The organism is Arenimonas donghaensis DSM 18148 = HO3-R19 (genome assembly GCF_000743535.1).
GTDB classification, from domain to species: Bacteria; Pseudomonadota; Gammaproteobacteria; order Xanthomonadales; family Xanthomonadaceae; genus Arenimonas; species Arenimonas donghaensis.
Genome location: NZ_AVCJ01000002.1, coordinates 1 through 57,671 on the forward strand (window position 1 = coordinate 1; position 57,671 = coordinate 57,671).

Annotated in this window: 34 protein-coding genes (1 of these 34 running past the window's edge); 18 read left to right on the top strand and 16 right to left on the bottom strand. The window is 69.3% G+C overall.

Annotated elements, in window-relative coordinates; all coding sequences use genetic code 11:
* Positions 1-59: 59 nt before the first annotated feature.
* The 4 genes from N788_RS14540 (at position 60) to rpoH (ending at position 19,585) form a co-directional block, all read left to right on the top strand.
* Entirely contained in the window at positions 60-11,117 is an 11,058-nt protein-coding gene (locus N788_RS14540; protein ID WP_211250672.1) for a DUF7507 domain-containing protein, read from the top strand.
* Entirely contained in the window at positions 11,117-14,794 is a 3,678-nt protein-coding gene (locus N788_RS02790) for a hypothetical protein (protein ID WP_211250673.1), read from the top strand. Before N788_RS14540 ends, N788_RS02790 begins: the two co-directional genes overlap by 1 nt.
* Positions 14,795-14,808: 14 nt before the next feature.
* On the top strand, positions 14,809-18,537 hold the full coding sequence (locus N788_RS13715; RefSeq protein ID WP_051924288.1) for a DUF11 domain-containing protein: 3,729 nt from the start codon (positions 14,809-14,811) through the stop codon (positions 18,535-18,537).
* A gap of 172 nt (positions 18,538-18,709) precedes the next feature.
* On the top strand, positions 18,710-19,585 hold the full coding sequence (rpoH, locus tag N788_RS02800) for an RNA polymerase sigma factor RpoH (protein ID WP_034220744.1): 876 nt from the start codon (positions 18,710-18,712) through the stop codon (positions 19,583-19,585).
* An 18-nt stretch (positions 19,586-19,603) separates the two neighbouring features.
* Here the strand turns inward: rpoH and N788_RS02805 are convergent, their stop codons facing one another.
* Positions 19,604-20,926, bottom strand: coding sequence for an NAD(P)/FAD-dependent oxidoreductase (locus tag N788_RS02805; RefSeq protein WP_051924289.1), 1,323 nt, complete (start codon positions 20,924-20,926; stop codon positions 19,604-19,606).
* Positions 20,927-20,972: 46 nt separating this feature from the next.
* Positions 20,973-21,599: a response regulator transcription factor gene (locus N788_RS02810; protein WP_034220746.1), complete on the bottom strand. Its 627-nt coding sequence runs from the start codon at positions 21,597-21,599 to the stop codon at positions 20,973-20,975.
* 114 nt (positions 21,600-21,713) lie between these two features.
* Here N788_RS02810 and N788_RS02815 point away from each other — a divergent pair, with 114 nt between their 5' ends.
* On the top strand, positions 21,714-23,336 hold the full coding sequence (locus N788_RS02815; protein WP_160171903.1) for a histidine kinase: 1,623 nt from the start codon (positions 21,714-21,716) through the stop codon (positions 23,334-23,336).
* Here the strand turns inward: N788_RS02815 and N788_RS02820 are convergent, their stop codons facing one another.
* Positions 23,337-25,526, bottom strand: coding sequence for a primosomal protein N' (locus N788_RS02820; protein WP_034220750.1), 2,190 nt, complete (start codon positions 25,524-25,526; stop codon positions 23,337-23,339).
* A 451-nt stretch (positions 25,527-25,977) separates the two neighbouring features.
* Between N788_RS02820 and N788_RS13720 the strand changes: the two genes are divergently transcribed.
* Complete coding sequence (locus N788_RS13720; protein ID WP_051924290.1) at positions 25,978-27,462, top strand: DUF3106 domain-containing protein; 1,485 nt, start codon at positions 25,978-25,980, stop codon at positions 27,460-27,462.
* A 27-nt stretch (positions 27,463-27,489) separates the two neighbouring features.
* Here the strand turns inward: N788_RS13720 and N788_RS02830 are convergent, their stop codons facing one another.
* On the bottom strand, positions 27,490-28,779 hold the full coding sequence (locus N788_RS02830) for a DUF3667 domain-containing protein (RefSeq protein WP_034220751.1): 1,290 nt from the start codon (positions 28,777-28,779) through the stop codon (positions 27,490-27,492).
* A 69-nt stretch (positions 28,780-28,848) separates the two neighbouring features.
* Between N788_RS02830 and N788_RS02835 the strand changes: the two genes are divergently transcribed.
* Together N788_RS02835 and sppA are read left to right on the top strand one after the other, a co-directional pair.
* Positions 28,849-30,207: an MATE family efflux transporter gene (locus tag N788_RS02835; protein ID WP_034220753.1), complete on the top strand. Its 1,359-nt coding sequence runs from the start codon at positions 28,849-28,851 to the stop codon at positions 30,205-30,207.
* 61 nt (positions 30,208-30,268) lie between these two features.
* Entirely contained in the window at positions 30,269-32,134 is a 1,866-nt protein-coding gene (gene sppA, locus N788_RS02840) for a signal peptide peptidase SppA (RefSeq protein WP_034220755.1), read from the top strand.
* A gap of 59 nt (positions 32,135-32,193) precedes the next feature.
* Here sppA and N788_RS02845 read toward each other — a convergent pair whose 3' ends face one another.
* Positions 32,194-32,433, bottom strand: a complete 240-nt coding sequence (locus N788_RS02845) for a hypothetical protein (protein WP_034220757.1) — start codon at positions 32,431-32,433, stop codon at positions 32,194-32,196.
* Between the two features lie 58 nt (positions 32,434-32,491).
* Between N788_RS02845 and N788_RS02850 the strand changes: the two genes are divergently transcribed.
* Positions 32,492-33,268, top strand: coding sequence for an SDR family oxidoreductase (locus N788_RS02850; protein WP_034220854.1), 777 nt, complete (start codon positions 32,492-32,494; stop codon positions 33,266-33,268).
* A gap of 88 nt (positions 33,269-33,356) precedes the next feature.
* Here N788_RS02850 and N788_RS02855 read toward each other — a convergent pair whose 3' ends face one another.
* Positions 33,357-33,890 carry a DUF4124 domain-containing protein gene (locus tag N788_RS02855; protein ID WP_034220759.1) on the bottom strand — a complete coding sequence of 178 codons (534 nt, stop codon included), beginning with the start codon at positions 33,888-33,890 and terminating at the stop codon, positions 33,357-33,359.
* Between the two features lie 82 nt (positions 33,891-33,972).
* On the opposite strand from N788_RS02855, the gene N788_RS02860 reads away from it, so the two are divergent.
* Positions 33,973-35,556 carry an amidohydrolase family protein gene (locus tag N788_RS02860; RefSeq protein WP_034220855.1) on the top strand — a complete coding sequence of 528 codons (1,584 nt, stop codon included), beginning with the start codon at positions 33,973-33,975 and terminating at the stop codon, positions 35,554-35,556.
* 67 nt (positions 35,557-35,623) lie between these two features.
* Here N788_RS02860 and N788_RS13725 read toward each other — a convergent pair whose 3' ends face one another.
* The 6 genes from N788_RS13725 to N788_RS02890 form a co-directional block, all read right to left on the bottom strand.
* Positions 35,624-37,390 carry a trypsin-like serine peptidase gene (locus N788_RS13725; protein ID WP_152560346.1) on the bottom strand — a complete coding sequence of 589 codons (1,767 nt, stop codon included), beginning with the start codon at positions 37,388-37,390 and terminating at the stop codon, positions 35,624-35,626.
* An 83-nt stretch (positions 37,391-37,473) separates the two neighbouring features.
* Positions 37,474-39,996, bottom strand: a complete 2,523-nt coding sequence (locus N788_RS02870; protein ID WP_034220760.1) for a DNA topoisomerase I — start codon at positions 39,994-39,996, stop codon at positions 37,474-37,476.
* 151 nt (positions 39,997-40,147) lie between these two features.
* Positions 40,148-41,323 (bottom strand): RDD family protein, encoded by a 1,176-nt coding sequence (locus N788_RS02875; protein ID WP_051924292.1) that lies wholly within the window; start codon positions 41,321-41,323, stop codon positions 40,148-40,150.
* A gap of 91 nt (positions 41,324-41,414) precedes the next feature.
* The gene (locus N788_RS02880) at positions 41,415-41,888 is read right to left on the bottom strand and encodes a DUF494 family protein (protein ID WP_034220762.1); all 474 of its coding nucleotides are present in this window, start codon (positions 41,886-41,888) and stop codon (positions 41,415-41,417) included.
* Between the two features lie 36 nt (positions 41,889-41,924).
* Positions 41,925-43,067, bottom strand: a complete 1,143-nt coding sequence (gene dprA, locus N788_RS02885) for a DNA-processing protein DprA (RefSeq protein WP_034220764.1) — start codon at positions 43,065-43,067, stop codon at positions 41,925-41,927.
* Between the two features lie 67 nt (positions 43,068-43,134).
* On the bottom strand, positions 43,135-44,208 hold the full coding sequence (locus N788_RS02890) for a LysM peptidoglycan-binding domain-containing protein (RefSeq protein ID WP_051924293.1): 1,074 nt from the start codon (positions 44,206-44,208) through the stop codon (positions 43,135-43,137).
* 171 nt (positions 44,209-44,379) lie between these two features.
* On the opposite strand from N788_RS02890, the gene def reads away from it, so the two are divergent.
* The 6 genes from def (at position 44,380) to N788_RS02920 (ending at position 51,752) form a co-directional block, all read left to right on the top strand.
* On the top strand, positions 44,380-44,889 hold the full coding sequence (gene def, locus N788_RS02895) for a peptide deformylase (protein ID WP_034220860.1): 510 nt from the start codon (positions 44,380-44,382) through the stop codon (positions 44,887-44,889).
* A 1-nt stretch (position 44,890) separates the two neighbouring features.
* Positions 44,891-45,817, top strand: a complete 927-nt coding sequence (gene fmt, locus N788_RS02900) for a methionyl-tRNA formyltransferase (protein ID WP_034220768.1) — start codon at positions 44,891-44,893, stop codon at positions 45,815-45,817.
* Positions 45,814-47,127, top strand: a complete 1,314-nt coding sequence (gene rsmB / locus N788_RS02905; protein ID WP_034220770.1) for a 16S rRNA (cytosine(967)-C(5))-methyltransferase RsmB — start codon at positions 45,814-45,816, stop codon at positions 47,125-47,127. The genes fmt and rsmB overlap by 4 nt, the downstream gene beginning before the upstream one ends.
* 93 nt (positions 47,128-47,220) lie before the next feature.
* Complete coding sequence (locus N788_RS02910) at positions 47,221-48,912, top strand: ArnT family glycosyltransferase (protein ID WP_034220777.1); 1,692 nt, start codon at positions 47,221-47,223, stop codon at positions 48,910-48,912.
* 6 nt (positions 48,913-48,918) lie between these two features.
* On the top strand, positions 48,919-50,298 hold the full coding sequence (gene trkA, locus N788_RS02915; RefSeq protein ID WP_034220779.1) for a Trk system potassium transporter TrkA: 1,380 nt from the start codon (positions 48,919-48,921) through the stop codon (positions 50,296-50,298).
* Positions 50,295-51,752 carry a potassium transporter TrkG gene (locus N788_RS02920; RefSeq protein ID WP_211250674.1) on the top strand — a complete coding sequence of 486 codons (1,458 nt, stop codon included), beginning with the start codon at positions 50,295-50,297 and terminating at the stop codon, positions 51,750-51,752. The genes trkA and N788_RS02920 overlap by 4 nt, the downstream gene beginning before the upstream one ends.
* Here the strand turns inward: N788_RS02920 and N788_RS02925 are convergent.
* The 3 genes from N788_RS02925 to N788_RS02935 are packed head-to-tail and all read right to left on the bottom strand — an operon-like array spanning position 51,727 to position 54,654.
* Positions 51,727-53,235: a PH domain-containing protein gene (locus N788_RS02925; RefSeq protein ID WP_051924294.1), complete on the bottom strand. Its 1,509-nt coding sequence runs from the start codon at positions 53,233-53,235 to the stop codon at positions 51,727-51,729. The genes N788_RS02920 and N788_RS02925 overlap by 26 nt on opposite strands.
* Positions 53,219-53,737, bottom strand: a complete 519-nt coding sequence (locus tag N788_RS02930; protein ID WP_051924295.1) for a PH domain-containing protein — start codon at positions 53,735-53,737, stop codon at positions 53,219-53,221. Before N788_RS02930 ends, N788_RS02925 begins: the two co-directional genes overlap by 17 nt.
* Complete coding sequence (locus N788_RS02935) at positions 53,734-54,654, bottom strand: LpxL/LpxP family acyltransferase (RefSeq protein ID WP_034220783.1); 921 nt, start codon at positions 54,652-54,654, stop codon at positions 53,734-53,736. Before N788_RS02935 ends, N788_RS02930 begins: the two co-directional genes overlap by 4 nt.
* A gap of 87 nt (positions 54,655-54,741) precedes the next feature.
* On the opposite strand from N788_RS02935, the gene dtd reads away from it, so the two are divergent.
* Together dtd and rpoD are read left to right on the top strand one after the other, a co-directional pair.
* Positions 54,742-55,179: a D-aminoacyl-tRNA deacylase gene (gene dtd, locus N788_RS02940; RefSeq protein WP_034220865.1), complete on the top strand. Its 438-nt coding sequence runs from the start codon at positions 54,742-54,744 to the stop codon at positions 55,177-55,179.
* A gap of 98 nt (positions 55,180-55,277) precedes the next feature.
* Positions 55,278-57,131 (top strand): RNA polymerase sigma factor RpoD, encoded by a 1,854-nt coding sequence (gene rpoD / locus N788_RS02945; RefSeq protein ID WP_034220784.1) that lies wholly within the window; start codon positions 55,278-55,280, stop codon positions 57,129-57,131.
* Positions 57,132-57,194: 63 nt separating this feature from the next.
* On the opposite strand, the gene N788_RS02950 is transcribed toward rpoD, so the two are convergent.
* On the bottom strand, positions 57,195-57,671 hold the end of the coding sequence (locus N788_RS02950) for a GGDEF domain-containing protein (RefSeq protein WP_034220785.1). The gene runs 771 nt beyond the window's last position; only the last 477 of its 1,248 coding nucleotides appear in the window; the start codon falls outside the window, past its right edge; it ends in the stop codon at positions 57,195-57,197.

A 57,671-nucleotide genomic window follows, 5' to 3' on the forward strand; every position in this document is an offset into this window, starting at 1 on the left:
ATCCGCAGCTGACGCCGGGCAGCACGAGCTGCGCCAGCGTCGCCGTCGGGGGCACCTGCGTGCTCACGGGCACCCATGTGGTCACTGCGGCCGAAGCCCAGGCGGGTCAGGTCGTCAACACCGCCAACGCAACCAGCACCGAGATTCCCGGCCCGACGGACTCGAATACCGTCACCACGCCCGTGGTCCAGGTGCCGGCGCTCACCCTGGCCAAGTCCGCGGCGACGCTGACAACCGATGCCGATGCGTCGGGCGACATCACCGAAGGCGACACACTCAGCTACACGGTCACGCTGACCAATACGGGCGACGTTGCCCTGACCTCGGTCGTGGTCAGCGATCCGCAGCTGACCCCCGGCAGTGTTTCCTGCGCCAGCGTCGCTGTCGGCGGTACTTGCGTACTCACGGGCACCCACGTGGTGACCGCGGCCGAGGCCCAGGCGGGCCAGGTAGTCAACACCGCCAATGCCACCAGCACCGAGGTGCCGGGTCCAACGAATTCCAACACCGTCACCACGCCGGTGGTGCAGGTGCCGGCCCTGACGCTCGCCAAGTCGGCCGCCACCCTGACCACCGATGCCGACGGCTCGGGCAACATCACCGAAGGCGACACCCTCAGTTATACCGTCACGCTGACCAATACGGGCGACATTGCCCTGACGTCGGTCGTGGTCAGTGATCCGCAGCTGACGCCGGGCAGCACGAGTTGCGCCAGCGTCGCCATCGGCGGCACCTGTGTGCTTTCCGGCACGCATGTGGTGACCGCCGCGGAAGCGCAGGCCGGCGAAGTGGTCAACACGGCCAACGCGACCAGCACCGAGGTGCCAGGTCCGACCAACTCCAACACCGTCACCACGCCGGTGGTCCAGGTCCCGGCACTGACGCTCGCCAAGTCGGCGGCGACACTGACCACCGATGCCGACGCGTCGGGCGACATTACGGAAGGCGACACGCTGAGCTACACGGTGACGCTGACCAACACCGGTGATGTCCCGTTAAGCAGCGTAGTCATCAGTGACGCCCAACTTGCCCCGGCCAGCACGAGCTGCGCCAGCGTCGCCGTCGGGGGTACCTGCGTGCTGACGGGTACCCATGTGGTCACCGCGGCCGAGGCCCAGGCGGGCCAGGTGGTCAACACCGCCAATGCCACGAGCACGGAAGTGCCCGGTCCGACCGATTCGAATACGGTCACCACGCCGGTGGTCCAGGTCCCGGCCCTGACGCTCGCCAAGTCGGCCGCGACGCTGACTACCGACGCGGATGCCAGCGGCAACATCACCGAAGGCGACACGCTGAGCTACACCGTCACGCTGACCAATACGGGCGACGTGGCGCTGACCAACGTGGTCGTCAGCGATCCGCAGCTGACCCCGGCCAGCGCCAGCTGCGCCAGTGTCGCCGTCGGCGGTACCTGTGTCCTGACCGGTACGCACGTGGTCACGGCGGCCGAGGCCCAGGCCGGGGAAGTGGTCAACACGGCCAATGCGACCAGCACCGAGATCCCAGGTCCGACGAGCTCGAACACCGTCACCACGTCGGTGGTCCAAATCCCGGCGCTGACACTGGCGAAGTCGGCGGCGACGCTGAGCACCGATGCCGACGCCTCCGGTGACATCACCGAAGGCGACACCCTCAGCTACACGGTCACGCTGACCAATACGGGCGACATTGCCCTGACGTCGGTCGTGGTCAGTGATGCACAGCTGACCCCCGGCAGCACGTCGTGTGCCAGCGTCGCGGTCGGGGGCACCTGCGTGCTCACGGGAACCCATGTGGTTACCGCGGCCGAAGCCCAGGCGGGCCAGGTCGTCAACACGGCCAACGCGACCAGCACCGAAGTGCCGGGTCCGACGGACTCGAATACCGTCACGACGCCGGTGGTCCAGGTCCCCGACCTGACCCTGGCCAAGTCCCCGGCCACGCTGACGACCGACGCGGACGCCTCGGGTGATATCACTGAAGGTGACACGCTGAGCTACACCGTCACGCTGACCAACACCGGTGACGTGGCGCTGACCAGTGTGGTTGTCAGCGATCCGCAGCTGACGCCGGGCAGCACGAGCTGCGTCAGCGTCGCCGTTGGCGGCACCTGCGTGCTTTCCGGCACCCATGTGGTGACCGCGGCCGAAGCCCAGGCGGGCCAGGTCGTCAACACCGCCAACGCGACCAGCACCGAGGTGCCGGGTCCGACCAACTCCAACACCGTCACCACGCCTGTCGTGCAGGTGCCGGCCCTGACGCTTGCCAAGTCGGCCGCCACCCTGACCACCGATGCCGACGGCTCGGGCAACATCACGGAAGGCGACACCCTGAGCTACACCGTCACGCTGACCAACACCGGCGACGTGACGCTGACCTCGGTCGTGGTGAGCGATCCGCAACTGACCCCGGGCAACAGCTCCTGCGCCAGCGTCGCCGTGGGCGCCACCTGTGTGCTCTCCGGCACCCACGTGGTGACTGCGGCGGAAGCGCAGGCCGGCGAAGTGGTCAATACGGCGAACGCGACGAGCGCTGAGATTCCCGGCCCGACGAGTTCCAATACCGTCACCACGCCTGTTGTGCAGGTGCCGGCGCTGACGCTGTCGAAGTCGGCCGCCACGCTGACGACCGACGCGGATGCCAGCGGTGACATCACCGAAGGTGACACGCTGAGCTACACGGTGACGCTGACCAATACCGGTGACGTACCGCTGAGCAGCGTCGTGATCAACGATGCGCAACTCACCCCGGCCAGCACGAGCTGCGCCAGCGTCGCCGTCGGCGGCACCTGCGTGCTTTCCGGCACGCATGTCGTCAGCAACGCCGAGGCGCTTGCTGGCCAGGTGGTCAACACCGCCAGCGCGACCAGCACCGAAGTGCCGGGCCCGACGAGTTCGAACACGGTGACCACCCCGGTAGCGCAGGTGCCCGAGTTCAGCCTGGTGAAGTCGTCGGCGACGCTGACGACCGACGCGGACGCCTCGGGTGACATCACCGAAGGTGACACGCTGAGCTACGCCGTCACGCTGACCAACACCGGTGACGTCCCGCTGGGCAACGTCGTTATCAACGACGCCCAGCTGACCCCGGCGAGCGCCAGCTGCGCCAGCGTCGCCGTCGGCGGCACCTGCGTCCTGGCCGGTACGCACGTGGTGACCGCAGCAGAAGCCCAGGCGGGCCAGGTGGTCAACACCGCCAACGCGACCAGCACCGAGATCCCCGGCCCGACGGATTCCAATACCGTCACCACGCCGGTGGTCCAGGTGCCGGCGCTGACGCTGTCGAAGTCGGCGGCGAGCCTGACCACCGATGCCGACGCCTCCGGTGACATCACCGAAGGCGACACGCTGAGCTACACCATCACGCTGACCAATACGGGCGACGTGGCGCTGACGTCGGTCGTGGTGAGCGACCCGCAGCTGACCCCGGGCAGCACGTCCTGCGCCAACGTCGCCGTCGGCGGCACCTGCGTGCTCGCGGGCACCCATGTGGTCACCGCGACCGAGGCCCAGGCGGGCCAGGTGGTCAACACGGCCAACGCGACCAGCACCGAAGTACCGGGTCCGACGAGTTCGAACACGGTGACCACGCCGGTGTCGCAGGTGCCCGAGTTCAGCCTGGTTAAGTCGTCGGCGACGCTGACGACCGACGCGGATGCCAGCGGTGACATCACCGAAGGGGACACGCTGAGCTACACGGTGACGCTGACCAATACCGGCGACGTGGCGCTGACCAGCGTGGTTGTCGCCGATCCGCAGCTGACCCCGGGCAGCACGAGCTGCGCAAGTGTCGCCATTGGTGGCACCTGCGTGCTCACGGGCACCCATGTGGTCACCGCGGCCGAGGCCCAGGCGGGCCAGGTGGTCAACACCGCCAACGCGACCAGCACGGAACTGCCGGGACCGACCGATTCCAATACGGTCACCACGCCGGTGGTCCAGATCCCGGCCCTGACCCTGGCCAAGTCGTCGGCCACGCTGACGACCGATGCGGACGCCTCGGGTGACATCACTGAAGGTGACACGCTGAGCTACACCGTCACGCTGACCAACACCGGTGACGTGGCGCTGACCAGTGTGGTTGTCAGCGATCCGCAACTCACCCCCGGCAGCACGTCCTGCGCCAGCGTCGCCGTCGGCGGCACCTGCGTCCTGGCCGGTACGCACGTGGTCACCGCGGCCGAGGCCCAGGCGGGCCAGGTGGTCAACATCGCCAACGCGACCAGCACCGAGATCCCCGGCCCGACGGACTCCAATACCGTTACTACGCCGGTGGTGCAGGTCCCGGCCCTGGCGCTCGCCAAGTCGGCCGCCACCCTGACCACCGATGCCGACGGCTCGGGCAACATTACCGAAGGCGACACCCTCAGCTACACGGTGACGCTGACCAATACCGGTGACCTGGCGCTGACCAGCGTGGTCGTCAGCGATCCGCAGCTGACCCCGGGCAGCACGAGCTGCGCCAGCGTTGCCGTCGGCGCCACTTGCGTGCTTTCCGGTACGCATGTGGTCACTGCAGCCGAGGCCCAGGCGGGTCAGGTCGTCAACACCGCCAACGCGACCAGCACCGAGGTGCCGGGTCCGACGAACTCCAACACTGTCACGACGCCCGTGGTCCAGGTACCGGCGCTCACCCTGGCCAAGTCGGCGGCGACGCTGAGCACCGATGCCGACGCCTCCGGTGACATTACCGAAGGCGACACCCTCAGCTATACGGTGACGCTGACCAATACGGGCGACGTTGCCCTGACCTCGGTCGTGGTGAGCGATCCGCAGCTGACCCCGGCCAGCACAACCTGCGCCAGCGTCGCCGTGGGCGGCACCTGCGTGCTTTCCGGCACGCACGTGGTCACCGCAGCCGAAGCCCAGGCGGGTCAGGTGGTCAACACCGCCAGTGCCACGAGCACGGAACTGCCGGGCCCGACGGACTCCAATACGGTGACCACGCCCGTGGTCCAGGTCCCTGACCTGACCCTGGCCAAGTCGGCCGCCACCCTGACGACCGATGCCGATGCGTCGGGCGACATCACGGAAGGCGACACGCTGAGCTATACGGTGACACTGACCAACACCGGTGATGTTCCGCTGAACAACGTCGTCATCAACGACGCCCAGCTGACCCCGGCCAGCACGAGCTGCGCCAGCGTTGCCGTTGGCAGTACCTGCGTGCTCACGGGCACCCATGTGGTCACCGCGGCCGAAGCCCAGGCGGGCCAGGTGGTCAACACCGCCAACGCGACCAGCACCGAGGTGCCGGGTCCGACCAACTCCAACACCGTCACCACGCCGGTGGTCCAGGTGCCGGCCCTGACGCTCGCCAAGTCGGCCGCCGCGCTGGTGACCGACGCCGACGCGTCGGGCGACATCACGGAAGGCGACACGCTGAGCTACACGGTGACGCTGACCAACACCGGTGATGTCCCGCTGGGCAACGTCGTTATCAACGACGCCCAGCTGACCCCGGCGAGCGCCAGCTGCGCCAGCGTCGCCATTGGCGGCACCTGCATGCTGACCGGCACGCACGTGGTGACGGCGGCGGAAGCCCAGGCCGGCCAGGTGGTCAACACGGCCAGCGTCACCAGCACCGAGATCCCCGGTCCGACCAATTCCAACACCGTCACCACGCCTGTCGTGCAGGTCCCGGCGCTCACCTTGGCCAAGTCCGCGGCGACGCTGACCACCGATGCCGACGGCTCGGGCAACATCACCGAGGGCGACACGCTGAGCTACACGGTGACGCTGACCAATACGGGCGACGTTGCCCTGACCTCGGTCGTCGTCAGTGATCCGCAGCTGACGCCGGGCAGCACGAGCTGCGCCAGCGTCGCCGTCGGCGGCACCTGCGTGCTGACCGGTACGCACGTGGTCACCGCGGCCGAAGCCCAGGCGGGTCAGGTCGTCAACACCGCCAACGCGACCAGCACCGAAATTCCCGGCCCGACGGACTCCAACACCGTCACCACGCCGGTAGTCCAGGTCCCGGCGCTCACCCTGGCCAAGTCGGCGGCGACGCTGACGACCGATGCCGATGCGTCGGGCGACATCACGGAAGGCGACACGCTCAGCTACACGGTGACGCTGACCAACACCGGCGATGTCCCGCTGGGCAACGTCGTCGTCAGCGATCCGCAGCTGACCCCGGGCAGCACGAGCTGCGCCAGTGTCGCCGTCGGCGGCACCTGCATCCTGACCGGTACGCACGTGGTCACGGCGGCCGAGGCCCAGGCGGGCCAGGTGGTCAACACGGCCAACGCGACCAGCACCGAGGTGCCGGGCCCGACAGACTCCAATACCGTCACCACGCCGGTGGTCCAGGTCCCGGCGCTGACGCTGGCCAAGTCGGCGGCGACGCTGAGCACCGATGCCGACGCCTCCGGTGACATCACGGAAGGCGACACGCTGAGCTACACGGTGACCTTGACCAACGTGGGCGACATCGCCCTCACCAGTGTGGTCGTGAGCGATCCGCAGCTCACTCCGGGCAGCATCAACTGCGCCAGCGTCGCCGTCGGCGGCACCTGCGCGCTTTCCGGTACGCACGTGGTCACTGCGGCCGAGGCCCAGGCGGGCCAGGTGGTCAACACCGCCAATGCGACCAGCACCGAGGTGCCGGGTCCGACGGACTCAAACACGGTGACCACGCCCGTGGTCCAGGTCCCTGACCTGACCCTGGCCAAGTCGGCCGCCACCCTGACCACCGATGCCGATGCATCGGGCGACATCACGGAAGGCGACACGCTGAGCTACACGGTGACCCTGACCAACACCGGTGATGTTCCGCTGAACAACGTCGTCATCAACGACGCCCAGCTGACCCCGGCCAGCACGAGTTGCGCCAGCGTCGCCGTCGGCGGCACCTGCGTGCTTTCCGGCACGCACGTGGTGACGGCCGCGGAAGCGCAGGCCGGCCAGGTCGTCAACACCGCCAACGCGACCAGCACCGAGGTGCCGGGTCCGACGGATTCGAATACCGTCACGACGCCCGTGGTCCAGGTCCCGGCGCTCACCCTGGCCAAGTCCGCGGCGACGCTGACCACCGATGCCGACGGCTCGGGCGACATCACAGAAGGTGACACGCTGAGCTACACCGTCACGCTGACCAACACCGGCGACGTGGCACTGACCTCGGTTGTCGTGAGCGATCCGCAGCTGACCCCCGGCAGCACGACCTGCGCCAGTGTCGCCGTGGGCGGCACCTGTGTGCTTTCCGGCACCCACGTGGTGACGGCCGCGGAAGCGCAGGCCGGCCAGGTGGTCAACACCGCCAATGCCACCAGCACGGAGGTGCCGGGTCCGACCAACTCCAACACCGTCACCACGCCGGTCACCCAGGTGCCGGCGCTGACCCTGGCCAAGTCGCCGGCGACCCTGGTGACTGATGCCGACGGTTCGGGTGACATCACCGAAGGCGACACCCTCAGCTACACGGTGACGCTGACCAACGTGGGCGACCTCGCCCTCTCCAACGTGGTCGTCAGTGATCCGCAGCTGACCCCGGGCAGCACCCCCTGCGCCAGCGTGGCCGTCGGCGCTACGTGCGTGCTCACCGGCACGCATGTCGTGAGCAATGCCGAAGCGCTCGCCGGCCAGGTGGTCAACACGGCCAGCGCCACCAGCACGGAAGTCCCCGGACCGACGAACTCCAACACGGTCGTCACGCCGGTGCGCCCGGTGCCGGGCTTCACGCTGTTCAAGTCCGACGCCAGCCTGGTGATCGACGCCGATGGCAGCGGCAGTCTCACCGGTGGCGACACCCTGCGCTACACGGTGACGCTGACCAATACCGGCAACCTGCCGCTGACCAACGTGGTTGTCAGCGATCCGCAGCTGACGCCCGGCAGCACCACCTGCGCCAACGTACCGCTCGGCGGCACCTGCGTGCTCACCGGCACGCACGTCGTCACCGATGCCGAGGTGCGGGCCCGTCGCGTCGTCAACACCGCGACGGCCAGCAGCACCGAAATCCCGGCGCCGGTGTCGTCGAACACGGTCACCACGCCGGTGGCCAATCGCCGCCCGGTGGCGGTCACCGACACCTACACCACGCCCGCGGGCGTGCCGGTTGCCTTGTTCCCGCTCACTGCCGACAGCGACCCGGACGGAGACACCCTCTACGTCTTCTCCATCAATGGCGTGCCGCTGACGCCCGGCTCGTACCAGGAGATCCCGGTGACGGGTGGCACCGTCATCGTGGCGGCCGACGGCAGCTTCACGTTCGCGCCGGATCCGGACTTCACGGGAACCGTGACCTTCCCCTACGCCATCACCGACCGCAACGGCGGCGTCGCCAGCGCCAACCAGGTCATCACCGTCATCTCGCCGGAAATCGCCGAAGCCACGCTCGCCAAGTCCGCGGCGACCCTGCTGGTCGACGCCGACGGCAGTGGCGGCGTCAGCCTCGGTGACACCCTGGCCTACACCATCACCCTGACCAACACCGGCACGGTGGAGCTGACCAATGTCGTGGTCACCGACGCCCTGCTTGATCCGGGAAGCGTCAGCTGCGCCGTCGTGCCCGTCGCCGGCACCTGCGTGCTCGAAGGCACGCACGTGGTCACGCTGGACGAGGCCCAGGCCGGCGAAGTGGTCAACACCGCCAATGCCGAGAGCGGGCAGACGCCTGCCACCGTGGTCTCGAACACCGTTGTCACGCCGGTCGCGCCCGTTCCCGCCGGCGTACCGGCGATGGCCACGACCAAGCCCGAGCCGGTCCTGGCCACGGATGCGGACGGTGACGGCCTCGTAAGCGCCGGCGACACGCTGGCCTATACCGTGACCGTCATCAATACCGGTGAAACGCCGCTTACGGATGTCCGCATCGACGACGCCATGTTGACGCCCGACAGCGTCACCTGCGCCCTGGTGCTGGTCGGCGATACCTGCGTGCTGGAAGGGACCTACGTGGTCACCCTGGCCGATGTCGAGGCCGGCGCACTGACCAATACGGCCACCGCCACTTCGGCCCAGGTCTGCCTGCCCGGCGAAGCGCCGGCAGCGGCGTGTACGGCGAGCGTCGGTATCGACATCGAGCAGCGCCCGCAGATCGCCATCGAAAAGCTGGCCGAACTGACCACCGACGAAGGCGTGCAGGGTCGCGGCGAAGCCGGTGACGTGATCACCTATTCGGTCATCGTCACCAATACCGGCAATCTCACGATCAGCAACCTGACCGTGGAGGACAGCTTCCAGGGCGGCGCGCCGGTCATGCTCGACTGCGCACCGACCACCCTGGCTCCGGGTGAGGTGGCGACCTGCGCCAGCTACACGCACACCATCACGGCGGCGGAAGCCAATGCCGGCAACCCGCTTGAGAACGCGGTCATTGCCAGCGGCACCACCAAGGCCGGCAGCCAGACCATCACGGTCACCGGCAACGCCGCAGCGGTCGTCGAGGTACAGGCCGACCCGACCGTGATCCGTCTGAGCAAGTCGGCCCAGCCCAGCGAAGTCCGGGTTGGCGACCTGGTGCGCTACCAGGTCCGGGTCGAGAACACCGGCGGCGGCCCGCTGGTGGACGGCCTGCTGGTGGACACGCCACCGGCCGGCTTTACCTATGTGCAGGACTCGCTCGTGGTCGCCGACGACGACGGCGCCGGTCGCCTGGTGGGAACCTTCCCGATCCGGGTCGACCGCATCGACGTCGCCCCCGGCCAGTCCGCGACGATCAGCTACCTGCTGCGCGTCGGTGCCGGCGTGCGTCCGGGCATGCACGTCAACTCCGCCGTGCTGACCAGCGGCGACAGCCAGTCCAACGTCGCCACCGCCCAGGTACGCCTGGCCGGTGATCCGATGATGGAAGAATCGCTGGTGATCGGTACCGTCTTCGACGACCGCGACGGCGACGGTCGCCAGGACCTGGCCTCGCTGACCGGTATCCACGTGCAGGGCGGCTTCGAGGCCGGGGCCTACGTGGCCGGCTCCACCGTGCTCCATCGCGACGGCCAGGCCCGGCCGGTGGCGGACGCGAGCGCGCCGCTGCTGCGTGGCCTGGACGTGGGCGACATCGAAGGACGCCAGTCCGAGGCCGACCCGGCCTCGGCGCGGCAGCTCGTGGTGTCGCAGTTGCTGGTCGAGCCGCGGTTCACCAGCGACTTCGTGCTCAGCAGCGACCAGGGGCTGAGCCTGCGCATGGACGCCGCTGGCAATACCCGAATCGAGGGCGAACCGGCGCAAGACAGTGCGGCCCTGCCGCAGGTCGAACGGCGCGTCTCGCGCGAAGCCGGCGGCTACCGCGTCGACTATGTCGTCTCCAACCTGGGCGTCCAGGAGCGCGGTATCCCGGGCGTACGCATCGCCTCCGTGGAAGGCCTGTTGATCGAGACCGACCCGCATGGCCGCTACCATCTGGTCGGCGTGGCGGGCGGTCCGTGGGAACGTGGCCGCAACTTCATCCTCAAGGTGGACACCGCGACCTTGCCGCCGGGCAGCGTGGCGACGACCCGCAACCCGCTGGTGCGCCGCGTCACCCAGGGCATCCCGACGCGCTTTGACTTCGGGTTCACCCTGCCCACGGGCCGGGTCGCGGGCACCGAACAGGTGCTGGAGATCGCGCTGGGCAACCTGATGTTCCCGCCTGAAAGCGCCGAGCTCCGTCCGGGCCACGAACCCGTCGTTGCCGGCATCGTCGAACAGCTGCAGGCTCGCGGAGCCGGCCAGCTGGTCATCACCGCCGAAGGCGGGGACGAAGCCCTGGCGTTCAGGCGCGCCCGCGTCGTCCAGCAGGCCGTCGAGGCCGCGATGCCCGAAGGCCTGGACGACGTCGCCGTGAGCCTGCGCACCGACCCGGCCGATCCGGACAGCAGCCTGGCCAGCATCGGCGGATCCCCGGTGCTGGGCACCGTGTTGTTCGAAACCGGCCAGGCGGTGCTTGCCCCTCGTTATGCGGCGCTGCTTGATGCCGTGGCCGCCGATATCGAACAACGGGCGGCCACGGGCGACGGCATGCTGGTGGTCGGCATCGTCGGCCATGCCGACCGGCGCGGTTCGGACCAGGCCAACACGGCACTGGGCCTGCGCCGGGCGCGTGCGGTCTTCGACGCCCTGGCTGCACGACTGCCACCCGAACTGCGCCAGCGACTGCGCGTTGACATCAGCCAAGACCCGGATGCCTCCGTCCGCAGCAGCGAGGGGGGCAAGTGATGCGCCTGAAGATGAAGATCCTCGATTGCACCCTGATCGCCGTGCTTGGCACGGCGGCCTTTCCACTGCTTGTCTCGGCAAGCGACGACCCGGCCGCCGCGAAGTCCATCGGTGACGTCGCCTGTGGGGCGTCCGGCTGTACGAGCGACGGCGAAGTGCTGGTGCGCGTGCGCACCCGCGGCGAGCGCGAGCCCGCCGCCGACGGCGCGGACGAGGGCCTGGCGGCCGATCGCCGCGTGACCATCGAAGCCGGGCAAGCCGGCCGCGTCTCGGCGGTCGGCAAGTGGACGGTCCAGCTGCCCGATGGCGGCGTGGTCTGGGCCACCGAAGACCCCAACCTGGGCCAGCCCGTGCTCAACGCCAGTGCGTCCAGCCTGGTGGCCTTCGAAGGCGGCCGAATCGCCAAGCCAGTGCGCTTCTACGTGCAGGGCAATTATTCGTCCTTCATCAGCGAAGCCGAGATCATCGTCTTCGCCGGCAAGGACACCGACCTGGTCGAACCCCTGGCCCGCATCCCCTTGGAGGTGGCGGCGGTGGCCGATGCGACCTGGGACGGCGAACTCCCGGCCGACGCGGTGGCGCGCGAAGGCGACGAACTGCAGTACATCGTGCGCGTGCGCGATGCCGAAGGCAGCGTCGATGAAACCTTCCCGCAGCGCCTGCAGCTGGTGCGCCCCGAGGAAGCGGAGCGTGGCCTGTCCAGGAACCGGGACGGCACCGAGAAGACCCGGGGCATCCGCCTGGGGGCCGACGAGGCGCAGGACCTGGCGCTGGTGCAGTCCGCCTTCGCCGGCAATGCCCTGCGCCAGCAGAACATCGCCATCCATGGCTCGCGCATCCGCATCCACGGCCGCAACATCCCCGAGGGTTACACGGTCGAGATCAACGGCCAGCCGCACCCGGTCGACCTGGAGCGCAAGCTGGCGGCCGAATACCTGATGCCCGTCGGCCAGCACCGGTTCGAACTGACCCTGGCAGGCCAGGATCGCGCGCCGGTTTCGCACACGCTTGATGTGGACGTGACGGGTCGCTACCTGTTCGCCGTCGCCATCGCCGACCTCACGGTGTCCAATGGCGACACCAGCGGCTCGATCGAACCCCTGGCCGGCGACGAACGTTTCGACGACGGGTTCCTGCTGGAAGGTCGCCTGGCGTTCTACCTCAAGGGGAAAATCAAGGGACGTTACCTGGTGACGGCGCAGGCCGACACGAGTGAACGCGAGGTCTCCGAGCTGTTCGACGGATTCTGGGATGCGGACCCCCAGGACATCTTCCGGCGCCTCGACCCCGACACCTACTATCCGGTGTACGGCGACGACTCCACCACCTACCGCGACGTCGACAGCCAGGGCCGCCTCTACGTGCGCGTGGACTGGGACCGCAACCAGGCCCTGTGGGGCAACTTCGGCACCGGGTTCACCGGCACCGAATACGGCCAGTACCAGCGCTCGCTCTACGGTGCGGCGCTGGACTGGCGCAGTCGCCGCGCCACCGCCTACGGCGATGCCGGCAGCCAACTTCGCGCCTTCGCGTCCGAAGCCCAGACCGTGGCCGGGCACAGTGAATTCGTCGGTACCGGCGGCAGCCTCTACTACCTGCGCCACACCGACGTCTTGCCGGGATCGGAAGTGCTGACGCTGGAGGTGCGCGACACCACGACCGGTCGCGTCGAGGGCAGCGTCGTGCTCCAGCGCGGCGTCGACTACGAGATCGACGAGTTCCAGGGCCGCATCCTGCTGACCCGTCCGCTGGCGCAGATCACCCGCGAGCGCGTGCCGACCCTCACCCGCGACGCGCCGCTCGACGGCTGGCTGCAGGTCCTGCTGGCCGACTATGAGTACGTGCCCAGTGGCGGCTTCGATGCCGACGACGTGGCCGCGGGCTTCCGTGGGCGCCACTGGTTCGGCGACCACGTTGGCCTGGGCGCGACCTGGGTGGACGAAAACCGCGCCGGCGACGACTATTCGCTGCGCGGCGCCGACCTCACGCTCAAGGCGGGTCGCGGCACCTACGTGCGGCTCGAGCACACCCGGACCGAAGCGACCAGTGCCCCGGTCTTTTTCTCCGACAACGGTGGCCTCAGCTTCACCGAACTCAACTCGGGCCTCGGCGCCCGGTCGGGCGAAGCCCGTGCGGTCGAGGCCAGGGCGAACTTCCGCGAGCTGGGCTGGACCCAGCGCGACTGGAGCGCCGGCGCCTGGTGGCGCGAGGTCGAGGGTGGCTTCTCGGTCGCGCGGTTCGATACCGGCCAGGCGATCCGCGAGTATGGCGCTGAAGTGCGCGGCGAATTCGGCCCCGACCTTGGCGTGTACGCGAAGGCGAGCCAGGCCGAGCGTGGCGCCGAGTCGCTGGGCCAGGCTCAGCTGACCGCGGAATGGCGGCTGTCGCAGGATCGAAGCCTGTCGGCCGAACTGCGCCGCGTCGACGAACAGCGGCTGGGCGGCGACGCCGTCGGTACGCTGGCGGCGGTGCAGTACAAACATCGTCTCGGCACCTCGCTGGACCTGTACGGCATCGCGCAGGTCACGGTCGACGACGACTCCGGTGCCTACCAGGAGAACGACGCCCTGACGGTGGGTGCCCAGTACCAGTTCGGCGACCTGTCGACCGTTGGCGCGGAACTGACCACCGGCGACCGGGGCGACGCCCTGCGCGTGGACGGTGAATACCGCCTCAGCGCCGAGCACAGCTTCTACGGTGGCTACACCTACAGCACCGACCAGTCCGCCTACGACCCACTGTTCAATCCGTCGGCCAATGCCGGCTGGACGCTTGGCCAACGCTGGCGCCTGAACAGCAACGTCAACGTGTTCAACGAAAGCCAGTACCTCAAGGCGCCGGGCCAGACCGGCCTGGCGCATACCTTCGGCATGGACTTCTTCGTCGGCGAAGGCTGGAACCTGGGCTTCACGCTGCAGGACGCCGACCTCGAAGCGGCATCCGGACTCGTCGAGCGACGCGCCATCAGCGTCTCCGGCGGGCGCACCTCCAACCTGACGCAGTGGCAGAGCAAGCTGGAGTGGCGCGAGGACCGGGGCGCGGAACAGCGCGAGCAATGGGTCACCACCAACCGCCTGCTGCACAAGGTCAACGACAGCCTGCGCGTCGCCGCCCGGCTCAATTGGTCCGAGACCGAGGACGCCGTGCAGACGCAGGCCGGTGCCCGCTTCATCGAAGGCAACGTCGGTTTTGCCTGGCGGCCCTGGGACAGCACCCGCTACGCCCTGCTGGGCAAGTACACCTGGCTGTACGACGTGTCGGCGCTGCCCCAGGTGGGTGACACGGTGGCCTTCTACGACCAGCGCACGCAGGTGGCTGCGATCGAAGGCATCTTCAGCCCCGACCAGCGCTGGCAGCTTGCCGGCAAGCTCATGCGCCGCGAGGGCGAAGTCCGCATGGGCCGCCTGGCCGGCACCTGGACCGATGCCGCGGCGACCTTCGCCGCCGGGCAGTTGCGCTACAGCTTCGCCGACCACTGGCATGCCCTGGCGGAATATCGCTGGCTCGGCGTGACCCAGGGCGGTGATCGCCGGGGTTTCCTGGTCGGCATCGACCGTGACATCGGCGACCATTTCCGGATCGGCGTAGGCTGGAACTTCACCGATTTCAGCGACGACCTGACCGATTTCGACTACGACCACCGCGGGTTCTTCCTGAACCTGGTGGGCAGCTACTGATGCGAGGATCCACCATGCCTGTCGTTAACTCCCGCAAGGCGCCGAGCGCCTGGCTCCTGCTCGCCTGCCTGCTCATGCCCGGCGTGGCCTCGGCGCAGGCGCTGGTCTGCGGCAACCCCGGCAGCAACCCGGCCAGCACGGCCTCGGGCATCGTGAACACCTATTATTCGGGCACGACCGGCACCCTGGCCGCGGGCTCGACGGTGCTTGCCCTGGGCAACCGCGATACCCGGGGTGCCAGCACCACGGTGGCCGTCGGCGACGTCCTGATGTTGATCCAGATGCAGGACGCCACGATCAACACCAGCAACAGCAGCGTTTACGGCTCCGGAACCGGCAACGGTTCGGGCACCACCGGCATCGGTGGCACCGGTCGCTACGAATTCGTGCGGGCCGACGCCGTGGCCGGCAGCAACGTGACGTTTTCGCCTGCGCTCACCTATTCCTACGTCAACGCCGACGCGACCGCCGCCGCCGGCCAGCGGCGCTACCAGATCGTGCGCGTGCCGCAGTTCGCCGACGTCACGCTCAACGGCGTCACTGCCCCGCCCTGGGGCAGAGACGGCACCTCGACCGAAACCGGTGGCGTGGTCGTCGTCGATGCCGCCGGAACCATCACGCTGGGCTCGGCGACCGTCGAGGGCCAGGCCGGGCGTGCGGTGTTTGTTGCCGGCCGGGGCTTCCGCGGCGCTGCCGGCATCGGCGGGTCCGGTCCGGGCACCGACGTCGACTGGCGCGCCCAGGACACCGGTGTTTTCTCCTCTACCACTCACGGCGGCAAGGGCGAGGGCATCGCGGGCACGCCGCGTTTCCTGGCGATCAAGACGAACAATTTCGGCGCGGCGGTGACCAGCGCCAACCTGCTGGTGCTCGATGCCGGCAGCACCGGTTACCCGTTGGGCGATCGCGCCCGCGGAGCGCCCGGTAATGCCGGCGGCGGCGGCACCGAAGGCTCGCCGGCGGCGTTCAGCAATTCGCGCAATGCCGGCGGCGGTGGTGGTGGCAACTATGCCGCAGGTGGCCTGGGCGGACGACCCTGGAACGCACCGCTCAACGACACCGGTGGCCGCGGCGGCGCCGGTTATTCCGGCACGCTCGAGTTCAACCGGGTGTTCCTGGGCGGTGGTGGCGGTTCGGGCGGCACCAACAACAACACGGCCGACGCCGGGACCTACCTAAATGCGGGCATCAGCTGCGCCAGCAGCGCCGCGGCGCGCTGCTCCGCCGGCGGTGCCGGTGGCGGCCTGGTGATCCTGCGGGCCCGGCAGGTCACGGGCAGCGGTGTCATCGATGCCCGGGGTGCCCACGGCTACAACGTGCTCAACGACGCCGCGGGCGGCGGTGGCGGTGGTGGCGCAGTCGTGCTGCAGACCCTGGAAGGCGGCAGCGCCACCGTCAATGTTGCCGGTGGCGACGGTGGCAACGCCTGGGCCGGCAACCAGACGGGCGAGGCCGCCCGCCATGGTCCCGGTGGCGGCGGCGGCGGTGGTTTCATCGCGTTCGCACCCGCGGCCATGTCGCTTTCGGCCAACCTGGCCGGCGGTCGCCCCGGCTACACGACCAACGGCACGACCGACAGCTACGGCGCCTTTGGCCTCAACGGCGGCCTGACCACTTTCCAGTCGCCGAACGTGCCGGGCGTGGCGCCGGGCGCCCAGTGTTACCCCGACCTGCGGCTGGCCAAGTCCAATGGCACCAGCACCCTGACCAATGGCCCGACCACCTACGCCCTGACGGTGTCGAACGTCGGCCAGGCCACGAGCTCGGGCACGGTGACCGTGGTGGACGTGCTGCCTGCGGGCATTTCGGTGCCCGACGGTGCCCTGGCCCTGGGCGGGGCCCAGGCGGCGAACTGGGCTTGCAGCGCCGCCAGCAACGTCATCACCTGCACTTCCGCCACGGCGCTCGCGCCGGCGGCCACCAGCAACTTCAGCTTCGTGGCCACCGTGGCGAGTGCCGACGGCACCAGCCTGATCAACCGCGCCCGGGTGGGTGGCGGCGGCGACCAGGACCAGCCGACCCCGACCCCGGCCAGCACCACGGCCTGCACGGGCAACAACACGCCAGCGGGCTGTGCGGCCGATGCCGACACGGTGCAGGCGCCGCTGCTCACGCTTACCAAATCCGACGGCAGCGACGACGTCGTGCTCGGCGGCTCGAGCACCTACCAGCTGGTGGTCGGCAACACCGGCAGTCTCGCCACGTCCGGCACGATCGGCGTTCGCGACGTGCTCCCGGCGGGCGTGACCTATACCGGTGCTTCGCCCTTCAGCAGCGGCGGTTTCTCCTGCACCTGGACGGCGGGCACCAACAGCATCGACTGCACGCGCGCCACCGCGCTGGCCGCCGGCGCCACCGCCACCATCAGCCTGCCGGCGCAGGTGTCGGCCAGTGCCGCCAGTTCGCTGACCAACCGCTCCCGCGTTGGCGGCGGTGGCGATCCGGGCAAGCCCTCGCTGCCCAGCGTTGCCGACACCCAGGCGTGTCCGGCCCCGACGCCGCCGGCCACCACGTTCAGTGATGCTTCCAATGGCTGCGCATCGGACACCAATGCCGCGCTCAACATCGAACTGCGCCTGGAGAAGGATGACGGCGCGGTCTTCATGTCCATTGATGGCAGCACCACCTACCAGTTCATCGTCCGCAACGTCGGCGCGGCCGACTCGGTGGGCACCCTGCTGTTCCGCGATGTCCTGCCGGCGCCGATGAACTGGCCGGCGGCGCTGGTCAAGGCGGGGCCGAACGCGGCGGCATGGACCTGCACCCGGGTATCGGCCACGGTCGTCTCCTGCCAGTCGAACACGGTCATCCCGGCCGGCGCCGTGAGCCAGTTCAGCCTGGTGGCCAACGTCGGGACGGCCACCGACGGCGCGCAGTACACCAACCGCGCACGCATCGGCGGCGGTGGCGACACCGACCTGCCGTCGAGCCTCAACGATGCCGCCGTCACCGCGTGCACCGCGAACAACTCACCGCTGGGCTGCGCCATCGACCTCAATACGGCCCAGGCGGGCCCCCAGGTCAGGCTGTCCAAGTCCCATCCGGATCCGCAGAATCGCGCCCCCGGTGACACCTTCACGGTCAGCCTGGTCGTGCGCAACGAAGGTGGCACCCCCACCAGTGGCACGATCACGGTGGTGGACGTCCTGCCCAATGGGCTGGGTTTCGTCGGCCCCTTCACCGCGCCCAACAGCAGCTGCAGCAATGCCGGCCAGGTCGTCACCTGCACGTCGAACACGGCGCTCGCCGCGGGCGCCACCCGCACCATCGCGTTCCCGGTGCAGGTGCAGGCCGGCATCGTCGCGCCGGCGGTCAACCGGGCGCAGGTCGGCGGTGGCGGCGATCCCCAGAACTCGGCCGCACCGACGCCGGCTTCCGCCGCGACCTGCGTGATGAACGGCCAGCCGCAGTTTGGCTGCGCCGTCGACCCGATCCCCCTCACCAGCGACCTTCAGGTCACCAAGACCAACAACCAGGTCGGAGTCGTCTCCGGCCAGACCGTGACCTACGTGGTCACGGTCACCAACGCCGGCGCGGTGGCGGTCACCGGGGCCGTGGTGCACGACAGCCCCAGTGGCCAGCTGAACTGCCCCGCGGGCAATCCGGTCACCTGTTCCGGCGCGGCCTGCCCGGGCGGGGCCCTGACGGTCGGCGGCCTGGTGGGCGGCGTGACCCTCGGGACCCTGGGAACCAGTGCGCCCGGCAATGCGGTGTCGTTCACGTTCGACTGCCAGGTGCCCTGAGGCCAGGCCCCCGGAATCGATGCAGGTCATTGATTCCAGGGGGCTTGAAACCGGCCGGGCCAGCACCACATAAGCTTCGGGCCAAGGGGAGCCGTCGTTCCATTCATGGAACGGACAGGGAACTTTATGCCTATTTAGCACTCCAAATGTCCGAGTGCTAAACTCCGGACCCATGAACGAGGATCGCATGACCACGACGGCCTTGATCGCCAACAACCTGCCGGTTCCCAGTGCGCTGGGTTCCCTTGACGCCTACATCGGTGCGGTGAACCGCATCCCGGTGCTGGCCGTCGAGGACGAACAGGCGCTCGCCCGCCGCTATCGTGACGAAGACGACCTGGACGCCGCCAAGGCGCTGGTGATGTCGCACCTGCGCTTCGTGGTGCACGTTGCCCGCGGTTACCAGGGCTACGGCCTGGGCATGGGCGACCTGATCCAGGAAGGCAACATCGGCCTGATGAAGGCGGTCAAGCGCTTCGACCCGGACCAGGGCGTTCGCCTGGTCAGCTTCGCCGTGCACTGGGTGCGCGCCGAGATGCATGAATTCATCCTGCGCAACTGGCGCATCGTCAAGGTCGCCACCACCAAGGCGCAGCGCAAGCTGTTCTTCAACCTGCGCAAGTCGAAGAAGCGCCTGGGCTGGATGAACGCCGAGGAAGTGCGCGCGATCGCCAAGGACCTCAACGTCTCCGAGCGCGAAGTGATGGAGATGGAGTCGCGCCTGTCCGGCCGCGACATCGGCTTCGACGCGCCCGACAACGGTGACGACGAGGGCCCGCCGTCGCCGGTGGCCTACCTGCGCACCGACGTCGACGATCCGGCGATGGCCTACGAGCGTGCTTCGCACGAGGAAGACCAGCTCGACCTGCTGCGTGAAGGCCTGTCCAGCCTGGACCAGCGTTCGCGCGACATCCTCAAGCGGCGTTTCCTGGGCGAGCCCAAGGCCACGCTGCAGGAGCTGGCCGACGAATACGGCGTGTCCGCCGAACGCATCCGCCAGGTCGAAGCCAACGCGCTCAAGAAGATGCGGGCGCTGTTCGCGGCCTGATCCGCGCTGCGACGATGATCACGAAACGGCCCCTCCGGGGCCGTTTTTTTTCGCGTTGCCGCCACCGGCAGGCGGCTTGCCGACGATGATCCGGGCGTGGCGCTGGTAGGTCCAGTACGACCACGCCCAGTTGGTCAGCACGATGATCCGGTTGCGGAAACCGATCAGGAAGAACAGGTGCGCGACCAACCAGAACCACCAGGCCAGCAGGCCCGACAGTTTCAGGCGGCCAAAATGCACCACGGCCGCCATGCGACCGATGGTGGCGAGGTTGCCGTAGTCGCGATAGCGGAACGGCTTGCCCGGCGCCCCGCGCAATCGGTCGCGGATGACGCCGGCGGCGTGCGCGCCCATCTGCTTGGCCGCCGGCGCCACGCCGGGCACGGGTTTGCCGTCCTGGCTGACGCTCGCCAGGTCGCCGACGACGAATACTTCCGGGTGTCCCGGTAGCGACAGGTCGGCCGCGACCTGAACCCGGCCGGCGCGATCGGTGGCCAGGCCCAGCTGGCCACCCAGGGGCGACGCCGCGACGCCCGCGGCCCACAGCACGGTGCGGCTCGCCAGCCGGCTACCCGCGAGCACCACGCCTTCCTCGTCGATGGCCGTGACCGCGTCGCCGGTATGCACCTGCACACCCAGGCGCTGCAACTGCTGGCGCGTTTTTTCGGACAGGTCTTCAGGCATCGAGGCGAGCAAGCGGGGACCGGCCTCCACCAGGTGGATCCGCGCATCGCGCACGTCGGCGTGCCGGAACTCACGGGGCAGGGTGTGGCGAGCGATCTCGGCCAGGGTGCCGGCCAACTCGACGCCGGTGGGCCCGCCGCCGATGACCACGAAGTTCAGCCAGGCCTCGCGCTGCAAGGGGTCGTTTTCGCGCTCGGCGGCTTCGAAGGCGGACAGCACCCGCGAGCGTATCCCCAGGGCGTCCTCCAGGGTCTTGAGCCCGGGTGCATGCGCGGCCCAGTCGTCGTGGCCGAAATACGCGTGGGTGGCTCCGGTGGCCACCAACAGGAAGTCGTAGTCCAGCCCGCCCCCGGCCAGCGCCACCCGGCGGGCCGCGACGTCGATCGAACGCACCTCGTCCATGTACACGGTGGCGTTGCGCTGCCTGCGGAGGATGTGGCGCAGCGGCGCGGCGATATCCGGGGCGGAGAGCCCGGCGGTGGCCACCTGGTAGAGCAGCGGCTGGAACAAATGGTGGTTGGTGCGATCGACAAGGCTGATGCGGACCGGCGCGGTGGCCAGGGCGCGGGTCGCCCACAGGCCGCCAAAACCTCCCCCCAGCACCACGACATGCGGAAGCCGGTTCTTTTCGTGATCGTGGGTCGGGGCGCTGTCCATGGCCCATGTTGGCCGCGTTGGTGGTCGCCGTCGAGCCTGCCTGGCCTCAGTCCGGGTCGACCAGCAGGCCGCGTTCGCGGGCGATGCGGGCGAGTTCGCCGGGGTGGCGCGCGCCCAGTTTTTCCATCAGGTTGGCGCGATGCCGGTACAGCGTCTTGTCGCTGATGCCCAGGGCGGCCGCGACGACCTTGGGCGGCAGGCCGGAAAGCAGGCCGCGCAGGGTTTCGCGTTCGCGCAGGGTCAGCGCCGACGCCTCGTCGTGGCTGCCGGCGCGCGGCGGCGCCAGGTCCGTGCTCAGCGCGCGTTCGCCCTTCATTACCCGGCGCAGGCCTTCTATCAGTTCCTCGGCCGCCACGGCCTTGCTGAAGTATCCCTTGGCGCCACGCTCGAGTGCCCGCACCACCAGGCCTGGATCGTCGTGCATGGACAGCACGACGCAGCGGGTATCGGGGTAGGACTCGTGCAGCTGCAGCAGCAACACCAGGCCGCTGGCTTCGCAGCCCAGGCTCAGGTCCACCAGCGCCAGGTCCGGCGCGTGGTCGCGTACGGCGGCCAGGGCCTCGGTCGGCGTGCCGGCTTCCGCCACGACCTCGAAGCCATCGGCTTCCTCGAGCAGGCGACGGAATCCTTCGCGCACCATGGCGTGGTCGTCGATGAGCAGGATTCGCGGCATTCCTACAGTCTGGCAAAGGCGCCGCGGACAACGGCGAGAAAAATTCCCAACTGTGCTGGCGTTGCGCCGCTAAGCTAGCGGCCGATGCCGAACAGGGGTGCGAAGCGGGACGGGGTGGAAACGGTGCAGGCCTGGGCCTCGACGCGCCCGCGCTACCTGCTGGCCGGTTCCGTCGGGGCCGTGCTGCTGGCGATCGTGTTGCGGGCCGTCGCGGCGCTGGATTTTTACCACTGGGAACTCGGCACCGGGCTGTTGTTCGTCACACTTTGGTGTTTTCCGCTTCGCTGGTGGCCGTGGGCGCTGGTCGCGGCGATGCTGACGCATCCGCACGACGGTGTCGTGCTGGCGCTAGTCGAACCCTTGCTGGTGATGGGCGGCGTGCTGCTGCTGCAATCCTGGGGCGTCAGGCCGGGGGTCCAGGTCAGCCTGCGCCGTATCGGCCACGTGCACCTGGCCGCGCTGCTGGCCGTGGTCGGCATGGCGCTGGCCGAAGTGCTGCTCGCCCTGCGGACGCCAGCGTCGGGCCTTGAGGCCTTGCTCGAGATCGCCGGCCCGGCCCCCTTCGGCAACGGCAGCCTGGCTTCCCTGCTGGGTAACCTGTGGTTGCGGCACCTGTTGAGCGACTTCATCGGCATCCTGATGCTGATGCCCCTGGCCTATTGGGCGACGGCGCCATCACCCCGGCACTCGCCGCCGTCGGTGGCGGTCATGCTGCGCTCGGCCGGCGTGATGGGCCCGGTCGTCGGCGCCTACGTCTGGCTGGGCGCGGTTTTCCCAGGCTCCGAGTTCGCCGAACTGTTCCGGTTGCTGCTGGTCGCGGCCGTCGTCGTGTTCACCCTTTGGCAGGGCTGGCGTGGCGCGGTGGCGGCGATGTGCCTGATCTCGGTCGCGGTCGCCCTGGAAGAAGCCCTGGGCGATCCGCGCATGGGCCCCATCGTCACCCAGACCTATGTCGGGGTCGTCGGCGCCCTGACCCTGCTATTCGGCGCCTCGGTGGACGATTTCCGGCGGCAGGCGGCCGACCTTTCACGTGCCAGGCAGCAGGAACACCGCCTGCTCGACGAGATCCAGGATGCCGCCCTGCGCAACCTGCAGCTCGAAGAAAGCGAGCGCCAGCGCCTGGCCCGCGAACTGCACGACGAATTCGGCCAGAACCTGGCCGCGCTGCAAACGCACCTGAAACTGGCGGCACCCCACCTCAACAGCGCCGGACGGCCCGGCATGGCCGACCTGCTGCTCGAGCTCACCCGCGCCATGCAGCGCAACATCAGCCGGGTGCTGTCCGACCTGCGCCCCGCGGGCCTGGAACAGCTTGGCCTGTTCGGTGCGGTCGACCGCGGCAGCATTCGCCGCCTGGCCCAGGACGCCGGCCTGCAGATGGACGTGCGCCTGGAAGGGGACGCACGGCTGCTGTCGCAGCTCGATGTCACCCATGCCACGGCGATCTATCGCATGGCCCAGGAAGCAGTCACCAACATCGTGCGCCACGCGCAGGCACGGCGCTGCCAGCTCACGTTGCGCATCAGTCGCCGGCGTCGCGCCCTGTGGGTCTTCCTGGACATCCGCGACGACGGCCTGGGGCGCTTGAACCGGCTGCTGCCGGGCAATGGCATCACGGGCATGCGCGACCGCGTGCTGGCGCTCAACGGGGCGCTGTACCTGCACCAGCTTTCGCCTGGCCTGCGCCTGCACCTGATGGTGCGCCAGGAAGACGGCGCCCGCGGCACCGGCCGCTGATCAGTAGAGGTCGGTCGGGTCGACGTCGAGCGACCAGCGCACGCGTCGCGCCGAGCGCAGCGCCCTCAGCGCCGGCAGCCACTCGCGCAGCGCGGCGTGCAGGGCCACGCGCAGGCTCGCGTCCACCAGCAGCTGGCCGCGGGCCTTGCCGGCGCGTCGCGCCATCGGTGCCGGCATCGGGCCATTGGCGCGCACGCCTTCCCGGGCTTCGAACGCGGCATGGGCCTCCTTGAGGAAGCCCTGGACCTCCGCTTCGGTGCCGGCCTCCGCGCGCAGCAGCGCCAGGTGCGCATAGGGCGGGAACGCCGCCGCTTCGCGCTCGGCCAGCTGCAGGGCCGCGACCGCGGGATAGCCGCCGTTGAGCAAGGTTCCCAGCAGCGGGTGGTCGGGGTGGTGGGTCTGCAGCACGACTTCGCCGGGCAGGCGGGCGCGACCGGCGCGGCCGGCGACCTGGATCAGCAGCTGGGCCAGCTTTTCGCCGGCGCGGAAATCGGCGCTGAAAAGACCCTCGTCGACGCCGACCACCGCCACCAGGGTGAGGCGCGGCAGGTCATGGCCCTTGGCCAGGATCTGGGTGCCGACCAGGATGCCGGGGCCGTCGCCGAGCCGGGCCAGGAGTTTCTCCAGGGCGTCGCGCCGCCGCGTCGTTTCGCGGTCCACCCGCACCAGGCAGGCTTCGGGGAAACGCGCGGCCAGGGCCTGTTCCAGGCGTTCGGTGCCGGCGCCCTGCGGCTGCAAGGCCAGGCTGGCGCAGTCCGGGCAGGCATTGGGTGGCGTCGCGCGCGCGCCGCAGTGGTGGCAGATGAGCCGGCGGCCGCCGGCGTGCACGGTCATCGCGGCATCGCAGCGGCTGCAGTGCGCGCTCCAGCCGCAGTCGTGGCAGATCAGCACCGGCGCGTAGCCACGACGGTTCTTGAACACCAGCGCCTGTTCGCCGCGCGCCAGGCAGGCATCCACGGCCTCGAGCAAGGCTTCGGAGAGACCGTCGTGCAGCGGCCGCTTGCGCACGTCGAGCACGCGCACCGCCGGTGGCCGTGCGCCGCCGGCCCGCTCGGTAAGGCGCAGGTGCCGGTAGCGGCCGGAGAGTGCGTTGTGAAGCGATTCGAGCGAGGGGGTGGCGCTGCCCAGCAGCACCGGCACGCCCAGCTTGCTGCCCCGCACCAGGGCCAGGTCGCGGGCGTGGTAGCGCACGCCGTCCTGCTGCTTGTAGGAACCGTCGTGTTCTTCGTCCACCACCAGCAGGCCGGCCTCGGGCAGCGGGCAGAACACCGCCGAACGCGTGCCCACCAGCACCCGTGCCCGGCCACTGGCCATGTCGGCCCAGGCGCGGGCGCGCTCGCCGTCGGCCAGGCCGGAGTGGAACGCCGCCACCGGCACGCCCAGGCGCGCCCGGAAACGCGCCAGCGTCTGCGGGGTGAGGCCGATCTCGGGCACCAGCACCAGGGCCTGCCGTCCGGCCGCCAGGCAGTCGGCGATGGCTTGCAGGTAGACCTCGGTCTTGCCGCTGCCGGTGACGCCTTCGAGCAGGGTGGGCCGGAAGCCGTCACCCGTGCGCAGGGCTTCGATGGCGGCGGCCTGCCCGGGTGTCGGTACAGGCGCTGAGGCCGGGCGCGGACTGGCTTCGGCGTCCATTGCTTGTCGCTGCGCCAGCCCGCGGGCGGCCAGCGCCCGGGCCGCCGCGCGCCAACCCGGTTCGCTGGCGTCGAGCTCGTCCTCGTCGCGGGCGCCTTCGCACAGCGAGAGCAGCAACCGGCGCGGGCGACCCTCGCGGCCCGGCTGCGTCGCGGACGCCTGCCCGGCCGGCGTGGCCGCCCAGCCGTGGCGACGGGTGTCGGGCAGGGGCTGGCCGGCGCGCAGCAGGGCGGGGAGCGCGGTGGCGATGACCTCGCCCAGGGGGGCGTGGTAGTAGCCGGCGACCCAGCGCAGGCTGTCGAACAGCTCGCCGTGCAGCAGCGGCACCTCGTCGAGGCGCTCGTGGGCCGCCTTCAGCGCGGCGGGATCGCCTTCGGCTTCGCCAACGCCAACGACAAGGCCCACCAGGTCTGCACCACCTCGTCCGAAGGGCACCCGCACGCGGCATCCCAGCCACTCAGGGGCCACGGTCGCGCCGGGTGGGGGCAGGTAGTCGAACTCGCGCGGCAGCGGCACCGGCAGGGCGACGCGAAGGATGGCAGGGGGTGGCGCAGGCATCGGCGAAGTCTAGCCTGTGGCTCCTTCCAGGGACCGCCTGTGGCCGCCGCGGGACACTTGCGGCGCAAAGCTGCCGAATGCATCACAAAGGACGGGTAAGCCACTGTTCAGAAAAACGAAACGGCCTTATCCACACAGATTGTGGATAAGTCTGTGGAGGGCGACCCGGGCACGACTGCGCATCCCCGTGCCCACGGCCCCCATGCCGGGTTGGTGATTTTTTAACCACGCTGACATATTCGTTTGTATTCAATGGCTTAAGGCGGACATGAATCCGTAACCCAGCGTCTGCAGGGCGTGAAGGCGTGGATTCACGCTCACCACCTGCCGCTGTGCACAACGTTCCACGCCGGAAGCCGCGCCGGGCTTGGCTGAGCGCGAATTTCCCACAAGTCAACCGCTGTATTGCGGCGACGGCTGGCTAGAATAGGGGGTGATTTCCGACCCCCCGATGCCTGCATCCCCGACCCCTTCCCCGGCCCTCTCGGCCTTCCTGCGCGGCATCGAGCGGCGTGCGTTCGTGTTCGCGCAGGTGCAATCGGGCAACGACGACGAGTCGCTGGCCCTGGTCGGGCGCGCGATGCGGGCGTTCCGGTCGGTTTCCACCGTGACCCCCCTGTCGGGCTGGCCCGCGGGCTTCTGGGCGCTGCTGCTGGCCCAGGGTGGCCTGGCCGCGGGCGAGGCACCCGAACCCGAGCTCTCGCACCTGGGCGCGGGGCCGCGGGCGGCGCTGCTGCTGCGCCTGGTGGGTGGCCTGGACCTGGCCCATGCGGCGCAGGTGCTGGGCGTTTCTGAGCCCACCTACCGGTTCGCCCTGCAGCGCGCCCTGCAGCAGCTCGGCGAGGCGGGCGTCAGTTATGCCGCGCTGGGCCAGCTGCGCGAACGCCTGCATCGTCAGGTCAAGACGCTGCCCGCCCATCACGTCGAGGCCCTCGCCGAACTGCGTGGCCGCATCCTCCGCGACGAAGCCGAACCCCCTGCCGTCGTCGCGGCGCCGTCCTCGCCCTGGCCGCGGCGCCTGGCCTGGGCCGGCCTTGTCCTGCTGGCCTTGGCGTTTGCCGCGACCTGGTGGGAGCCGCCGCCGCCGCTGCTGCCGGGCGGCGTGCAGGACCTGCCCCCGGAAACGCCGGTCGATTCCACCGTGCCGATGCCGGGGGATGCCAGCCAGGTCATCCATCCGGACTATCCCGCGCTGGCCGATCCGGACAGCGAGGCCCTGGCCGTCGACCTGGCCTTCCTGAGCTGGCTGGCGGCCCGTGATGGGTCACCGCCGGAGCCGCAGGCGCAGGCGGCTCAGGCCGCGGACGCGGCGCCCCTCGCCGCGGCGCAGGACCAGCCGGCCTTTCCGTCCCTGGCCGCTGGCGAACGCAGCCTGCTGGCGCCGCTGGCGGGTACGTGGCCGCAGCTCGACCCCAACACCCGTCGCCAGCTGATCGGCCAGGCCCGGCATTGGCTCGCGCTGGACGGCGAGGCGCGCGCCGCCCTGCGCGAACGCCTGGCGCAATGGGATGCCCTGCCTGTCGCCGACCGTGCCGCGCGCCGGGGCCATCTGGCGGCCTGGGGCAATCTCTCGGCGGCGGAGCAAGCCTGGGTGCGCGCAAGCGCGGCCGTTTTCTCCGCCCGGCCCGCGGAAGCACAAGCCGCCGCGCGCGAGGAATTCGAGGCCTTGCCGGCCGAAGCGCGCCAGGCCTGGTGGCTGGGGCCGGCGCTGGGCGAGTGGTTTTCGCCGGTGCAGCCGCTGTTCGCCTACATGCCCGAGGACCAGCGGCCGCCCTTGCTGGCGATGCTGCGGGATCTGTCGCCGCAGGCGCGCGCCGACCTGGCCCTGTTGGCGCGCCGGCTGCCCGCGACCGAGCGCGAACGCCTGCGACGTGAACTGCTGGACGCGCCGGCGGACCAGCGCGAGGCCCTGGTGCACGCGCGCCTGGGCCGCTGACCGCGACCGGCGCGGCGTCCGTCCCGCCTACAGGTAGACCAGGCTGGCCATCAGCGCGAAGGTGGCCCCGATGCCGATCAGCACCAGGTAGCAGCTGCCCAGTATCCAGTACTTGAACAGGGTCATGATCCAGCCCTGGCGGTAGACCCGCTTCTGCATGATCAGCAGGTAGACCGGCATCCAGCACAGCATCGCGACCTCGAGCCAGCCCAGCGGCCGCGACAGCCAGGCCCAGCCCGAGGTCCAGGCCGACAGCGCGTCCAGAATCACCACCAGCAGCAGGCTGCCGCACAGGAAGCTGTGGCTGTGCAGGGCGACGATCAGGTGCTCCATGTACAGGCGCTTCTTGAACAGGTACATGATCTTGAGCAGCACCGCGAACAGCGGCAGCAGGATGAACAGCGTCGTCGGCACCATGGACAGGAAGGCGCTTTGCAGCAGGTTCGGGTCCTTCTTGATGCGCTCGATGTTCCCCTCGGCGCGGCCGACCTGGGCATTGAGCCAGGCGTTGCCGGTAGCGCCCAGCCAGTCGATCTGCAGGGGATTGTCGACCGGGTGCCAGGGCTCGCCGTTGAAGCTGAGCGAGTCCTTTACCTCAACGGGTGCCGCCACCTGGACCGGCTCGCCCGCCGCCGTCGCCTTGTCGATCTCGGCGATGCGGCGTTGGGCCTCCTTGCGCACCGCCTCCGCGGCGACGTCCATGCCGATGTTGACGCCGAAGTCCACGCCCGGGATGCCCGTGCCTTCGGCGCGGGCGGCCGCGAGTTCGGCCAGGGCGTCGTCGCGCAGGCGCTCGACCTCGGCGACGGTCGTGGCCGCCCGCATGCCGGCCACTTGTCGCCCGTCCACGGTGCCGTCGGCGTCGAGCGCCACTTCGTCGGGTGATTCATCCGCCGGCTGCGCTTCGTCGTCCGTTGAGTTGTCGGCGGTTCCGCCCGGCTGCGCCGTCACCCCCACCGGTGGTTCGTTGAACGCGAAGTCGAACCGCAGCTGCGCCGCGAAGAACGCGAACAGGCTCAGGAACACGAACAGCCGGACCGGGCTGACGTAGCGCACCCGGCGGCCTTCGAAATACTCCAGGCTCAGGCTGCCGGGTTTGAAGAGCAGCGGCCCGAGCGTGCGCAGGATGCGCGAATCGAGTTCGAACACCGAGTCCATGAAGTCGCCGATGATCGAGCTGAAGTGCCGCACCAGGCCCTTGGTCGGCTGCCCGCAGGCGTAGCAGTGCTCGCCCAGCAGCACGACGCCGCAGTTGGCGCAGCGGCGTTCGGGCACGGCGGGGGATTCGGGCGGGGGGCTCTGGTTTTCTGCGCTCATCGCGGACTCCGGCGGTGCTGCGGCTAATATAACGGCCCGCCGCCCCACACGGACCCCACGCGGAACCCCATGAGCCGTTCCGAAAGCCGCCTTGCCCGCCTGTTGCGGGAAATGCGGGTGAGCTTCGTGCTCGCCCTGCCCCTGGTGCTGAGCCAGGTGTCCTCGATGGCGATGAACATCGTCGACACGGTGCTGGCCGGCCGCCATGGCCCGGTGACGCTGGCGGCCGTGGGCGTGGGCAGCGCGGTGTGGTCGGTGGTGATCCTGGTCAGCATCGGCGTGCTGATGGCGGTGCCGCCGACGGTGTCGCAGCTCAACGGCGCCGGTCGCCGGGCCGACATCGGGCCGGTGTTCCGGCAGGCGCTTTGGCTGGCCCTGGGCCTGGGCCTGGCACTGATTTTCGTCGTGCGCGGCGGCGCGGTGGCGCTCGAGCCCCTGGGCATCACCGCCGAGGCGCGGCCGGAAGCCGTGGCCTTCCTGCGCGCGATCAGCTGGGGCGCGCCGGGGCTGGCGCTGTTCTTCTGCCTGCGCAACCTGAGCGAAGGCGTGGCCTGGACCCTGCCGTCGATGGTCTTCGGGCTGTTGGGCCTGACGCTGCTGGCGCCGCTGGGCTGGGGTCTGATGTTCGGCGCCGACCTCGGCGCCGCGGGCCTGGGTTACGCGGTGGCGATCGTGCTGTGGTGCCAGGCGGCGGCGATGGCGGTGTACCTGTGGGGGGCGCCACGTTTCGCCGACCTCGGCCTGTTCTCGCGCTTCGACGCACCGAGCTGGCCGCCGATCCGGGCCCTGCTGAAACTGGGCCTGCCGATGGGCGTGTCCGTTTTCATGGAAGGCAGCCTGTTCGTCGCCACCGCGCTGCTGGTGGGCACCCTGGGCACCACCCAGATGGCCGCGCACCAGATCGCGATCCTCATGGCCAGCCTGTGCTTCATGGTGCCGCTGGGCGTGGCGATGGCCACCACGGTGCGCGTCGGCCACGCCGTCGGCGCCGGCGACCTGTCGGGGGTGCGCTGGTCGGCCGCGGCGGGTTTCAGCCTGGCGATGATCGCCCAGACGCTCTCCGCCATCGTGCTGGTGGCCGGTGCGGCCTGGCTGGCGTCGCTGTTCACCACCGATCCGGCAGTGATCGCCCTGGCCAGCCTGCTGATGGCCTATGCCGCGGTGTTCCAGTACCCCGATGGCCTGCAGGCGCTGTCGGCCGGCTCGCTGCGCGGGCTCAAGGACGTGCGGGTTCCGATGGTGATCACGGTGCTGGCGTACTGGGGTTTCGGGCTGCCGCTCGGCGCCTGGCTGGGCCTTTCCCAGGGCCAGGGCGCGCCCGGCCTGTGGACCGGCCTGATCCTGGGGCTCAGCGTCGCGGCCAGCCTGCTGGGCTGGCGATTCTGGCGCCTGGCGCGACGTCCCCTGCCGGCGGTATCCGTGACCTGAGGCTTATGCGCCTTCACGTCGGGCTGGGTATGCTGCCCGCTGGATTTTCTGGAGCCATCCCATGTCTGACTCGAAGCCGGGCCCGATCCGGCGCTTCCTCGGCGGTATCTGGAACACCCTGAACTTCACCCGTCGGCTGGTGTTCAACCTGCTGTTCGTGGCGGTGCTGGTGTTCTTCATCGTCGTGCTGTTCTCGGGGCCGGGCATCAAGCCTGTCGCACAGAAGAGCGCCCTGGTGCTCAATCTTTCCGGCACCCTGGTCGAACAATACGGTGCCCATCCGGTGGACCGCGTGCTCAACCAGGCCATGGGCCAGGGGCGTGCCGAAGTGCAGCTGCGCGACATCCTGCGCGCCATCGAACTGGCCAAGGACGACAAGCGCATCGACCGCATCGTGCTGCTGACCGACGGCTTCAGCGCCAGCGGTTTCGCCGCCATGCGCGACGTCACCGCGGCGCTGCGCGAATTCCGCGAATCCGGCAAGCAGGTCGTGGCCTACGGGACCGGCATGGACCAGATGGGCTATTACCTGGCCGCGCACGCCGACGAGGTCTACATGGACCCGCAGGGCGGCGTGCTGCTCGAGGGCCTGGGCCGCTACCGCATGTATTACCGCGAAGGCCTGCAGGACAAGCTGGGCGTGGACGTGCACCTGTTCAAGGTGGGCGAATACAAGTCGGCCGCCGAACCCTACGTGCTCGACGCCGCGTCGCCCGAGGCCAAGGAAGCCGACCTGTACTGGATGAACGACCTCTGGGACCGCTACGTCGCCGACGTTGCCGCCGCACGCGGCCTGGAGCCGGCCGACATCGACACCATGATCGCCGAGCTGCCGCAGCGCGTGCAGGCGGTGGGTGGCGACCTGGGCCAGCTGGCCGTGGACGAGAAGCTGGTCGACGGCCTGCGCACCCGCGAGGAAATGCGCGAAATGCTGGTCGCGCGCGGCGCCCTGGACGAGGAGGAAAAAACCTTCCGCCAGGTCGACATGCGCAGCTACCTGCGCCAGCAGTCCCTGGCGCACCTGTCCCTGGACGGTCGCCCGCAGGTGGCGGTGGTGGTGGCCCAGGGCCCGATCACCGACGGCCAGCAGGCGCCGGGCACGGTCGGTGGCGAATCCACGTCGGAACTGCTGCGCCAGGCCCGCGAGGACGAAGACGTCAAGGCGGTGCTGCTGCGCGTGGACTCCCCGGGCGGCGGCGTGTTCCCGTCCGAACAGATCCGCCGCGAGGTCGAACTGATCCAGGCCGAAGGCAAGCCGGTGGTCGTTTCGATGGGCAACGTGGCCGCGTCGGGTGGCTACTGGATCTCGATGAACGCCGACAAGATCTACGCCGATGAATCGACCATCACCGGCTCGATCGGCATCTTCGGCCTGTGGATGACCGCGCCGCGCGTGCTCGACAAGCTGGGCGTGAACACCGACGGCGTCGGCACTACGCCGCTCGCCGGTGCCTTCGACCCGACCCGTCCGATGGACCCGAACGTCGGCGTCATCATCCAGTCGGTCATCAACAAGGGCTATGCCGACTTCATCGGCAAGGTCGCCGAGGCCCGCGACAGCACGCCGGCGCAGATTGACGTGCATGCCCGCGGTCGCGTGTGGTCGGGCGCCCAGGCCAAGGAACGTGGCCTGGTGGACGAACTCGGTGGCCTGGAAGCGGCGCTGGCGGAAGCCGCGGCGCTGGCCAAGCTCGAAGAGGGCAAGTACGGCGTGCGCTATGTCGAGAAGCCGCTGACGCCGTTCGAGAAGTTCCTGGTCGACGTCGGTGGCCAGGCGCGTTTCCAGGGCGCCATGCGCCTGCTGGCGCCGGCCGCGCTGGGCCTGGACCGCGAAACCGCGCTGCGCATCGGCAACGAGCTGGGCTGGCTGGAAAGCCAGTCGAACACGCCGTACCGGGCGGTCGCGCACTGTCTGTGCGCGCTCTGACGCCGGCAAGGCAACAGGCTTGACTGCAGACGCCCGGGCTAGCCCCGGGCGTCCTGCTTTCAGTCGTCGGCGGCTTCCAGCGCGTCGTCGCGCGCAGCGGCGCTTTCCTGCAGCGTCACTTCCACCGACTGCGCCTTCTCCAGCGGCGCCTGCATGGCGTCGCGCAGTTCGGTGTGCTCTTCGGCTGCGGCGGTCTGCGGCTCCGGCGGATCCGGCGTCGGCGTCGGCGCCGGGTCGGAACACGCGGCCAGGGCCAGCCCGGCGGCCAGGGTGACGCTCAGTTTGGTCAGGATGTGCATGGTTTCCTCCTCGGGGTCCCTGGCCGCTATCCTAAGCCCCGGCGACGAGGAGATGGCCATGGGCACGAACCGCTGGCGTTTGGACGGGCAGGTGGCGCTGGTCACCGGGGCGAGTGCGGGCATCGGCCGGGCCATCGCCGCCGAGCTGCTGGAACTGGGCGCCGACGTCATGCTGGTGGCCCGCGACCAGGACGGCCTGGACCTGGCCGTGGACGAGCTCGAGGACCAGTTCCCGGATTCGGAAGTTCGCGCCTTCGCCGCCGACGTCTCCGACACCGAGCAGCGTCGCGAAATCTTCGACTGGGTCGAGGACCTGGGCAACGGCCTGCAGATCCTGGTCAACAACGCCGGCACCAATGCCAGCAAGCCGACCATGGACTACGCCGACGACGAATGGCGGCAGATCTTCGAGACCAACCTGTTCTCGGCCTTCGAGCTCAGCCGCTTTGCTTTCCCGCTGCTCAGCCAGCACGCCACGTCCGCGATCGTGAACGTCGGCTCGGTGTCGGGCCTGGCGCACGTGCGCACCGGTTCGCCCTACGGCATGTCCAAGGCGGCGCTGCACCAGCTGACCACCAACCTGGCCTGCGAATGGGCCGAGGACGGCGTGCGCGTCAATGCGGTCGCGCCCTGGTACATCCGCACCCGCCGCACTTCGGTGAAGCTGGCCGACCCGGACTACCTGGACGAAGTGCTCGACCGCACCCCGATGGGCCGCGTCGGCGAGCCCGAGGAAGTCGCGGCGGCCGTGGCTTTCCTCTGCCTGCCGGCCGCCAGCTACATCACCGGCGAATGCATCGCCGTCGACGGCGGCTTCCTGCGCTACGCCTTCTAGGCGTTTCTTTTCTCTTGCCGTGGGAGGGACTTCAGTCCCGAAGCTTCCGCCTTCAAAGCCTTCGGGACTGAAGTCCCTCCCACAGGGGTCAGCGGCAGCTCTCGCGGACGATTTGCGTCAGGCGCTTCACTTCCGACTTGCGATACGCCGCCGTGTCGCTGAAGGCGTGCAGCGCATCCGACTTGGCCTGGTCGAGCTTGCGCTCGAACACCGCGCAGGCCGAGGCATCGTCCAGGCGCACGCAGGAGTCCTCGACCCAGCGGCAGGTGGCCCCGAAGGCGCCGGCGTCGTAACCCAGCACCGCCAGCGGCACGCAGCGCGGGTTCGGGTCGTAGTTCTCGCTGAAGCGGGTTTCGCCGTCGTAGGCGGTGCATTGGTACAGCGGCGGCGGCGAGAAAACCACGGGCGCTGCCTCGACCACTGCCTCAACGGGGGCAGGGCTGGGTGCGGGCGCCGGTTCGGCGGGCCGCGGCGGCGGGTCCCTGGGCTGCACCATGCTGCGCTGCTGCTGCGCCTGGCCTGCGGGGCAGGGTTCGTCCTGCAGCATCACCCGACCCTTGGCGTCGGTGCAGCGGTAGACGGTGATGTCCTGCGCGCCGGCCGGGCCGACGAGGGCCCACAAAATAGCTAAGCTTGGCCAGCAGCGAAGGCGCATGCCGCGCATTCTCCGCCGCTTCCGTCCTTCCTTCCAGTCCGGGTCCGTCATGTCCAATCTGCTGCGCCACGCCGTCCTGCTCGCCATCGTGCTGTTCGCACCGCTCGCCCAGGCCGCCATCCCGGCCGCGCCCGAGCGCGATGAAGGCGAAGGCCCCTGGCCGCAGCTGATCCTGCGCGGCGTGACGGTCATCACCGGCACCGGCGCACCGGCCTATGGCCCCGTGGACATCGTCATCGAAGGCGACCGCATCACCCGCGTGCAGATCGTCGGCAGCGCCAACACGCCGATCAAGGCCGACAACCGGCCGGCACTGAAGCCGGGCGGCCGCGAGATCGACCTCAGCGGCCACTACGTCATGCCCGGCATCGTCGACATGCATGGCCACATCGGCGGCGACGAGCAGGGCGTCACCGCCGAATACGTCTACAAGCTGTGGCTGGCGCACGGCATCACCAGCGTGCGCGACCCCGGCTGCGGCAACGGCATCGAATGGTGCGCGTCCGAGGCCAGGCGCAGCGCCGCCAACACCATCACCGCGCCGCGAATCTTCCCCTACGCCTTTTTCGGCATGGGCCACGACGGCCCGATCACCACGCCCGAGCAGGCGCGCCAGTGGGTGCGCACGATGAAGTCCAAGGGCGCGCTGGGCATGAAGTGTTTCGGCTACCGCCCGGACATCCTGGAGGCGGCCTTCGACGAACTGCGCAAGCAGGGCATGGGCAGCGCCTGCCACCACGCCCAGCTCGACGTCGCCCGCGTCAACGTGCTGACCACCGCGCGCTGGGGCCTGGGCACCATGGAACACTGGTACGGCCTGCCCGAAGCCCTGTTCGACGGCCAGACCGTGCAGCAGTACCCGGCCGACTACAACTACATGGACGAACAGCACCGCTTCGGCGAAGCCGGGCGCCTGTGGGCCCAGGCCTCGGAAAAAGGCAGCGAGCGCTACGAGGCGGTCATCACCGAATTGCTTGAACTGGGCTTCACGCTCGACCCCACCTTCACCATCTACCAGGCCACCCGCGACCTGATGCGCGCGCGCACCGCCGAGTGGCACGCCGACTACACGCACCCGGCGCTCTGGGACTTCTTCACGCCCAGCCGGCACAACCACGGCAGCTTCTTCTTCGACTGGGGCAGCGAGCAGGAAACCGACTGGAAGCACAACTACCAGCGCTGGATGGCCTTCGTGAACGACTACAAGAACCGCGGCGGCCGGGTTACGGTCGGCAGCGATTCGGGCTACATCTACAAAACCTACGGCTTTGGCACCATCGAAGAGCTCGAGCTGCTGCGCGAAGCCGGCTTCCACCCACTGGAAGTGATGCGCGCCGCCACGCTGTCGGGCGCCGAGGCCCTGGGCGCCGAAGACCGCATCGGTTCGATCGAGCCGGGCAAGCTGGCCGACCTTGTGGTGCTGTCGGAAAACCCGCTGGCCAACCTCAAGGTGCTCTACGGCACCGGCCACATCCGCCTGGGCGCCGACGGTGAACCGGCCCGCGTCGGCGGCGTGCGCTACACCATCAAGGACGGCATCCTCTACGACGCCCCGGCGCTGCTGCGCGACGTGCGCGCCATAGTGGCGGAGGAAAAGGCAAGGCGCGGCATTCAAACCCTGCCGCAGCCCTGAGCCCGGCCCGACGCCAAAACTAAAGGCCCCGGCACTAGTGCCGGGGCCTTTTGCTTGTTATTGCCGATCAGAGCTTCTGGATCGCCGCGCTGCGGGTGACGCCGTTGATCGTGAACTGCACGTTGGCCGTGGTGGCCGAGGTGTAGGTGATCGTGGCGGTACCGGCCGCGGTGAACGAGCGGTTGTTCGGGTTGAACGTGGTGCTCCACGGCGCGGCATTGGACGCATACACCGTGCCCGAACGCACGTCGGTGGCGGTCCAGGTGGCATCGAGCTCGAACCACTGGGCCTTGCCGGTGTTGTCGTAGATGAAGAACATCACGAACTGGTTGTAGGTCGGCGCGGCGTACTGGTAGACCGTCAGGCCCCAGCCGGCTTCGCTGGGCACGTACCAGGCGCCGGTGTAGTCGCGACCTTGGCTGGGGCCGAAGCTCTGCTGGACCGGTGCGAGGTACTGCTGGAGCTGGGGGTACGCAACGTCCAGGCGCGAGTAGATGTCGAAGTTGCCAGGATTGTTGAGGTCGCCAGAGTTTTCGCAGCCTGCGCCGCCGCCGAAGAGGCCGCCCCGCAGGAAATAGCCGCCGTTTCCCTGCGTGAACAAGCCCGAGCCGCTGCTGCCGCCTTCGGTCGTGCCGCTCAGCCAGCCGGTGTAGTTCACCATGTCGTCCCGGTCGATCTGCTTACCCAGCGACGACTTCTTGGCGTCCCAGCTCGGATGGTGGATAGCCAGCACGTCGGCGTTGTCCACCAGCACGTTGGCGTCCCACCCCGCGAAGAAAGCAAAGCCGGGAGGGGCCTGGTTGAGCCGGAACAGCGCGGCATCCGTGCCCTCATAGGGCGGCGCATTGATGGGGCCTGCATTGTCTGCAAACAGCAGGGTCGCGCCGCCGGCGCGCTGCGTGGTGGCCGCAGAGACGCCGCTATTGCATGAGGTTGCCTCGTAGTTCCAGACGGTGGTCAGCGTATTCGCCACTGACTGAGTGCTGATGCAGTGGTGTGCAGTGAAGAAGTATGGAATCTGGGTGTTGGGATCGGTGTCGTTGAGCAGGGTGCCGGTGCAGGTCGCCGTGCCGCCGTTTTTCGAGAAGATCATCTGCGCCACGGCATTCTTGGCGTCGACAAAGTTCTGGCCAAGCGTGCCGACACGGCAGGCCGTATCGACATTGCAGGAGCCGGACTCACCGATCTTCTCGGAGATGCTCAGGCCGCTGGCAAGGCTAGTGATCAGGTGCGAGACCACAGGAACTTCCACCTGGATTTTTGTTTGGTCCAGGCCCTCCGGGGCGTAGATTTCGATGAACTGGGTCTGCCCGTCGGTGACCGGGCCCCAGAAGGTGCCATCGGCATCGACGATGGCGGCTGCCTGGGCTCCGGTTAGCACGCCCTCGACCTTTGAAGGTGCATCGCTACCCGAATATCGGAATTCGAGTCCAGCCATTGGGCCGTGCACGCGCAGCGCGGCGCGCATCGCCAGCGCATCAGAGGACGTCACCCTCAGGCGGGCCACCCGGCCGCCATCGACCTGCACCCAATTGGGGTTATGGACATGCGAAGTCGCTTCATCCAGTTCACGGTTGATGCCGATCTGCAGGGGCGTGCCGGCGCCCTTCCTGTTTCGTGCCAGCATCTGGGCGATACGTTCCGGCGCCATCGGCTGGTAAGCCTGCTCGGCGGCTTCCGCGACGGCAGGTGAGCCAGCGCGCCACTGCGTGGCCGTCTCCGCCTTGCTCGACCAGGCGGGTTCGCCGGCAACGCTGGCCACGGTCTGGCCATGGACGCCGCTGGCCGTGAGCCCCATGGCCAGCAGGAGCGCAGTCAGAAGTCTAGTTGTCATCGTTGGATTCCGTCGTTGGCGGGCTGGACCGCAGTCTACGACTTTGGCCGCGGAGGTGCTCGGCCAAGCGCCGGGCGCTCAGCCTACTCCGACGCTTTCCCGGCAGCGGCCTTCTTCACGGCCTTCTTGGCCGTCTTCTTGGCCGGGGCCTTCTTCGTGGCCTTCTTGGCGGTCTTCTTCACGGCCTTCTTGGTGGCCTTTTTGGCCGGAGCTTCGGCCATTTCGCTCGCCTTCTTCACGGCGGCCTTCTTGGCCGGCGCCTTCTTGGCCGGCGCCTTCTTGGCCGCGACCTTCTTCTTGCCGAAACGGCCGCCCTTGCGGACCGGCTTGCCCTCGGCCAGCAGGGCCTCGCACTCGGCCTGGGTCAGGCTGGCCGGATCGCGGTCCTTGGGGATCTTGCCGTTCTTCTCGCCGTCGGTGATGTACGGGCCGTAGCGGCCGTTCAGGACCTGGATGTCGGTGCCTTCGAAGGTCTTGATCGTGCGGTTGGCGATCATTTCTTCCTTGGCGCGGATCAGTTCGACCGCCCGCTCGAAGCCGATCTTGTACGGGTCGTCTTCCTTGCCCAGCGAGGCATAGGTATCGCCGCGCTTGGCGAAGGGACCGAAGCGGCCGATCGCCACCGTCACCGGCTTGCCGTCCATCTCGCCCAGGGTGCGCGGCAGGTCGAACAGCGGCAGCGCCTCCTCCAGCGTGATGGTGTGCATGGAGGTGCCGGGCCGCAGCGACGCGAACTTGGGCTTTTCCTCATCGTCCATGTGGCCGATCTGGGCATAGGGCCCGTAGCGACCCAGGCGCACCGACACCGGCTTGCCCGATTTGGGATCGGTGCCTAGCTGGCGCGCGCCGGTGGCTTCGGTGCGGTCCACCGTCTCGCTTTTTTCGTCCACCGTGGTCTTGAACGGCTTCCAGAACCGCTCCATCAGCGGGATCCAGGCGGTTTCGCCCGCGGCCACCGAATCGAGTTCGTCCTCGAGCTTGGCGGTGAAGTCGTAGTCCACGTATTGCGTGAAGTGGCTGGTGAGGAAATTCGCCACCGCGCGGCCAACGTCGCTGGGACGGAAGCGGCGGTTGTCCAGGTACACGTACTCGCGGCCCTGCAGCACCTGGATGATGCTGGCGTAGGTGGACGGACGGCCGATGCCGTGTTCTTCCAGCGCCTTCACCAGCGAGGCTTCCGAGAACCGCGGCGGCGGTTCGGTGAAATGCTGGTCGGTGTGGATGCTGCCCAGGGGCACGGCCTGGCCGGTCTTCATCGGCGGCAGCTTGCGGCCCTCGTCGTCCTCGTCCGCGGTTTTCTGGTCCTTGCCTTCTTCATAGACGGCCAGGAAGCCCGGGTCGACGACGGTGGTGCCGCTGGCGCGGAAACCATGGTCGCTGCCCGCGGCCAGTTCGACCGACACGGTATTGAGGGTGGCGGGCACCATCTGGCAGGCGACGGTGCGCTTCCAGATCAGTTCGTAAAGGCGGCGGCCGTCGTCGTCGAGGTACTTGGCCACCGAAGCCGGCGTGCGCAGGGCGGACGTGGGGCGGATGGCCTCGTGCGCTTCCTGGGCGTTCTTGGATTTGGACTTGTACTCGACCGGCTTGTCCGGCACCGCCTGGGTGCCGAAATCGCGGGCGATGACGTCGCGGATCTCCGACACCGCGTCCACCGACAGGCTGACCGAGTCGGTACGCATGTAGCTGATCAGGCCGACGGTGCCTTCCTCGCCGATCGCCATGCCTTCGTAGAGTTTCTGCGCCACGCGCATGGTGCGCGAGGTGGTGAAACCGAGCTTGCGCGCGGCCTCCTGCTGCAGGGTCGAGGTGATGAAGGGCGGCGCCGGGCGGCGCTTGCGCTCCTTGCTGACCACGTCGGTCACGCGCAGGGCGTCGCCGGCGGCCTTGACCAGGCGCTCGCGGGCGGCCTGGGCGTCTTCGGTGTTGGTCAGCGTGAACTGCTCGAACTTCTTGCCGTCGAGCTTCACCAGCCGGGCCGTGAAGCCCTGCTGCGGGTGGTTCATCTCGGCCTCGACGCTCCAGTACTCGCGCGGCACGAAGGCTTCGATCTCTTCCTCGCGCTCGACGATCATGCGCAGCGCCGGCGACTGCACGCGTCCGGCCGACAGCCCGCGCTGCACCTTGCGCCACAGCACCGGCGAGAGGTTGAAGCCCACCAGGTAGTCCAGCGCACGCCGGGCCTGCTGGGCGTCCACCAGGTCGCCGGCGACCTGGCGCGGATTCTCGACCGCGGCCTTGATGGCGCGCGGGGTGATTTCGGTGAACACCACCCGGTGCAGGGCGCGGTCCTTGAGCAGGCCGCGCTCCTTGAGGATCTCCGAGATGTGCCAGCTGATCGCCTCGCCCTCGCGATCCGGGTCAGTGGCCAGGTAGATGGCTTCGGCGACCTTGGCGGCCTTGGCGATGGCCTCGACGTGCTTGAGGTTCTTCTCGATCAGGTCATAGCGCATCGCGAACCCGTTGTCCGGGTCCACCGCGCCTTCCTTGGGCACCAGGTCGCGGACATGGCCGTACGAGGCCAGGACGTGGAAGTCCTTGCCCAGGTACTTGTTGATCGTCTTGGCCTTGGCGGGCGATTCGACGATGAGTAGGTTCTTGGCCATGCCGGTTGATGCTCCAGGGCGGATCCGGCTTCGGGCCGCCCAGATGGCTCGGCCCGCGGGGGACGCGGGCCGGGGGGTTCTCTTTTTTCATTAAGGCACCACTCCGGCCGGGCCTGTCAAGCAAGGGCCCGGGTCGGGGGTGGCGGCCGGTTCACTTGCAGGCGCTGGGCAGCAGGGCCTGCGGGATACCCTCGGCGCTGCATGGCGAGGCCCTTTCCGGGTCCCTGTTCAGGTACAAAACGCCCCCGGCCGCCCCCTTGAGCGCATCGGTATCGCGCAGGGTCACGGCCACTTCGCAGGCGCCGTCGGGGCTTTCGATGATCAGGATTTCGTGGATGTCCGGGCTGGAGGGTGCGGCCAGGCCCAGTTCTTCGGCATCGCGCGGGCAGCGGTCGGTATTGGCGCGGAACTCGGATGCCTGCAGCGCCGCCGAGGCGCCCTCGCCATAGGCGGTGGCCACCTTCGCCCGCACCACGTAGTCCTGGTAGGCCGGGACCGAAACGGCGGCCAGGATGCCCACCACCGCCAGTACGCCCAGCAGCACCACGCCGGCGACCACGGCCACCAGGCAGCCGTTGAGCTCGCGCACCTGCCGGCCGGGCTGGTCCGAATAGGCCCACTTGTCGACCACGAAGGTGCCGGCCATCAGGTCGTGCAGGGCCTGCTTGCGGCGGGTCCAGCCGGCCATGAAGAAGCCGATGTACAGGATCAGGTAGGACACGATGCTGCCGGCCCAGCGGCCGGCGGCGCGACCAAAGCCCAGTCGGCGGCCCTGGCGGTCGACGACCTTGATGCCCAGGGCCAGCTTGCCGACGGTGGCCTGCAGCTTCGAGCTTTCCATGCCGGCGTAGTAGGCCAGGCTCATGACCGGGTAGATCAGGTAGACCACGACCATGCCGACCAGGAAAGTTTCCTCGTTCTCGAGGTTGTTGGTGGCGACGATGGCCAGGGCCACCATGCCAATCAGGAACACCACGTAGAAGATGCTGCCCAGCAGCATCGAGTCGATCAGGTAGGCGCCCAGCCGCCGGATGAAACCGGCGTCCACGACGGCGTCCAGGTCGGTGCCGGGCTGCGCGGTCGCTGCCGGGCCGGCACCGGGCGTGGCCAGGCCGGGCGCTGCTGCGGCGGCCAGGGCGGGTTCGGCCGGCGGCGGCACCGGCAGTTCGGCCAGGTGCTGTTCCAGCGGTGCCCACTGGGGCAGGCCCTCGCGCCAGACCAGGGAGTCGCGATTGACCCGGCCCTGGCGGAAAGCCAGCGCCAACGCGTCGGCGGACACGGGGCCTTGCCGCTCATGGCCGGCGTCCACGAAATACCAAGCGCTCATCGTCCCCTGACTCCCCGGCGCGCTGCGCCCTGTGCGAAAGAAAACGCCCGGCCGTGCCGGGCGTCTTCACAGGGTAATCGCGAACGCGGTGTCAGTGAACGGGTTCGGGCTCGTCCTCGAACATCTGGCTTTCCATCCAGGCGTAGGCGGCCTCGGAACCGGGCTGGTTGAACAGCACCATCAGCACCACCCACTTGATGTCGTCGACGTCCACTTCGTCCTGGTCCAGGGCCATGACCCGGTCCAGCACCAGTTCGCGCTGGTCGGAGTCGAGCACGCCGCTTTGTTCGAGGAACATCAGGAAGCCACGGCAGTCGGCGTCGAGGCGGTCGAGCTCGGGCTCCGAGTACACCCGCACCGGCACCTGCAGGCGCGGCGTGGCCACGGCCGGGCGCTGGCGCGCCAGTTCGTCGAGCCAGTCGAAGGCCTTGTTGATCTCGGAGGGGCTGAAACCGGCCTGGATCAGGCCGTTCTGGAGCGAGTCGCGATCCCGGACGGCGTCGGGGTCGTCATAGAAGTAGTGCTCGAACAGGTACAGCAGGACGTCCAGTATGGTCTCTTTCATTACCCTCAGCCTGCGCCAATCGGCGCGATGGGAAGGTCAGGGGCGCCGGGCAAAGCGGCCATTGTCGGCAACCACCTGCCCGTCCAACTCCATGACCAGCAGCATGGAGGACAGTTCGGCCACCGTCAATCCTGTCCGCCGGGCCAGTTCATCCAAAGGGGTGGGGTCGTGACCGAGGGCGGACCACAAGCGCTTGTGGTTGACGGACACGGCTGGCTGTCCGCCGGCTGAGTGCCCGCAGGGCCCTGGCGGGCACGCGCCGGCCGCGTCCGCGAGCCCGGTTTCGAGCGCGCCGCGCAGGTCGGCGGCCAGGCTTCGGGCCAGGGGTTCGAGGGATTCGACCACCTGGGCGGGCGTCTCGACCAGAGTCGCGCCGTCGCGGATCAGGCGGTGGCAGCCACGTGCCACCGGGTTGTCCACCGAGCCCGGCATCGCGAACACCTCGCGGCCGGCCTCGCCGGCCAGGCGGGCGCTGATGAGCGCCCCCGAACGCAACGCGGCCTCCAGCACCACCGTGCCCAGGGACAGGCCGGCGACGATGCGGTTGCGGGTGGGGAAGTGGGCGGCGATGGCCGGCGTGCCGGGCGGGTGTTCGCCCAGCACCAGGCCCTGGTCGGCGATGCGGGCCATCAGGGCGGCGTTTTTGGGCGGGTAGGCCTGGTCCAGCCCGGTACCGACGACGGCCAGGGTGCGGCCGTGCACGGCCAGCGCGCCGGCATGGGCAGCGGCGTCGATGCCCTCGGCCAGGCCGCTGGTGACGGCCCAGCCGGCGCCAGCCAGGGCGGCGGCGAAGTCGTGGGCGCGCTGGCGGCCCCCGGGACTGGGGCGACGACTGCCCACCAGGGCCACCTGCGGGTGCCAGAGCAGGCTGGGGTCACCGTGCAGGAACAGCACGGGGGGCGGCCAGGGCGTTCGCCTGAGCAGGGCCGGGTAATCGGGGGAGCCCCAGGCGAGCAGCTGCCGCCCGGGCTTCTCCAGCCAGGCCAGGTCACCCGCGAGCAGGCGAGGGCAGGGTGAAGCGAGGGCCTGGCGGCAGGCCGGCGGCAAGCCCAGGCCGGCGCCGTGGCGGGCCGCGGCCAGGGCCGCCGCGGGCCCGTCGTGGCTGGCCAGCAGGTGTCTCAGAAGGGCGTCGGGCAGCCTGGCGCGGGCCAGGACCAGCAGGGCTTCGGGATTTTCCATGGCCCGGACAGCATCGCGGCGCCCGGAGGCGCCGCGATGTAGGCAAAACCACTGCGGACGGGTCCGCTTATTCGGTGGCGTCCGGGTGCTTGAGCACGTCGCCGTGGTGCACCGGGCGGATGCCGTTCATCACCAGGGCGTAGGCCACCTTGTCGAAGGTGCGGAACACCATCAGGTTGCCGACGAACTCGTCGGGCAGCTGCACGCTGTCGGCCTTGGCCGCGGCGCCGCTGCGATGCGCAACCTTGTCGGGCACCACGCTGCCTTCGTTCCAGATCGACATCACGTGGCCGTTGCGGATGCCGTCACGGGCACCCACCGAGATCGCGACCACCAGGTTCGGACCGGCCTGCAGGCCGTCGGCCACCGCCATGATGCGGGCATTGGCCGGCACCACGTCGGGCGCGCGCGGCATGAACTGCAGGTCGTAGGGCTGGGCCTCGGAGGGCAGCACGCGATCGCCGACGCGGATCTCGCGGCCTTCGTCGCGCAGCACCACCGTGGTCACTTCGCCCTGGACCCGCGTCACTTCGCCGGTGGCGTGGATGGCCAGTTCGTAGCCCAGCTTCTCGCCCGTGGCCTCGCCGTAACCCGCCGGCACGGTCCAGTGCGAATGGTTGCGGTCGCCGCGGAAGTCGAGCGGGGTGGCGCCCGGGTGGTTGCGGCGATTGCCGCCGCCGAACACGTTCACCGGACGGGCGAAGTCGACCACCATGCCCGGCGCCGCGCCCTGCAGGCCGCGCACGTAGACCAGCTGGCCGGCGACGCTGTAGAGGCGGTCGTCTTCGGTGCCGACGACGTAAGGCAGGGCCTTGGGGTCCTCGACCACGGTGAAGTGCTTGAGCAGCGCCTCGATTTCCGACAGTGGGATGGTGTCCACCGCCTCACCGACCTGCGGGCCTTCGGCGCGGACGCGCGGCTCACCGTCGATATAGACCAGGCTCAGCACCTGGCCCGGGAAAATGAGATGCGGGTTCTGCACCTGCGGGTTGGCCTGCCAGATCTCCGGCCAGAGCCAGGGCTTCTCGAGGAAGCGCCCCGCGATGTCCCAGAGGGTGTCACCCCTCTTCACCACGTAGGTGGTTGGGTGGTCCTCGCGAAGGTCGGCCGCGAGAGCGGCAGCCGCGAAGGTGAGCAACATGGCAGCACTAACTGCAAGAAGCCGTTTAAACATGGCGGCTATCCACCTGATTTTCCCCGGACAGGTTGGGCGACTATAGCCCAAACCCGGCCCCGGATTGCAAGCCCGCCGGGGTTATACTGTGTTGCCGGCCCCTTGAGGTCCGGGCCCTTGTTCCCCATCTTTCCGTCCATGGCCAAGCTCCCCATCCTGGAATTCCCCGATCCCCGCCTGCGAACGGTCGCAAAACCGGTCGAAAGCGTCGACGACACCCTGCGCGCTCTGGTGGACGACATGTTCGAGACCATGTACGCCGCCCCGGGCATCGGTCTGGCGGCGACCCAGGTCGACGTGCACCAGCGCCTCCTCGTTCTTGACGTAAGCGAGGACCAGAGCCGGCCAATGGTGTTCATAAATCCCGAGATCCTCAGCGCCGAAGGCCACCAGGTCTACCAGGAAGGCTGCCTGTCGGTGCCGGGCATCTATGCCGACGTCAAACGCGCCAATTCGGTGCGGGTCAAGGCCCTGGACCGGGACGGCAAGGCCTTCGAGATCGAGGCCGACGGCCTGCTGGCCGTGTGCATCCAGCACGAAATGGACCACCTGGCCGGCAAGGTCTTCGTGGACTACCTGTCCCCGCTCAAGCGCGAGCAGGTGCGCAAGAAGCTGGCCAAGCAGCAGCGCGGCACCGACGCCGCCTGAGATGTCCCTACGAATCATCTTCGCGGGCACGCCGGCATTCGCCGTGCCCTGTTTGCGCGCCGCCGCGGCCCGCGGTGAAGTCGTCGGGGTCTGGACCCAGCCCGATCGCCCGGCCGGCCGCGGTCGCCAGCTCGCGCCGTCGCCGGTGAAGGTGGAGGCGCTGGCGAGCCAGCTGCCGGTCTTCCAGCCGGAAAACTTCAAGTCCGAAGACGCGCGCGAGCAGCTGCGTGCGCTCAAGCCCGACCTGATGGTGGTGGTGGCCTATGGCCTGATCCTGCCGCAGGCGGTGCTCGACATCCCGGCCCAGGGCTGCTGGAACGTGCATGCCTCGCTGCTGCCGCGCTGGCGCGGCGCCGCACCGATCCAGCGCGCCATCGAAGCCGGCGACCGCGAAACCGGCGTCTGCCTGATGCAGATGGAGAAGGGCCTGGATACGGGGCCGGTGCTGCTGTCGCTGGCCACGCCGATTTCCGACACCGATACGGGCGGAGAGCTTCACGACCGCCTGTCCGCGCTCGGCGCCGAAGTGCTGTCGGACGGCCTGAAACTGCTGCGGGCCGGCATGCGCCCGGTCCCGCAGCCGCAGCCGGCCGAGGGCGTCACCTACGCCCGCAAGCTCGACAAGGCCGAGGCCCGCCTGGACTGGTCCCGGCCGGCCAACGAGCTCGCCAACAAGGTCCGCGCCTTCAATCCCTGGCCGGTCGCCGAAGCGCAACTGGCCGGCGAACGGCTGCGCATCCACGCCGCCCAGGCCCTTGCGGGGGGCTCGGGCATGGCCCCGGGCACGGTGGTTTCGGCCAGCCGCGACGGCCTGGACGTGGCCTGTGGCGACGGCCTGCTGCGCCTGCGCGTGGTGCAGCGCGACGGCGGCCGTGCCCTTCCGGTGGCCGACTACCTCAACGCCCGTCCGGCCCTGGCGACCCCGTGAGCGCCCCCGGCTCGGCTCTTCGCGCCACCGCCGCCCGCGTGCTGGGCACGGTGCTGGGCGAGGGCCGGTCCCTGAAGGCCGTGATGGGCCGGGCCCTGCCCGAACTGCCCGATCCGCGCGACCGCGCCCTGCTCGAGGCCATCTGTTTTGATGCCCTGCGCCATCGCCGGCGTTACGAATTCGCCCTGTCGCAGTGGCTGGCGCACCCGCTGTCGCAGCGCGACCAGGCCGTTCACTGGCTGCTGCTGGTGGGCCTGGCCCAGGTGAAGGGGCTGGGCCTGGCGCCGCATGCCGCGGTCAGCGCCAGCGCCGAAGCCGCGCGCGACCTGGGCCGGACCGGCCTGGTCGGCCTGGTGAATGCCCTGCTGCGCCGGGCCAGCCGCGAGCCCCTGCCCGAAAGCGACGACCCCGCCGTGCGCTGCAGCCATCCGGACTGGCTGGTGCAGCGCTTGCGCACGGACTGGCCCGACCAGGCCGACGCGATCCTGGCCGCGAACAACCAGGCGGCGCCGCTGTGGCTGCGCGCCAACCCGCGCCAGGGCAGTGCCAGCGCCCTGGCCGCCGAACTGCACGAAGCCGGCATGCCCGCCGACTGCCCGGAGGCCGTGCCTGGCGCAGTGCGCCTGGAGACCCCCGTCCCGGTGGACCGCCTGCCCGGCTGGGACCATGGCGCCATGAGCGTGCAGGACGGCGCCGCCCAACTGGCCGTGCTGGCGCTGGCGCCGCGCCCGGGCGAGCGCCTGCTCGACGCCTGCGCCGCGCCGGGTGGCAAGGCCGCGCAGCTGGCCGAACACCTGGGCGAAGGCGAGCTGGTGGCCCTGGACGTCGATGGCCGCCGGCTGGAAAAGGTCCGTGCCCTGCTGCAGCGGCTGCGACTGGAGGCGCCCAACGTGCAGGTGCGCGTGGCCGACGCCGCCCGGCCCGGCGACTGGTGGGACGGCCGGCCCTTCGACGCCATCCTGCTCGACGCCCCCTGCTCGGCGACGGGCATCATCCGCCGCCAGCCCGACATCAAGTGGCACCGCCGGGAAACCGACATCGCCGCCCTGGCGACCACCCAGCGCGAGCTGCTCGACGCCCTGTGGCCGCTGCTGCGACCGGGCGGCCGCCTCGTGTACGCCACCTGCTCGGTGCTGCGCGAAGAAAACGAGCGGCAGGTCGAGGCTTTCCTCGACCGCCACGCCGATGCCCGTGCCGCGACCCTCACCGACCGCTTCGGCCACGCCAGCGGCGCCGGTCGCCAGCGCCTGCCCGGTGAGGACGGCATGGACGGTTTCTTCTACGCCCGCCTCGAGAAGACCGCCGTCTAGGCGTACGCCTTGTGGGAGGGACTTCAGTCCCGAAAGCCTTTCGGGACTGAAGTCCCTCCCACAGGCGCGTCGCGGATTTATATAGTGCTCGCGATGACAGCCGCCGATCGTCGCAACACCCTCGTCTTCTTCGCGCTGGCCCTGTTCGTGCTCGCCGCCGGTTATGGCCTGCGCGATCCCTGGCCGGCCGACGAACCGCGCTTCGTCCTGGTGGCCAAGCAGATGGTGGAGTCCGGCGACTACCTGTTCCCGCATCGCGGCCAGGAGCTGTATCCGGACAAACCACCGGTCTATTTCTGGCTGCTGTCGGCGGCCTTCGGTCTGGTGGGCAGCTGGCGCTGGAGTTTCCTGCTGCCGTCGCTGCTGTCGGCGATGGGCACGCTGGCGTTGACCTGGGACCTGGGAAGGCGGCTGTGGTCCCCGCGTGCCGGGCTGTGGGCGGCGATCGCGGTCGCTGTCACCTTCCAGTTCCTCTACCAGGGCAAGCGCGCGCAAATCGATCCGACCCTGGTCTTGATGACCACGCTGTCGTTTTATGGTTTGTGCCGGCACCTGCTGCTGGGGCCGCACTGGCGCTGGTGGCTGATGGGCTGCTTCGCCGCCGGCTTGGGCGTGGTGACCAAGGGCGTGGGCTTCCTGCCGCTGCTCGCGCTGCTGCCGTTCGCGCTGTTCGCGCGGCGGCACTGGCAGGGCCTGGCGCCGCTGGGCCAGGGCAATGCCTGGCGCTGGGCCGGCGGTGGCCTGGCCTTTTTCGCCGCCATCGCGCTCTGGCTGGGCCCGGTGCTGGCCATCGGACTGAGCAGCGACAACCCCGAGCACGCCGAGTACCTGCGCAACCTCCTGTTCAAACAGACCGCGCAGCGCTACGCCGAGCCCTGGCACCACACCGAACCATTCTGGTACTTCAGCCAGGTCGTGCTGCTTTTCTGGCTGCCGTTTTCACTGGCGCTGCCGTGGCTGCTTAAACCCTGGGCCGCCGCCTGGCGCGAGCGTGACGCACGCGTGTGGCTGCCGCTGGCCTGGTTCGGGCTGGTGCTGCTGTTCTTCAGCGCCAGCGCCGGCAAGCGCGACATGTACCTGCTGCCGGCGCTGCCGGCGCTGGCGCTGGCCGCGGCGCCCTACCTGGACGATATCGCCGGGCGCCCCGGGTTCCGGCGGCTCGTGCTGGGTTTCGTGCTCGCCCTGGCGACGGTGCTGGCGGCCGGCGGCCTGGTGGCGCTGCTGGGCGAGCCCGGGTTCGAAACCCGCCTGGTCGCCGAGCGCGGCCTGGGCCCGGAGGCGCGCTGGCTCTGGCTCATGCTGGCCGGGGTGGGCATTGCCGGCCTGGTCGCGGCCCTGGCCTGGCGCGTGCGCGGCGCCAACAAGGCCTGCGCGCTGCTGCTGGTGCTGCTGTGGTCGGGCTACGGCCTGGTGGTGCACCCGGTGCTCGACGACGAAAGTTCCGCGCGCGGCCTCATGCAGCAGGCGCGGGTGCTGGCCGGGCCCGGCACCTCCATCGGCCTGGTGCACTGGCGGGAACAAAACCTGCTGCAGGCCGTCGGCCCTGTGGCCGAGTTCGGTTTCCGCCGGCCGCCTGCGGAACAGTTGCGCCGGGGCCAGGCCTGGCTGGCCCGGGACCCGGCCTCGCGCCTGCTGCTGGTGCAGCGAACCGACGCACTGGCCTGCGCGCGCTTCGTGCCCGGTCCCGGTGCCCGCCGGGTCGGCGCGGCCAATCGACGCGAATGGTGGCTGCTGGGCCCGGACGCGCTCTCGGGCTGTTCCGTCCAGGCCACGCGAGTAGACTAGCGCCGCATGAAGATCCTCATCCTGGGCGCAGGGCAGGTCGGAACGTCGGTGGCATCGGCGCTGGCCTCCGAAAACAACGACATCACCGTCGTCGACACCGACCACCAGCGCCTGCGTGACCTGGCGGAAAAGCTCGACATCCGCACCGTCGTGGGCCACGCCTCCTTGCCCGACGTGCTCGCCCAGGCCGGCGCCGAGGAAACCGAGCTGCTGGTCGCGGTCACCTCCAGCGACGAAGTGAACCTGATCGCCTGCCAGGTGGCCCAGCACCAGTTCCGCACGCCGACGCGGGTGGCCCGCCTGCGCGAGGCCCAGTACCTGGACGTGGCCGCGCTGGCCGACCCCGAACATTCGGCCGTCAACGCCGCGATCAGCCCGGAGCAGCTGGTCTGTCGCCACGTCGAACGCCTGATCGAATACCCGGGCGCGCTGCAGGTGCTCGATTTCGCCGAGGGCCGGGTGCAACTGGTGGCCGTGCGCGCGGTGCCCGGCGGCGCCCTGGTCGGCCACGAGATCCGCGAACTGCGCGAACACCTGCCCACCGGCGTCGATGCCCGCGTCGCGGCGATCTTCCGCAAGGGCCGGCCGGTGCAGCCCGAGGGCAATACCGTCATCGAAGTCGACGACGAAGTCTTCTTCCTGGCCGAACGCAAGCACATCCTCACCGTCATGGCCGAATTGCGCCGCGTCGACGCCCGCCCGGCACGACGGCTGCTGATCGCCGGCGGCGGCAACATCGGCCGCAACCTCGCGCGCAGCCTCGAGGGCCGTTACTCGGTGAAGGTGCTGGAACGGTCCCGCGAACGCGCCCGCGGCATCGCCGAGGACCTGCTCAACTCCATCGTGCTGGTCGGCGACTGCGCCGACGAGGACCTGCTGCGCGAGGAGAACATCGACCAGACCGACGTCTATTGCGCGATGACCAACGACGACGAGGCCAACATCCTCTCGGCGATGCTGGCCAAGCGCATGGGCTGCCCGCGGGTGATCTCCCTGATCAACCGGCCCAGCTACGCCGAGCTGGTGGAGGGCGGCAGCATCGACATCGCCGTCAGCCCGCAGCTGGTGACCCTGGGCGCGCTGCTCGCGCACATCCGCGAAGGCGCACCGGCGCGCGTGTACTCGCTGCGCCGCGGCGCCGCCGAGGCGATCGAAGCCGTGGTGCGTGGCGACGCCCGCACGTCGCGGGTCATCGGTCGCGCGCTGGATGAACTCGAACTGCCGCCGGGCACCACCATCGGCGGCATCGTGCGCGGCGACAAACTCCTCATCGCCCACCACGACGTCGTCATCGAGCCGGGCGACCACGTCATCCTGTTCGTGATGGACAAGCGGGAAATGGCACGCGTCAGCGCCCTGTTCCAGACCGGGGCGACCTGGCTGTGAGCCAACGCTTCCGCGCGATCCAGCGGATCATGGGCGTCATCATCGTCCTTTCCTCGCTGACCAAGCTGCTGCCGGGTTTCCTGGCCCTGGCCTGGGACGAGGAGGGCACCGCGCAGGTGTTCTTCGGCAGTTTCCTGGCCAGCGGCCTGCTCGGTGTCTTCCTGTGGCTGCCGGTGCGCGACGTCAAGTACGACCTGCGCTTGCGCGACGGCTTCCTGATCGTCACCTTCACCTGGATCTTCGCCAGCATGGTGTCGGCCCTGCCGTTCGTGCACGGGCCGCCGCACCTCGATTACGCCGAGGCCTTCTTCGAAGCCACGTCGGGCCTGACCACGACCGGTGCCACCGTCATCGCCAACCTCGACGCGCTGCCGCGCAGCGTGCTGTTCTACCGGCAGTTGCTGCAGTTCCTGGGCGGCATGGGCATCGTGATCCTGGCGGTGGCGATCCTGCCGATGCTCAAGATCGGCGGCACCCAGCTCTTTCGTGCCGAAAGCACCGGCCCGACCAAGGACACCAAGCTGACCCCGCGCATCGCCGAAACCGCGAAGGCGCTGTGGGGCGTGTACTTCGGCCTCACCCTGCTGTGCGCGGGTGCCTACTGGGCGGCGGGCATGAGCCTGTTCGACGCCATCTGCCATTCGCTGTCGACGGTTTCCACAGCGGGTTTCTCCACCCATGACGCCGCGCTCGATTACTGGAACAGCCCGCTGATCGACTGGATCGCGATCATCTTCATGACCCTGGGCGGCATCAACTTCGGCCTGCATTTCGTCGCCTGGCGCCGGGCCTCGATGTCCGTGTACGGCAGCGATTCGGAGCTGCGCGCCTACCTGCGCATCCTGTCGGTGGCGGCGGTGGTGATCACCCTGGTCGCCTGGATGGGCGGTTCCTTCGACAGCTTCGGCGAGTCCTTCCGTCGCGCCACGTTCCAGGTCGTGTCCTCGATGACGACCACCGGCTTCGTGACCAGTTCGTTCCAGGACTGGGCGCACCCGGCGCCGTTGCTGCTGGTCGGCCTGGCCTTCATCGGCGGCTGCGCGGGTTCCACCGTCGGTGGCCTGAAGGTCGCGCGCGTGATGATGGTCGTGCGCCAGGGCTTCCGTGAGATCAAGCAGCTCGTGCACCCGAAGGCGCAGTTCCTGGTGAAGATGGGTGGCCGGCGCGTGTCCGAGTCGGTGGTGCTTTCGGTCAGCGGCTTCATCGCCATCTGGATGCTGTGTTTCGTTGCGCTGATGGTCGGATTCAACCTGTCCGGCCTGGACATCGAATCATCCTTCGGCGCCGCCGTGGCGACCCTGACCAACCTGGGCCCGGGCCTGGGCAGTGTGGCGGCGACCTGGGCCCATGCGGGCGACCCGGCGATCTGGCTGGGCAGCCTGGGCATGATCCTGGGCCGCCTTGAGGTCTTTTCGCTGCTGGTCCTGCTTACGCCGCAGTTCTGGCGGGAATAGCCGGCGTGTCCATGGTCGCGGCCAGCTGGTCGCGCAGGGCCATGGCTTCTTCGGCCGGCAGGTAGCGGATGCGCAGCGGCGGGTCGAAGGGACTGGCGCCGACGGTGTCCATCAGCAGCGTAGCCATGCCGTGGTAGCGGTCGATCGGCGACTGCATCAGCGACAGTGACTGGATCTTGCGCACTTCGGCGAAGCGCCAGCGCTTGTCCAGCCAGCCCTCGCGCACGGCGATGACGCCAGCTTCCTCGCTCCAGCCGGCATAACGCGCCCAGACGATGGCGCGCACCAGGAACACCGGCACAAGTGCCAGTGCGGCCAGTCCGGGCAGGCCGTGGAACCAGGTCAGCGCGCCCGCCAGGACCACGCTGAGCACCGCCGGGAAGGTGAACTGCCGGCGCCAGGCGCGATAGTGCAGCCGGCGCCAGGCCTGCATCGGCCAGCGCCCCACGGGCAACAGGTGCTGGATCAGCGCGTCCATGGCGGTGGGCGTGGCCAGCGGGGCCAGGTCGCGCAGCGACCGCTGGTCGTTGGCGGTGTCGATCGATGCGCTGTCCACGCGCAGCCCTTGCCGGCCGAACCAGCGGTAGAGCAAGCCTTCGCGCAGGCTCCAAGCCTGGATGCGCGAACGTGGCATGTTGGCGCGCAGGCGGGTCAGCAGGCCGCGCTGGGCGCTGAGCCGGCGGCCCTGCTCGGTCAGGGTGAAACCGTGGAATTGCAGCAGCGCCAGCGCCACCGACAGCAGGCGCATCGCCACCACGAAGAACAGCAGCAACAGGGCGGCGCCGATCAGCCAGCCGATCCAGTCCAGGTGCTGGTTGCGGCCCCAGTCCACGGCGTCCCTGGCCCAGGGTTCGACCAGCACGTCCAGCATGTCCGCCTGCGCCAGCAGGCCGAACGCCGCCGCGACCGCGACGACGCCGCGGTTGGAGATCAGCCCCAGCTTGATCACTTCGGTCGTGGGCATCGACAGCAGCACCCGGCTTTCCGGGGCCGCCGTCGCCCCGTCTTCGCCGGTGGACGGCGCATCGGCGCCCTGTGCCCGCACCAGTTCTTCCAGGGCGTGGGCATCGGCGAGCGACAACACGCGCATCTCGGCCTCGGGCTTCATGCCGCCGGCGGACTCGAGCCGGACCTCGGCGACGCCGAATACGCGGTGCAGCAGCGACTGGTGCAGCGCCACGTTGTGCACGCGCTGGTAGGGGATGTGCCGGTGGCTCTTCTGGAACACGCCGCTGCGGATGACGATGCCGTCGCCTTCGACCCGGAACCGGTAGAAGAAGTACTGCAGCAGTGAAACCAGCACCAGCACGCCACCGCCGGCCAGGCCCCAGAGTTCCCAGGAGTTGCCGCGGCCGGTGAACAGCAGCACCAGCAGCGGCAGCGCGAAGCTTTTGAGCTGCTGGATCAGCACGAACAGCCAGGACCACGGATGCAGGCGGCGTTCGCCGCCGCCGGGGTTGATCGACTCAGAGGCTGTCGTCATGGCGATCCGTTTCCGGCAGCAGGGCGTCGCGCAGGGCCACGGCGTCGTCGTCGAGGAACCCGGACTGGCGAAGCGCGTGCATGCGCGTGCCGGCCGTGTGCACGACCAGCGTGGCCAGGCCGAAGTGGCGTTCGATCGGGCCGCGTTCCAGGTCCAGGTGCTGCACCCGGCTGCGCGGGACCAGGATTTCCTTGTGCCAGATCACGCCGCGGCGCACGCGCAGGCCGCCGTCGTCCAGGCGCCAGTGGGTGCGGCGCCAGCGCGTCCGGGCCCAGGTGGCGAACACCACCGCGGGCAGCACCAGGGCCACCAGGCCCAGGCCGAGCTTCGCCGCCAGGCCGACGTCCAGCGCCACCGCCACCGGCACCGTCGCGGCGATGCCGACGAGCAATCCCCAGAACGCCGCAACCCCGGCGCCGACCCGCCGCGCCGCCGGTGCCAGCGGCTGCCAGTCGGCGGCGAAGGGTTGGAAGATCGGGGCGGCAGGGTCGAGTGCGGTCATCCGGGTTCCTTGCGCGGTCGCGTGTAGGGGTTGGGCTCGCCCGAACCGGGCGGCCTGAGTGTGTAGCGTTTGTAGGTCCACTGGTACTGTCGCAGGTCACGTCGCGCCACCGCTTCGACGGCGGCATTCATCGCGGCCGTGGCCACGTGCAGGTCGTCGCTGGCGATGGCCGCCGGGGCGCTTTCAAAGCGCAGCATGAAGCGACCATCGGCCAGGCGTTCGGCGTAGCCGACCAGCACCGGTGCGCCGGTGCGCGCGGCCAGCTTGGGGATCAGGCTCAGGGTCAGTGCCGGCACGCCGAAGAATGGCGCGAACTCGCCGCCGCCCAGCTTCGGCTGGTGGTCGGGCGTGATGCCGACGGTTTCGCCCGCTTGCAGGGCCCGCCAGAGCGGCCGCATCGCATTGGCCTCGGCCGGCACCAGGCGGACGTTGTCGCCACCGCGGGCCAGCCTCAGGAAGCCGTCGCCAGCGGCGCTTTCCGGCACCCGGTACACCAGGCTGAAAGGCCCGCGGGCGGCCATGAACTCGACCAGCAGCTCCCAGCTGCCGTAATGCGGCGCCGCGACAAGCACGCCGCGACCGCCGCGCTCGGCGGCTTCCAGCACCTCCAGGCCTTCGCAGCCGGCCACCAGGCGCAGGGTGTCGGCGCGGCGGGCGGTCCACAGGCGCAGGGTTTCCAGGGCGGTGCGTCCGGTTTCGCGCATCACCGCGCGCACCAGGGCTTCGCGCTCGGTCTCGGGCATGCCGGGCAGGGCCAGCTCCAGGTTGCGCCGGGCCACCCGCGGTTCGCGGCCGTTGGCGCGCCAGGCCAGTTCGCCCATCGCCGTACCCAGCGCGCGCTGCAGGGCGCGGGGCAGGCGGCCCACGGCCCAGGCAGTGGCGTACAGGGCTCGGCTGGCGAAAGGCACGGAAGGCATCGCCGGAGTGTAAGGGAATCGCCAATTCGCCCGGTCGCAAGGCCGGCGGGATTGACCCTCCGGGCGCCCCACGGCGACGATGCCGGCATGATCGCCCTCATCCAGCGCGTGCTTGAAGCCAGTGTCCGCGTCGACGACGAAACCGTGGGCGCCATCGGCCCCGGCCTGCTGGCCCTGGTGGCGGTCGAGCCGGGCGACGACGAGGCCCGCATCACCCGCATGGTCGACCGGCTGTTGGGCTACCGGGTCTTCGCCGACGCCGAGGGCCGGATGAACCGGTCCCTGGCCGACACCGGCGGCGGCCTGCTGCTGGTCAGCCAATTCACCCTGGCGGCCGACACCCGCAGCGGCATGCGACCCGGCTTCAGCACGGCGGCCGAGCCGGCGGCGGCCCGGGCCGGCTTCGAGCGGCTGCTGGCCGCCTGCCGGACCCGGCACCCGGTGGTTGAAACCGGGCGCTTTGGCGCCCACATGGTTGTCAGCCTGGCCAACGACGGCCCGGTGACCTTCCGGCTGCAGACCTGAGGCGCCCAAAAACCCCGGTTTATCAAATAGATAGCTAGGTGGTTTGGCGTCCTGTATACTGCGCGGTTCCATTTTCCCTCGTCTCGGGACACGTTTTCATGGCCAACGATCGACCGGCGCAGCAGTCCGAAATCAAGCAGCTGATCAGCAAAGGCCTCGAGCAGGGTTACCTGACCTATGCCGAGGTGAACGATCACCTGCCCGACGATATCGTCGACGCCGAACAGCTCGAAGACATCATCGGCATGATCAACGGCATGGGCATCGAGGTGCACGAAGTTGCGCCGGATGCCGAGACGCTGCTGCTGTCGGATTCGTCGTCGCAGCGCGATTCCGACGACACCGCCGCCGAAGAAGCCGCCGCCGCGCTGACCGCGCTCGACAGCGAGGGTGGCCGCACCACCGACCCGGTGCGCATGTACATGCGCGAGATGGGTTCGGTCGAACTGCTCACCCGCGAAGGCGAGATCGCCATCGCCAAGCGCATCGAGGAAGGCCTGAACCAGGTCCACGCCTCGCTGGCCAGCTTCCCGTGGTCGATCCAGCTGCTGCTCGAGGACTACGACCAGCACCTGGAAGGCAAGAAGCGCCTGAATGAAGTCGTGGTCGGTTTCCTGGGCGAGGAAGAGCCCGAAGAAGCCGTGCCCGAGGCCGCCACCGCCAGCGAAGACGACAGCGAGTCCGAGGACGACGACGACAGCACCGACGGCGACGAGGAAGAAACCGCGGTCGACACCGGCCCGGACCCGGCCGAGGTCGGCCGGCGCATGGACGCCCTGAAGTCGCTGTACACCAAGTTCCAGAAGACCCACACCAAGTACGGCTCGACCGACAAGAAGACCATCAAGGTCCGCGAGGAGATGGCCGCGGAGTTCCTGCGCCTCAAGCTCCCGCTGGCGCTGATGGACGCGTTCGTCCGCAAGCTGCGCGAGGTGGTCAATTCCATCAAGGAACACGAGCGCAAGGTGCTCGACATCTGCGTGCGTGGCGCCCGCATGCCGCGCAAGGACTTCCTGCGCGCCTGGCCGGGCAACGAGATCAACCTCGACTGGGCCGACGAAGTCATCCGCCGCAAGCAGAAGTGGGCTTCGGGCGTGCGTGAGCACAAGGACGACATCGTCGCCGAGCAGCAGAAGCTGGTGGGCATCGAACAGTCCCTGTTCCTGACCCTGCCGGACATCAAGGAAATCAACCGCGCCATGGCCTACGGCGAGGCCAAGGCCCGCAAGGCCAAGAAGGAAATGGTCGAGGCCAACCTGCGCCTGGTCATTTCCATCGCCAAGAAGTACACCAACCGCGGCCTGCAGTTCCTCGACCTGATCCAGGAAGGCAACATCGGCCTGATGAAGGCCGTGGACAAGTTCGAATACCGCCGCGGTTACAAGTTCTCGACCTACGCCACCTGGTGGATCCGCCAGGCCATCACCCGCTCGATCGCCGACCAGGCCCGCACCATCCGCATCCCGGTGCACATGATCGAGACCATCAACAAGCTCAACCGCATTTCCCGCCAGATGCTGCAGGAAATGGGTCGCGAACCGACCCCGGAAGAGCTGGCCAAGAAGATGGAGATGCCCGAGGACAAGATCCGCAAGGTGCTCAAGATCGCCAAGGAACCCATCTCGATGGAGACGCCCATTGGTGATGACGAGGACTCCCATCTGGGCGACTTCATCGAGGACATCAGCATCGAGTCGCCGATCGACGCGACCACGAACCTGGGCCTGATGGAAACCGTGCGCGACGTGCTCGCCGGCCTGACCCCGCGCGAAGCCAAGGTGCTGCGCATGCGCTTTGGCATCGACATGAACACCGACCACACCCTCGAGGAAGTCGGCAAGCAGTTCGACGTCACCCGCGAGCGCATCCGCCAGATAGAAGCCAAGGCCCTGCGCAAGCTGCGCCACCCGACCCGCTCGGAACAGCTGCGCAGCTTCCTCGACCTCGAATAAGCCCGCCGGTCCACTGGCGCAAGCATGAAGCCCCGCATCCGCGGGGCTTCATTGTTTCAGGGCTCAGTCGCGTGCCTCGACACGATCGCGCCCGTTGGCCTTTGCGCGATAGAGGCGGCGATCCGCGGCTTCGATGAGCTGCCCAAGTGTCTGGCCGTCTTGTGGCATGGACGCCACTCCGAAGCTGGCCGTCGTAGCCACCGGGCTGATGCCCCTCTCGTGCAGGGACGCGACTTGGAACCGCAGCTGTTCCGCGATGCCGATGGCGCCGGACAGCGCGGTGTTGGGCAGGACCATGACGAATTCCTCGCCGCCGTAACGACAGAGATAGTCGGAAGGTCGCCGGCCGCCCGCGAGACAGGTTGCGGCGGCCCGCAGCACCGCGTCACCGACCCGGTGGCCGTGGGTGTCGTTGATCTGCTTGAAATGGTCTAGGTCGATGAACATGAGGGAAAGCGGATGCTTCGCCCGCGCGCAGGTGGAGACATCGTGCTGTGCAGTGACGTCGAAGTAGGCGCGATTGAACACTCCCGTCAGGCC

Bases quoted from the DNA above. Each gene is read 5' to 3' on its own strand.
- N788_RS02790 (WP_211250673.1), top strand. From the start codon at position 11,117: ATGCGCCTGAAGATGAAGATCCTCGATTGCACCCTGATCGCCGTGCTT.
- N788_RS13715 (WP_051924288.1), top strand. From the start codon at position 14,809: ATGCCTGTCGTTAACTCCCGCAAGGCGCCGAGCGCCTGGCTCCTGCTC.
- rpoH (WP_034220744.1), top strand. From the start codon at position 18,710: ATGAACGAGGATCGCATGACCACGACGGCCTTGATCGCCAACAACCTG.
- N788_RS02805 (WP_051924289.1), bottom strand. From the start codon at position 20,926: ATGGACAGCGCCCCGACCCACGATCACGAAAAGAACCGGCTTCCGCAT.
- N788_RS02810 (WP_034220746.1), bottom strand. From the start codon at position 21,599: ATGCCGCGAATCCTGCTCATCGACGACCACGCCATGGTGCGCGAAGGA.
- N788_RS02820 (WP_034220750.1), bottom strand. From the start codon at position 25,526: ATGCCTGCGCCACCCCCTGCCATCCTTCGCGTCGCCCTGCCGGTGCCG.
- N788_RS13720 (WP_051924290.1), top strand. From the start codon at position 25,978: ATGCCTGCATCCCCGACCCCTTCCCCGGCCCTCTCGGCCTTCCTGCGC.
- N788_RS02830 (WP_034220751.1), bottom strand. From the start codon at position 28,779: ATGAGCGCAGAAAACCAGAGCCCCCCGCCCGAATCCCCCGCCGTGCCC.
- N788_RS02835 (WP_034220753.1), top strand. From the start codon at position 28,849: ATGAGCCGTTCCGAAAGCCGCCTTGCCCGCCTGTTGCGGGAAATGCGG.
- sppA (WP_034220755.1), top strand. From the start codon at position 30,269: ATGTCTGACTCGAAGCCGGGCCCGATCCGGCGCTTCCTCGGCGGTATC.
- N788_RS02845 (WP_034220757.1), bottom strand. From the start codon at position 32,433: ATGCACATCCTGACCAAACTGAGCGTCACCCTGGCCGCCGGGCTGGCC.
- N788_RS02850 (WP_034220854.1), top strand. From the start codon at position 32,492: ATGGGCACGAACCGCTGGCGTTTGGACGGGCAGGTGGCGCTGGTCACC.
- N788_RS02860 (WP_034220855.1), top strand. From the start codon at position 33,973: ATGTCCAATCTGCTGCGCCACGCCGTCCTGCTCGCCATCGTGCTGTTC.
- N788_RS13725 (WP_152560346.1), bottom strand. From the start codon at position 37,390: ATGACAACTAGACTTCTGACTGCGCTCCTGCTGGCCATGGGGCTCACG.
- N788_RS02870 (WP_034220760.1), bottom strand. From the start codon at position 39,996: ATGGCCAAGAACCTACTCATCGTCGAATCGCCCGCCAAGGCCAAGACG.
- N788_RS02875 (WP_051924292.1), bottom strand. From the start codon at position 41,323: ATGAGCGCTTGGTATTTCGTGGACGCCGGCCATGAGCGGCAAGGCCCC.
- N788_RS02880 (WP_034220762.1), bottom strand. From the start codon at position 41,888: ATGAAAGAGACCATACTGGACGTCCTGCTGTACCTGTTCGAGCACTAC.
- dprA (WP_034220764.1), bottom strand. From the start codon at position 43,067: ATGGAAAATCCCGAAGCCCTGCTGGTCCTGGCCCGCGCCAGGCTGCCC.
- N788_RS02890 (WP_051924293.1), bottom strand. From the start codon at position 44,208: ATGTTGCTCACCTTCGCGGCTGCCGCTCTCGCGGCCGACCTTCGCGAG.
- def (WP_034220860.1), top strand. From the start codon at position 44,380: ATGGCCAAGCTCCCCATCCTGGAATTCCCCGATCCCCGCCTGCGAACG.
- fmt (WP_034220768.1), top strand. From the start codon at position 44,891: ATGTCCCTACGAATCATCTTCGCGGGCACGCCGGCATTCGCCGTGCCC.
- N788_RS02910 (WP_034220777.1), top strand. From the start codon at position 47,221: ATGACAGCCGCCGATCGTCGCAACACCCTCGTCTTCTTCGCGCTGGCC.
- trkA (WP_034220779.1), top strand. From the start codon at position 48,919: ATGAAGATCCTCATCCTGGGCGCAGGGCAGGTCGGAACGTCGGTGGCA.
- N788_RS02925 (WP_051924294.1), bottom strand. From the start codon at position 53,235: ATGACGACAGCCTCTGAGTCGATCAACCCCGGCGGCGGCGAACGCCGC.
- N788_RS02930 (WP_051924295.1), bottom strand. From the start codon at position 53,737: ATGACCGCACTCGACCCTGCCGCCCCGATCTTCCAACCCTTCGCCGCC.
- N788_RS02935 (WP_034220783.1), bottom strand. From the start codon at position 54,654: ATGCCTTCCGTGCCTTTCGCCAGCCGAGCCCTGTACGCCACTGCCTGG.
- dtd (WP_034220865.1), top strand. From the start codon at position 54,742: ATGATCGCCCTCATCCAGCGCGTGCTTGAAGCCAGTGTCCGCGTCGAC.
- rpoD (WP_034220784.1), top strand. From the start codon at position 55,278: ATGGCCAACGATCGACCGGCGCAGCAGTCCGAAATCAAGCAGCTGATC.